The organism is Streptomyces sp. NPDC015144 (assembly GCF_043079735.1).
Taxonomy (GTDB): Bacteria; Actinomycetota; Actinomycetes; order Streptomycetales; family Streptomycetaceae; genus Streptomyces.
On sequence record NZ_JBIBUU010000008.1, the window covers coordinates 227,859 to 284,530 of the forward strand.

At 72.4% G+C, this 56,672-nt stretch carries 48 protein-coding genes (1 of these 48 only partly in view); 31 read left to right on the forward strand and 17 right to left on the reverse strand.

Annotated features, from left to right (window positions below):
• The 6 genes from ACF08W_RS16685 to ACF08W_RS16710 form a co-directional block, all read left to right on the forward strand.
• Positions 1 to 116 carry the 3' end of a cupin domain-containing protein gene (locus ACF08W_RS16685; RefSeq protein WP_352278795.1) on the forward strand. Its footprint begins 319 nt before the window's first position, so only the last 116 of its 435 coding nucleotides appear in the window; its start codon lies beyond the left edge, outside the window; its stop codon occupies positions 114 to 116.
• Positions 113 to 1,381 (forward strand): beta-ketoacyl-[acyl-carrier-protein] synthase family protein, encoded by a 1,269-nt coding sequence (locus ACF08W_RS16690; RefSeq protein WP_352278793.1) that lies wholly within the window; start codon positions 113 to 115, stop codon positions 1,379 to 1,381. The genes ACF08W_RS16685 and ACF08W_RS16690 overlap by 4 nt, the downstream gene beginning before the upstream one ends.
• Complete coding sequence (locus ACF08W_RS16695) at positions 1,378 to 2,628, forward strand: ketosynthase chain-length factor (protein WP_352278792.1); 1,251 nt, start codon at positions 1,378 to 1,380, stop codon at positions 2,626 to 2,628. The genes ACF08W_RS16690 and ACF08W_RS16695 overlap by 4 nt, the downstream gene beginning before the upstream one ends.
• A gap of 15 nt (positions 2,629 to 2,643) precedes the next feature.
• Positions 2,644 to 2,901, forward strand: a complete 258-nt coding sequence (locus ACF08W_RS16700) for an acyl carrier protein (RefSeq protein WP_352278791.1) — start codon at positions 2,644 to 2,646, stop codon at positions 2,899 to 2,901.
• Between the two features lie 3 nt (positions 2,902 to 2,904).
• On the forward strand, positions 2,905 to 3,384 hold the full coding sequence (locus ACF08W_RS16705) for an SRPBCC family protein (RefSeq protein ID WP_385212327.1): 480 nt from the start codon (positions 2,905 to 2,907) through the stop codon (positions 3,382 to 3,384).
• A gap of 75 nt (positions 3,385 to 3,459) precedes the next feature.
• On the forward strand, positions 3,460 to 3,792 hold the full coding sequence (locus ACF08W_RS16710) for a TcmI family type II polyketide cyclase (RefSeq protein WP_352278788.1): 333 nt from the start codon (positions 3,460 to 3,462) through the stop codon (positions 3,790 to 3,792).
• A 65-nt stretch (positions 3,793 to 3,857) separates the two neighbouring features.
• Here the strand turns inward: ACF08W_RS16710 and ACF08W_RS16715 are convergent, their stop codons facing one another.
• From ACF08W_RS16715 to ACF08W_RS16725, 3 genes are all read right to left on the reverse strand, one after another.
• On the reverse strand, positions 3,858 to 4,934 hold the full coding sequence (locus ACF08W_RS16715; protein WP_392279672.1) for a methyltransferase: 1,077 nt from the start codon (positions 4,932 to 4,934) through the stop codon (positions 3,858 to 3,860).
• A 35-nt stretch (positions 4,935 to 4,969) separates the two neighbouring features.
• Complete coding sequence (locus tag ACF08W_RS16720) at positions 4,970 to 6,040, reverse strand: right-handed parallel beta-helix repeat-containing protein (RefSeq protein WP_352278784.1); 1,071 nt, start codon at positions 6,038 to 6,040, stop codon at positions 4,970 to 4,972.
• Positions 6,041 to 6,150: 110 nt separating this feature from the next.
• A complete protein-coding gene (locus ACF08W_RS16725; protein WP_392279673.1) occupies positions 6,151 to 7,779 on the reverse strand; it encodes an acyl-CoA synthetase in 1,629 nt (542 codons plus the stop codon).
• 166 nt (positions 7,780 to 7,945) lie between these two features.
• On the opposite strand from ACF08W_RS16725, the gene ACF08W_RS16730 reads away from it, so the two are divergent.
• The 5 genes from ACF08W_RS16730 (at position 7,946) to ACF08W_RS16750 (ending at position 12,699) form a co-directional block, all read left to right on the forward strand.
• Positions 7,946 to 8,746: a crotonase/enoyl-CoA hydratase family protein gene (locus tag ACF08W_RS16730; protein WP_366291580.1), complete on the forward strand. Its 801-nt coding sequence runs from the start codon at positions 7,946 to 7,948 to the stop codon at positions 8,744 to 8,746.
• 15 nt (positions 8,747 to 8,761) lie between these two features.
• On the forward strand, positions 8,762 to 9,709 hold the full coding sequence (locus tag ACF08W_RS16735; RefSeq protein ID WP_392279674.1) for a Zn-ribbon domain-containing OB-fold protein: 948 nt from the start codon (positions 8,762 to 8,764) through the stop codon (positions 9,707 to 9,709).
• Complete coding sequence (locus tag ACF08W_RS16740; RefSeq protein ID WP_385212317.1) at positions 9,710 to 10,762, forward strand: thiolase domain-containing protein; 1,053 nt, start codon at positions 9,710 to 9,712, stop codon at positions 10,760 to 10,762. It abuts the gene before it with no gap.
• Entirely contained in the window at positions 10,755 to 11,921 is a 1,167-nt protein-coding gene (locus ACF08W_RS16745; protein ID WP_366291589.1) for a thiolase domain-containing protein, read from the forward strand. Before ACF08W_RS16740 ends, ACF08W_RS16745 begins: the two co-directional genes overlap by 8 nt.
• Before the next feature lie 277 nt (positions 11,922 to 12,198).
• Positions 12,199 to 12,699: a hypothetical protein gene (locus ACF08W_RS16750; RefSeq protein WP_352278775.1), complete on the forward strand. Its 501-nt coding sequence runs from the start codon at positions 12,199 to 12,201 to the stop codon at positions 12,697 to 12,699.
• 101 nt (positions 12,700 to 12,800) lie between these two features.
• On the opposite strand, the gene ACF08W_RS16755 is transcribed toward ACF08W_RS16750, so the two are convergent.
• Positions 12,801 to 15,014, reverse strand: coding sequence for a germacradienol/geosmin synthase (locus tag ACF08W_RS16755; protein ID WP_392279675.1), 2,214 nt, complete (start codon positions 15,012 to 15,014; stop codon positions 12,801 to 12,803).
• Positions 15,015 to 15,396: 382 nt separating this feature from the next.
• Here ACF08W_RS16755 and ACF08W_RS16760 point away from each other — a divergent pair, with 382 nt between their 5' ends.
• Positions 15,397 to 16,728, forward strand: a complete 1,332-nt coding sequence (locus ACF08W_RS16760) for an N-acetylmuramoyl-L-alanine amidase (RefSeq protein ID WP_392279676.1) — start codon at positions 15,397 to 15,399, stop codon at positions 16,726 to 16,728.
• Between the two features lie 45 nt (positions 16,729 to 16,773).
• Positions 16,774 to 17,043: a hypothetical protein gene (locus ACF08W_RS16765; RefSeq protein ID WP_392279677.1), complete on the forward strand. Its 270-nt coding sequence runs from the start codon at positions 16,774 to 16,776 to the stop codon at positions 17,041 to 17,043.
• Positions 17,044 to 17,163: 120 nt separating this feature from the next.
• On the opposite strand, the gene ACF08W_RS16770 is transcribed toward ACF08W_RS16765, so the two are convergent.
• Entirely contained in the window at positions 17,164 to 18,285 is a 1,122-nt protein-coding gene (locus ACF08W_RS16770) for an aminoglycoside phosphotransferase family protein (RefSeq protein ID WP_352278767.1), read from the reverse strand.
• Positions 18,286 to 18,515: 230 nt separating this feature from the next.
• Between ACF08W_RS16770 and ACF08W_RS16775 the strand changes: the two genes are divergently transcribed.
• Positions 18,516 to 20,015, forward strand: coding sequence for a hypothetical protein (locus ACF08W_RS16775; protein WP_385212306.1), 1,500 nt, complete (start codon positions 18,516 to 18,518; stop codon positions 20,013 to 20,015).
• Positions 20,016 to 20,068: 53 nt separating this feature from the next.
• Here ACF08W_RS16775 and ACF08W_RS16780 read toward each other — a convergent pair whose 3' ends face one another.
• Together ACF08W_RS16780 and ACF08W_RS16785 are read right to left on the reverse strand one after the other, a co-directional pair.
• On the reverse strand, positions 20,069 to 21,601 hold the full coding sequence (locus ACF08W_RS16780) for a PP2C family protein-serine/threonine phosphatase (protein ID WP_392279678.1): 1,533 nt from the start codon (positions 21,599 to 21,601) through the stop codon (positions 20,069 to 20,071).
• 353 nt (positions 21,602 to 21,954) lie between these two features.
• Positions 21,955 to 22,683 carry a YoaK family protein gene (locus ACF08W_RS16785; protein WP_385212302.1) on the reverse strand — a complete coding sequence of 243 codons (729 nt, stop codon included), beginning with the start codon at positions 22,681 to 22,683 and terminating at the stop codon, positions 21,955 to 21,957.
• 359 nt (positions 22,684 to 23,042) lie between these two features.
• Here ACF08W_RS16785 and ACF08W_RS16790 point away from each other — a divergent pair, with 359 nt between their 5' ends.
• Entirely contained in the window at positions 23,043 to 23,558 is a 516-nt protein-coding gene (locus ACF08W_RS16790; protein ID WP_352278762.1) for a lytic polysaccharide monooxygenase auxiliary activity family 9 protein, read from the forward strand.
• Between the two features lie 77 nt (positions 23,559 to 23,635).
• Here ACF08W_RS16790 and ACF08W_RS16795 read toward each other — a convergent pair whose 3' ends face one another.
• Positions 23,636 to 24,370: a hypothetical protein gene (locus tag ACF08W_RS16795; protein ID WP_352278761.1), complete on the reverse strand. Its 735-nt coding sequence runs from the start codon at positions 24,368 to 24,370 to the stop codon at positions 23,636 to 23,638.
• A 129-nt stretch (positions 24,371 to 24,499) separates the two neighbouring features.
• Positions 24,500 to 25,453 (reverse strand): hypothetical protein, encoded by a 954-nt coding sequence (locus ACF08W_RS16800; RefSeq protein ID WP_392279679.1) that lies wholly within the window; start codon positions 25,451 to 25,453, stop codon positions 24,500 to 24,502.
• A gap of 370 nt (positions 25,454 to 25,823) precedes the next feature.
• Between ACF08W_RS16800 and ACF08W_RS16805 the strand changes: the two genes are divergently transcribed.
• The 10 genes from ACF08W_RS16805 (at position 25,824) to ACF08W_RS16850 (ending at position 38,840) form a co-directional block, all read left to right on the forward strand.
• Positions 25,824 to 28,376 (forward strand): ATP-dependent Clp protease ATP-binding subunit, encoded by a 2,553-nt coding sequence (locus ACF08W_RS16805; RefSeq protein WP_392279680.1) that lies wholly within the window; start codon positions 25,824 to 25,826, stop codon positions 28,374 to 28,376.
• Positions 28,377 to 28,526: 150 nt separating this feature from the next.
• Entirely contained in the window at positions 28,527 to 28,841 is a 315-nt protein-coding gene (locus ACF08W_RS16810) for a hypothetical protein (RefSeq protein WP_385212291.1), read from the forward strand.
• 134 nt (positions 28,842 to 28,975) lie between these two features.
• Positions 28,976 to 29,479 carry a hypothetical protein gene (locus ACF08W_RS16815; RefSeq protein WP_392279681.1) on the forward strand — a complete coding sequence of 168 codons (504 nt, stop codon included), beginning with the start codon at positions 28,976 to 28,978 and terminating at the stop codon, positions 29,477 to 29,479.
• Positions 29,449 to 30,867 carry a hypothetical protein gene (locus ACF08W_RS16820; RefSeq protein ID WP_392279715.1) on the forward strand — a complete coding sequence of 473 codons (1,419 nt, stop codon included), beginning with the start codon at positions 29,449 to 29,451 and terminating at the stop codon, positions 30,865 to 30,867. The genes ACF08W_RS16815 and ACF08W_RS16820 overlap by 31 nt, the downstream gene beginning before the upstream one ends.
• Complete coding sequence (locus tag ACF08W_RS16825; RefSeq protein WP_392279682.1) at positions 30,864 to 32,324, forward strand: VWA domain-containing protein; 1,461 nt, start codon at positions 30,864 to 30,866, stop codon at positions 32,322 to 32,324. The genes ACF08W_RS16820 and ACF08W_RS16825 overlap by 4 nt, the downstream gene beginning before the upstream one ends.
• A gap of 11 nt (positions 32,325 to 32,335) precedes the next feature.
• Complete coding sequence (locus tag ACF08W_RS16830) at positions 32,336 to 33,448, forward strand: AAA family ATPase (RefSeq protein WP_366291628.1); 1,113 nt, start codon at positions 32,336 to 32,338, stop codon at positions 33,446 to 33,448.
• Positions 33,445 to 36,246, forward strand: a complete 2,802-nt coding sequence (locus tag ACF08W_RS16835; protein WP_392279683.1) for a hypothetical protein — start codon at positions 33,445 to 33,447, stop codon at positions 36,244 to 36,246. Before ACF08W_RS16830 ends, ACF08W_RS16835 begins: the two co-directional genes overlap by 4 nt.
• Positions 36,247 to 36,365: 119 nt before the next feature.
• Positions 36,366 to 36,923, forward strand: a complete 558-nt coding sequence (locus tag ACF08W_RS16840; RefSeq protein ID WP_392279684.1) for a GNAT family N-acetyltransferase — start codon at positions 36,366 to 36,368, stop codon at positions 36,921 to 36,923.
• 135 nt (positions 36,924 to 37,058) lie between these two features.
• On the forward strand, positions 37,059 to 37,868 hold the full coding sequence (locus tag ACF08W_RS16845; protein WP_392279685.1) for an aminoglycoside N(3)-acetyltransferase: 810 nt from the start codon (positions 37,059 to 37,061) through the stop codon (positions 37,866 to 37,868).
• A 201-nt stretch (positions 37,869 to 38,069) separates the two neighbouring features.
• On the forward strand, positions 38,070 to 38,840 hold the full coding sequence (locus ACF08W_RS16850; RefSeq protein WP_392279686.1) for a VOC family protein: 771 nt from the start codon (positions 38,070 to 38,072) through the stop codon (positions 38,838 to 38,840).
• Positions 38,841 to 38,950: 110 nt separating this feature from the next.
• Here the strand turns inward: ACF08W_RS16850 and ACF08W_RS16855 are convergent, their stop codons facing one another.
• Positions 38,951 to 40,354 carry an LAETG motif-containing sortase-dependent surface protein gene (locus ACF08W_RS16855; protein WP_392279687.1) on the reverse strand — a complete coding sequence of 468 codons (1,404 nt, stop codon included), beginning with the start codon at positions 40,352 to 40,354 and terminating at the stop codon, positions 38,951 to 38,953.
• 474 nt (positions 40,355 to 40,828) lie between these two features.
• Between ACF08W_RS16855 and ACF08W_RS16860 the strand changes: the two genes are divergently transcribed.
• Together ACF08W_RS16860 and ACF08W_RS16865 are read left to right on the forward strand one after the other, a co-directional pair.
• Complete coding sequence (locus tag ACF08W_RS16860) at positions 40,829 to 41,812, forward strand: lytic polysaccharide monooxygenase (protein WP_392279688.1); 984 nt, start codon at positions 40,829 to 40,831, stop codon at positions 41,810 to 41,812.
• Between the two features lie 245 nt (positions 41,813 to 42,057).
• Entirely contained in the window at positions 42,058 to 44,304 is a 2,247-nt protein-coding gene (locus ACF08W_RS16865) for a PAS domain-containing protein (RefSeq protein WP_392279689.1), read from the forward strand.
• A gap of 100 nt (positions 44,305 to 44,404) precedes the next feature.
• Here the strand turns inward: ACF08W_RS16865 and ACF08W_RS16870 are convergent, their stop codons facing one another.
• Positions 44,405 to 45,562, reverse strand: a complete 1,158-nt coding sequence (locus ACF08W_RS16870) for a class E sortase (protein ID WP_392279690.1) — start codon at positions 45,560 to 45,562, stop codon at positions 44,405 to 44,407.
• A gap of 312 nt (positions 45,563 to 45,874) precedes the next feature.
• Here ACF08W_RS16870 and ACF08W_RS16875 point away from each other — a divergent pair, with 312 nt between their 5' ends.
• The 3 genes from ACF08W_RS16875 (at position 45,875) to ACF08W_RS16885 (ending at position 50,794) form a co-directional block, all read left to right on the forward strand.
• Positions 45,875 to 47,254: a ferric reductase-like transmembrane domain-containing protein gene (locus tag ACF08W_RS16875; RefSeq protein ID WP_385212266.1), complete on the forward strand. Its 1,380-nt coding sequence runs from the start codon at positions 45,875 to 45,877 to the stop codon at positions 47,252 to 47,254.
• Positions 47,255 to 47,421: 167 nt separating this feature from the next.
• Positions 47,422 to 49,722: a LuxR C-terminal-related transcriptional regulator gene (locus tag ACF08W_RS16880; RefSeq protein WP_385212264.1), complete on the forward strand. Its 2,301-nt coding sequence runs from the start codon at positions 47,422 to 47,424 to the stop codon at positions 49,720 to 49,722.
• Positions 49,723 to 50,017: 295 nt separating this feature from the next.
• Positions 50,018 to 50,794: a hypothetical protein gene (locus tag ACF08W_RS16885; RefSeq protein ID WP_352278736.1), complete on the forward strand. Its 777-nt coding sequence runs from the start codon at positions 50,018 to 50,020 to the stop codon at positions 50,792 to 50,794.
• Positions 50,795 to 51,002: 208 nt separating this feature from the next.
• On the opposite strand, the gene ACF08W_RS16890 is transcribed toward ACF08W_RS16885, so the two are convergent.
• The 3 genes from ACF08W_RS16890 to ACF08W_RS16900 form a co-directional block, all read right to left on the reverse strand.
• Positions 51,003 to 52,592: an MDR family MFS transporter gene (locus tag ACF08W_RS16890; RefSeq protein ID WP_385212260.1), complete on the reverse strand. Its 1,590-nt coding sequence runs from the start codon at positions 52,590 to 52,592 to the stop codon at positions 51,003 to 51,005.
• 73 nt (positions 52,593 to 52,665) lie between these two features.
• Complete coding sequence (locus tag ACF08W_RS16895) at positions 52,666 to 53,271, reverse strand: TetR family transcriptional regulator (RefSeq protein ID WP_392279691.1); 606 nt, start codon at positions 53,269 to 53,271, stop codon at positions 52,666 to 52,668.
• A 100-nt stretch (positions 53,272 to 53,371) separates the two neighbouring features.
• Positions 53,372 to 54,169 carry an SDR family NAD(P)-dependent oxidoreductase gene (locus tag ACF08W_RS16900; RefSeq protein ID WP_392279692.1) on the reverse strand — a complete coding sequence of 266 codons (798 nt, stop codon included), beginning with the start codon at positions 54,167 to 54,169 and terminating at the stop codon, positions 53,372 to 53,374.
• A gap of 182 nt (positions 54,170 to 54,351) precedes the next feature.
• On the opposite strand from ACF08W_RS16900, the gene ACF08W_RS16905 reads away from it, so the two are divergent.
• The gene (locus tag ACF08W_RS16905; protein ID WP_352278729.1) at positions 54,352 to 54,846 is read left to right on the forward strand and encodes a MarR family winged helix-turn-helix transcriptional regulator; all 495 of its coding nucleotides are present in this window, start codon (positions 54,352 to 54,354) and stop codon (positions 54,844 to 54,846) included.
• A gap of 9 nt (positions 54,847 to 54,855) precedes the next feature.
• Here ACF08W_RS16905 and ACF08W_RS16910 read toward each other — a convergent pair whose 3' ends face one another.
• The 3 genes from ACF08W_RS16910 to ACF08W_RS16920 all read right to left on the reverse strand — a co-directional run bounded on the left by ACF08W_RS16910 (position 54,856) and on the right by ACF08W_RS16920 (position 56,535).
• Positions 54,856 to 55,401: a GNAT family N-acetyltransferase gene (locus ACF08W_RS16910; protein WP_392279693.1), complete on the reverse strand. Its 546-nt coding sequence runs from the start codon at positions 55,399 to 55,401 to the stop codon at positions 54,856 to 54,858.
• Positions 55,402 to 55,457: 56 nt separating this feature from the next.
• Positions 55,458 to 55,811, reverse strand: coding sequence for a hypothetical protein (locus tag ACF08W_RS16915; RefSeq protein WP_385212252.1), 354 nt, complete (start codon positions 55,809 to 55,811; stop codon positions 55,458 to 55,460).
• A 118-nt stretch (positions 55,812 to 55,929) separates the two neighbouring features.
• The gene (locus ACF08W_RS16920; RefSeq protein WP_385212250.1) at positions 55,930 to 56,535 is read right to left on the reverse strand and encodes a dihydrofolate reductase family protein; all 606 of its coding nucleotides are present in this window, start codon (positions 56,533 to 56,535) and stop codon (positions 55,930 to 55,932) included.
• Positions 56,536 to 56,672 lie beyond the last annotated feature (137 nt).

Sequence of the window (56,672 nt, forward strand, 5' to 3'; positions counted from 1 at the left end):
TGGTCTTCCATCTCGGCCCGCTCGCCCCGCGCCCGGAGCTCGGCCATGTCGACACCGAACACACCGGGTCCGACGACCGCGTAGCCCCGCCGGAACGAACGGAGGCCGCCTCATGACCCGCCGCGTGGCGGTCACCGGCGTCGGCGTCGTCGCCCCCGGCGGCATCGGCGCCCCCGCCTTCTGGGACCTCCTCGCCAACGGACGCACCGCGACCAGGGGCATCACGCTCTTCGACCCGACCGGCTTCCGGTCCCGGATCGCCGCCGAGTGCGACTTCGACCCGGCGGCCCACGGACTGGACGCCGACACCGTCGCGCGGCAGGACCGCTACGTCCAGTTCGCGATGGTGGCGGCCCGGGAGGCCCTCGCCGACGCGGGCCTGGACCCGGAGAAGGTGGACCCCTGGCGGATGGGGGTGTCGCTGGGCACCGCGGTCGGCGGCACCACCCGGCTGGAGCACGACTACGTCGCCGTCAGCGAACACGGCGCCCGCTGGGACGTCGACCACCAGAAGGCCGACCGCCATCTGGAACGGGCCTTCTCGCCCAGCACCCTGGCCTCGGCGGTGGCCGAGCAGGTCGGCGCGCACGGCCCGGTGCAGACCGTCTCCACGGGCTGCACCTCCGGCCTCGACGCGATCGGCTACGCCTTCCAGTCCGTCGAGGAGGGCCGTGTCGACATCTGCGTCGCCGGGGCGTCCGACTCGCCGATCACCCCGATCACCGTGGCGTGCTTCGACGCGATCAAGGCCACCTCGGCCAACAACGACGACGCCGAGCACGCCTCCCGGCCGTTCGACGCGCGCCGGGACGGCTTCGTGATGGGCGAGGGCGGCGCCGTCCTGGTCCTGGAGGAGCTGGAGCACGCCCGCGCCCGCGGCGCCACGGTCTACTGCGAGATCTCCGGCTACGCCACCTTCGGCAACGCCTACCACATGACCGGGCTCACCCCCGAGGGCCTGGAGATGGCCGAGGCGATCAACCGGGCCCTGGCCCACGCCCGGATGGACGGCTCGCGGATCGACTACGTCAACGCCCACGGCTCGGGCACCAAGCAGAACGACCGGCACGAGACGGCCGCCGTGAAGCGGGCCCTGGGCGCCCACGCCTTCGACATCCCGATGAGCTCGATCAAATCCATGGTCGGCCACTCGCTGGGAGCGATCGGAGCGATAGAGATCGCGGCCTGCGTACTCGCCCTGGTGCACCAGACGGTGCCGCCGACGGCGAACTACGAGACCCCCGACCCCGAATGCGACCTCGACTACGTGCCGCGTACCGCACGGCCCCTGAAGCTGCGCAGCGTCCTCTCGGTGGGCAGCGGATTCGGCGGGTTCCAGTCCGCGGTGGCCCTGACCCGGACAGGAGGGAGGACCCCATGAGCACCCGCAAGGCCCGGCGCACCGTCGTCACCGGCATCGGTGTGGTCGCCCCCAACGGCACCAACACCGAGGCCTTCTGGAAGCTGACCCACGAAGGCGTGAGCGTCCTGGACCGGGTCACCCGCGAGGGCTGCGAGCACCTGCCCCTGCGGGTCGCCGGCGAGGTACGGGGATTCGAACCGGCCGGACTGATCGAGGAGCGCTACCTCGTCCAGACCGACAAGTTCACCCACTTCGCGATGGCCGCCGCCGACATCGCGCTGGAGGACGCCCGGCTCGGCCGCGCCGACTACGAGGCCTCGCCCTTCGACGTGGGCGTGGTCACCGCGGCCGGATCGGGCGGCGGCGAGTTCGGCCAGCGTGAGCTCCAGCGGCTCTGGGGCCAGGGCTCCACCTACGTGGGCCCGTACCAGTCCATCGCCTGGTTCTACGCGGCCAGCACCGGCCAGATCTCCATCCGCGGCGGCTTCAAGGGGCCGTGCGCGGTGGTGGCCAGCGACGAGGCCGGCGGCCTGGACGCGCTGGCGCACGCCGCCCGCTCGATCCGCGGCGGCACCGCGGCGGTGGTGGTTGGCGCGGCCGAGGCCCCGCTGGCGCCGTACTCGGTCGTCTGCCAGCTCGGCTACGACGACCTCAGCACCGAGGAGGACCCGAGCCGCGCCTACCGGCCGTTCACCTCGGACGCCCGGGGCTTCGTCCCGGCCGAGGGCGGAGCCATGCTGGTGGTCGAGGAGGAGCGGTCGGCGCTCCGGCGCGGCGCCAAGGTCCGGGCCGAACTCGCCGGGCACGCCGCCACGTTCACCGGGGCGGGCCGGTGGGAGGAGTCCCGGGAGGGCCTCGCCCAGGCGATCATCGGCGCCCTGCGGGAGGCCGACTGCGCGCCCGAGGAGATCGACGTCGTCTTCGCGGACGCCCTCGGAGTACCGGCCGCCGACCGGGCCGAGGTGCTGGCGCTCGCCGACGCCCTCGGCGCGCACGGCAGCCGGGTGCCGGTGACGGCGCCCAAGACCGGGATCGGACGCGCCTACTGCGGGGCGCCCGTACTGGACGTGGCCGCCGCGGTGCTCTCGATGGAGAACGCGCTCATACCGCCCACGCCGAACGTCTTCGAGGTGTGCCACGACATCGACGTGGTGACCGGCAGCGCCCGCCCCGCCGAACTGCGCACGGCGCTGGTGCTCAGCCGGGGGCTCATGGGCTCGAACTCGGCGATGGTGCTGCGGCGCGTCACCGACCCCCGAACGTGACAAGGAGAAGTCCTGATGACCGACCGACTGACCTACACGGAACTCGCCGCGCTGATGAAGAAGGGCGCCGGGGTCACCGTGGACCCCCGCGACATGGAGCAGCGCCCCGGTTCGGCCTTCGACGAGTACGGCCTGGACTCGCTGGGCCTGCTCGGCATCGTCGGCGTGCTGGAGAACCGGCACGGCCGGGCGCTGCCGGCCGACGCCGACCGCTGCAAGACCCCACAGGAGTTCCTCGACCTCGTCAACAACAGCCTCATGACAGGAGCCTGAACCGTGCCCGGACACACCGAGAACGAGATCACCATCGCCGCCCCGCTCGACCTGGTCTGGGACGTGACCAACGACCTGGAGAACTGGCCGAGGCTGTTCAGCGAGTACGCCTCGGTCGAGATCATCGAGCGGGACGGGGACAGCACCACCTTCCGGCTGACGATGCACCCCGACGAGAACGGCAAGGTGTGGAGCTGGGTCTCCGAGCGGACCGTGGACCGCGCCACGCGCACCGTACGCGCCCGTCGCGTCGAACCCGGCCCGTTCCAGCACATGGACATCCGCTGGGCGTACACGGAGGTGCCCGGCGGGACCAGGATGCACTGGACCCAGGACTTCGCGATGCGCCCCGACGCGCCCGTGGACGACGACTGGATGACCGACAACATCAACCGGAACTCCAAGGTCCAGATGGAGCTGATCCGGGACAAGATCGAGCAGCGCGACCGGGAGCGCGGCACCGCCCCGGTCGGGGCCAACTGACCCGCCACCCGTCCGCGGTCCGCCGCCCCGCCGTCCGGCCGGGCGGCGGACCCGACCTCAGAAAGGCATCTCCCGATGCACCACGCCCTGATCGTCGCCCGGATGGCACCGGGCTCGGCGCCGGACATCGCCGAGCTGTTCGCCGCCTCGGACAGCACCGAACTGCCGCACCTGGTCGGCGTCACCCGGCGCAAGCTCTTCCAGTTCGGCGACGTGTACCTGCATCTGATCGAGTCCGAGAACCCGCCGGGGCCCGAGATCGCGAAGGTGACCGGGCACCCGGAGTTCAAGGCCATCAGCGACAAGCTCTCCGCGTACGTCAGCGCGTACGACCCGGAGACCTGGCGCGGCCCCAAGGACGCCATGGCCCACGAGTTCTACCGGTGGGAGCGCGCCGCCTCCGCGTGAGACCCGCCGCCACATGCCCCGGGCCCGGCCGAACGGCCGGGCCCGGGGCACGTGCGGTGGTCCGGTCAGTCCGGGACGACGCACTCGAACGCGTGGAGGTAGGGGTTGACCGGGACGACGTCCCCGATCAGCAGCCCGGCGTCGGAGATCCGGGTCACCAGGCTCTCCCGGGTGTGCTTGGCCCCGCCGACGTTGAGGAGCAGCAGCAGGTCCATCGCGGTGGTGAACCGCATCGACGGGGTGTCGTCGACCAGGTTCTCGATGATCACGACCCGGGCCCCCGGACGGGCCGCGGCGACGACGTTGCGCAGCGTCCGGCGGGTGCTGTCGTCGTCCCACTCCAGGATGTTCTTGATGATGTACAGGTCGGCCCGGACCGGGATCGCCTCCCGGCAGTCCCCGGCGACGATCCGGGTCCGGTCCACCAGCGGCCCCTGGTCCCGCAGCCGCGCGTCCGCCCTGGCCACCACGCCCGGCAGATCCATCAGGGTGCCGTGCAGGCCGGGGTGCTTCTCCAGCAGGCTCGCCACGACATGGCCCTGGCCGCCGCCGATGTCGGCGACCGACTCCACCCCGGTGAGGTCGAGGAGTTCGGCGACGTCCAGGGCGGACTGCACGCTGGAGGTGGTCATCGCCCGGTTGAAGACCTGCGCGGACTCGTGGGCGTCCTGGTGCAGATGGTCGAAGAACCCCTTGCCGTGCACGTCCTCGAAGACGCTCCGGCCGGTGCGCACCGCGTCGTCCAGGCGCGGCCACACGTCCCAGGTCCAGGGCTCGGTGCACCACAGCGAGATGTCGCGCAGGCTGTGCGGGTCGTCCTCGCGCAGCAGCCGGGACATCTCGGTGTGGGTGAAGCGCCCGTCCGGCTCCTCGGCGAAGATCCCGTAGCAGGCCAGGGCGCGCAGCAGCCGCCGCAGCGGGCCCGGCTCGACCTGCACCAGATCCGCGAGTTCCCGCGCCGTGGCCGGGGTCTCGCCCAGCGCGTCGGCGACGCGCAGCCGGGCGGCGGCGCGCACGGCCGCGGCTCTGGCCGCGCCGAAGACCAGCTCCCGCAGCTGCATCGCCGGCTGCGGCGGCGCGACGGGGTGCGGGAGGGAGGTGTGTACGGGGGTGGGGGCGGGGTTGGGGCTCACGGTGGTCATGCTGTCTCGCTTCTCCTCGTGCGGGGGTGCACCGGTCAGCACATCCCGGCCGGTGCGGACGTGGCGCAGGTGTTGGCGGTGAAGGTGTTGCCCTTTCCGGTGTCCCCGTTGGTGAGGTCGGCCGGCTTGTTGTCGAGGACGACGTTGTCGCTGATGGTGTTGTTGGTGTTCTTGGTGCCCACGAAGCTCTTGAACAGGACGACGCCGCCGGACATCGGGGAGGTCCCGGCGTTGTCGCGGACGGTGTTGGCGCGGACCCGGGTGTCCGCGGCGCCGGTGAGCACGATGCCGGAGCCCTGGAGGGCCGACAGCCGCTCGGTCGCGGCGCAGAACTTGTTGTTGCCGGTGACCGTGTTGGACTCGATGGTCATGGCCCCGGCCTGCGGCCGCCCCTCGTCGCCCACGACGAACATTCCGGTGCAGTTGGCGGTGACCCCGTTGTGGTGGACGGAGAGGTTGCGCACCCGGCGGGCGGTGAGGCCGATCCGGTTGTCCGACAGGGCGTTGTGGCTGACCTCGGTGCCCCCGGTGTCGGTGGCGCCGCCCTCCTCGTCGACGGTGTTGGCGACGAAGATGCCCGCGTCGCCGTTGGAACGGGCGGCGTTCTCCGTGAACAGGGCGCGGGTGGAGCGCTCCTGGGCGATGCCCCAGACACCGTTGTGCTCCGCGGTCACCCGGCGCACGGTCAGCCGGTCGGTGCGGGAGGACCAGACCCCGCTCTTCTTGAACCCGGAGACGGTCAGCGACTCGACCCGGACGCCGTCCGTCGTGCCGCCCGCCGCGCCCAGGACGCAGACGCCGTTCCCGGCCTTGGCGCAGGCGTCGTCGGCGGCCCGGGTGCCCGGTTCGGCCGGACGGATGACGGTACGGCCGCCGGTGCCGCGCAGGGTGAGCCCGGAGGTGGTGATCCGTACGCTCTCCCGGTACGTGCCGGGCAGGACGAGGACGGTGTCGCCCGGCCGGGCGGCGTCCACCGCCCGCTGGATCGATTCGCCCGGACGCACCACCCGCGCGGTGGGGGCGGACGCGGAGGGCGAGGCCATGCCCACGGCCGCGGCGGAGAGCGCCGCGACCGGGACCAGGATGGTGATGGTTCGTTTCCTCATGAATCGAAGCTATGGGCGATCCGACCCGGTTGCCACACAGCGTGAGCGGATGGGTTCGGAGCGTGCCCGAATGGCTTACGCGGGCGGCCCGGACCGGTGGTCGGACAGGCTCACGCCCCGGGCTCCCGCCCGGGCGCGACGACCGAGCGGGCCCACCGGTAGTCGGCCTTGCCGCTCGGCGAGCGCTGGATGGTCCGGGCGATCACCAGCCGACGGGGGATCTTGTAGCCGGCGAGCCGGGTGCGGCAGTGCGCCTGGAGCTCGTCCAGCGTGGGCTCGGCCGCTCCCTCGCGCAGCTGCACCACCGCCGCGACCCGGTTGCCCCACCGCTCGTCGGGGACCCCGGCGACCAGCACGTCGTACACGTCCGGATGGGCCTTGATGGCCTGTTCGACCTCCTCCGGGTACACCTTCTCGCCCCCGGTGTTGATGCACTGCGAGCCCCGGCCCAGCACCGTGACGATCCCGTTCCCGTCGACCGTCGCCATGTCCCCGAGCAGTACCCAGCGCTCCTCGCCCCGGCTGAAGAAGGTCTCCGCCGTCTTGTCCGGGTCGTTGTAGTAGCCGAGCGGCACGTGTCCGCGCTGGGCCAGCCGCCCCGGCTCGCCCGGGGCCACCGGCTCGTGCGTCGCCGGGTCGACCACCGCCGTGCGGGAGTTGACCTGGAGCCGGAACCCCTTCTCCGGCCCCGAGTCGGCCGTCGCGGTGCCGTTGAAGCCGGACTCCGAGGAGCCGAAGTTGTTCAGCAGCATCACCGTCGGCACGAGCTCCTGGAACTCCGCCCGCACCGAGTCCGACATGATCGCGCCGGAGCTGGACACGGAGAACAGCGACGAGCAGTCCGTCCCCTTCAGCGGACCGCGCAGCGCGTCGATCAGCGGCCGCAGCATCGCGTCGCCGACCAGCGACACACTGGTCACCTTCTCCTTCTCGATGGTGCGGAGCACCTCCTCCGGCGCGAACCTGCGGTGCACCACGACCCGCTGCCCGAAGTTGAAGCCGATGAAGGCGGTGAGCGTGGAGGTGCCGTGCATCAGCGGGGGAGTGGGGAAGAAGGTGATCCCCTCGCCGCCCGCGGCGACCCGCTCGGCCAGCTCCTGCGGGGACTTCACCGGCTCCCCGGTCGGCGCGCCCCCGCCGAGGCCGGAGAAGAAGAGGTCCTCCTGGCGCCACATCACCCCCTTCGGCATGCCCGTGGTGCCGCCGGTGTAGATGATGAACTGGTCGTCGGCCGAGCGCGGCGGGAAGCCGCGCTCCGGGCTTCCGGACGCCTCCGCGTCGGTGAACGCGACCGCCTCCGGCCCCGGTGCCCCCGCCGCCGGGGTGCCCACTCGCACCAGATGGCGTAAGGCCGGGGCCTTGGGCGCGGCGGCAGCCACCCGCTCGTCGAACTCGGCGTCGAAGACCAGCGCGGTCAGGTCCGCGTCACGGTAGAGGTAGGTCAGCTCCTCCTCCACGTAGCGGTAGTTCACGTTGACCGGGACGATCCGGGCCTTCAGGCAGGCCAGCACGGTCTGGAGGTACTCCACCCCGTTGTAGAGGTGCAGCCCCAGGTGCTCGCCCGGCGCGATGCCCGCCTCGATCAGGTGGTGGGCGAGGCGGTTGGCCGCCGCGTCCAGTTCCGCGTAGGTCAGTCTGCGCTCCGCGCCCGTACCGGGGTGGTCGAGGTAGACGAGCGCCTCCCGTTCCGGGACCGCGTCGACGACCGACTCGAACAGGTCGGCAAGGTTGTACTCCACCCACTCCTCCTGACCCCGGAAGCTGACTGGCTCGGCGGTCATTAGAGCGCCGGTGGACGCAACTGTGAAGAGGTCCCGCCGAAGAAATCTGACTGCCTGTCAGAAAACTATTGAACTGGCACCCCGCCTACTGCAACCTGTTCCAGGTCTAGACGGGAGGCCGACAATGACTGGTACGGAACACCTCGGCGTACGGCGCGAGGGCGCCACGCTGGTGCTCACCCTGAACAGGCCCGAGGCGAAGAACGCCCTGTCGCTGGCGATGCTGGTCGGGCTGTACGACGGCTGGCTGGAGGCGGACGCCGACGACACCGTCCGCTCCGTCGTGCTGACCGGCGCGGGCGGCTGCTTCTGCGCCGGGATGGACCTCAAGGCCCTGGCCGGCAAGGGCATGGCGGGCGAGCAGTACCGGGACCGGATGACCGCCGATCCCGATCTTCACTGGAAGGCGATGCTACGCCACCACCGTCCCCGCAAACCGGTGATCGCCGCCGTGGAGGGCCACTGCGTCGCCGGCGGCACCGAGATCCTCCAGGGCACCGACATCCGCATCGCCGGCGAGGGCGCCACCTTCGGCCTCTTCGAGGTGAAGCGCGGCCTCTTCCCCATCGGCGGCTCGACGGTGCGGCTGCCGCGCCAGATCGCCCGGACGCACGCCCTCGAAATGCTCCTCACCGGACGCCCGTACAGCGCGCCGGAAGCCGCCGCCATCGGCCTGATCGGCCGGGTCGTCCCCGACGGCACCGCACTGGAACACGCTCTCGAAACCGCCGAGCGGATCAACGCCTGCGGCCCGCTCGCCGTCGAGGCCGTCAAGGCGTCCGTCTACGAGAGCGCCGACCTGACCGAGACCGAGGGACTGGCCGCCGAACTGAAACGCGGCTGGCCGGTCTTCGCCACCGACGACGCCAAGGAAGGCGCCCGCGCCTTCGCCGAGCAGCGCCCGCCCGTCTACCGGCGCGCCTGAGCCGAGGAGATCACCGTGCCCGAAGCCCTCAGCGCACCGCTGGTGGTGGAATTCCCCTTCACCCGCTCCCTCGGACCCGTCCAGAGCGCCTTCCTCACCGGACTGCGCGAACGCACCGTCCTCGGCGTCCGCACCACCGGGGGGAAGGTCCTGGTCCCGCCCGTCGAGTACGACCCCGTCACCGCCGAGGAGCTCAGCGAGCTGACCGAGGTCGCCGCCACCGGCACCGTCACGACCTGGGCCTGGAACCCCGCCCCGCGCCGCGCCCAGCCCCTCTCCACCCCCTTCGCCTGGGTCCTGGTCCGGCTCGACGGCGCCGACACCGCCCTGCTGCACGCCCTCGACGCCCCCGGCCCCGACGCCGTGCGCACCGGCATGCGGGTACGCGTCCGCTGGGCCGCCGAGCGGACCGGAGCCATCACCGACATCGCCTGCTTCGAGCCGTACGACGGCGAGGACACCGGACAGGCCGCCACCCCCCACGACGGCGTCTTCGCCGACCCCGTCACCGGCATCGTCACCCCCGCCCGGCTCGACTACCGCTACACCCCGGGCCGCGCCCAGAGCGCCTACCTCGGCGCCCTCGCCGACCGGCGCATCGTCGGCGAACGCTGCCCCTCCTGCCACAAGGTCTACGTCCCGCCCCGCGGCGCCTGCCCCACCTGCGGAGTCGCCACCACCGAACAGGTGGAGGTCGGCCCGCGCGGCACCGTCACCACGTTCTGCATCGTCAACATCAAGGCGAAGAACCTGGACATCGAAGTGCCGTACGTCTACGCGCACGTCGCCCTGGACGGCGCGGACCTCGCCCTGCACGCCCGGATCGGCGGCATCCCCTACGACCAGGTGCGCATGGGCCTGCGCGTCGAGCCCGTCTGGACCGAGGACGGGCGCCACCCCGACCACTACCGGCCGACCGGCGAGCCCGACGCCGACTACGACGCGTACAAGGAGCTGCTCTAGATGCGAGACGTGGCGATCGTCGCCTTCGCGCAGACGGACCATCTGCGCCGCACCGACGAACTCTCCGAGGTCGAGATGGTGATGCCGGTGCTCCACCGGGTCCTCGACGCGACCGGCCTCCGGACCAGCGACATCGGCTTCACCTGCTCCGGCTCCAGCGACTACCTCGCGGGCCGCGCCTTCTCCTTCACCATGGCGCTCGACGGCGTCGGCGCCTGCCCGCCGATCTCCGAGTCCCATGTCGAGATGGACGGCGCCTGGGCCCTGTACGAGGCCTGGGTGAAGATCCGGACGGGACAGGCCGACACCGCACTCGTCTACTCCTACGGGAAGTCCTCGCCCGGCCGGGTGCGGGACGTCCTCACCCGCCAGCTGGACCCCTACTACACCGCCCCGCTCTGGCCCGACTCCGTCGCGCTCGCCGCCCTCCAGGCCCAGGCGCTGATCGACGCGGGCGACACCGACGAGGCCGCCCTCGCGGAGATCGGCCACCGCAGCCGCGCCGACGCGGCCGACAACCCGCACGCCCAGCTCAGGACGGCCGCCCCGGCCGGGGAGTACGTGGTACGGCCCCTGCGCACCGGCGACTGCCCACCGGTCGGCGACGGCGCCGCCGCCGTCATCCTCGCCGCCGGTGACACCGCACGGGCCCTGTGTCCCCGGCCCGCCTGGATCCGCGGCATCGACCACCGCATCGAGCCGCACGGCCTCGGCGTCCGAGAGCTGACCGACTCGCCCTCCACCCGGCTCGCCGCCACCCGCGCCGGGGCCTTCGAGCGCCCCGTGGACACCGCCGAGCTGCACGCCCCGTTCACCTCCCAGGAGGTGGTGCTGCGCAAGGCGCTCGGCCTCGACGGGAAGGTGCGGGTCAACCCGTCCGGCGGCGCCCTGGCCGCCAACCCCGTCATGGCCGCCGGGCTGATCCGCCTCGGCGAGGCCGCCGCCCGCATCCATCGCGGCGAGTCCGACCGGGCGCTCGCCCACGCCACCTCCGGGCCCTGCCTCCAGCAGAACCTGGTCGCCGTCCTCGAAGGGGAGAACGCCCATGCCTGAGGAGCCCGTGGCCGTCGTCGGCATCGGCCAGACCAAGCACGTCTCCGCCCGCCGGGACGTCTCGATCGCCGGACTGGTCCGCGAGGCCGCCGTCCGCGCCCTGGAGGACGCCGCACTGACCTGGGCGGACATCGACGCCGTCGTGATCGGCAAGGCCCCCGACTTCTTCGAGGGCCTGATGATGCCGGAGCTCTACCTCGCCGACGCCCTCGGCGCGGTCGGCAAGCCGATGCTCCGCGTCCACACCGCGGGCTCGGTCGGCGGTTCCACCGCACTGGTCGCCGCCAACCTGGTCGCCGCCCGCGTCCACCGCACCGTCCTCACCCTCGCCTTCGAGAAGCAGTCCGAGTCCAACGCCATGTGGGGGCTCTCGCTGCCCATCCCGTTCCAGCAGCCGCTGCTGGCCGGGGCGGGCGGCTTCTTCGCCCCGCACGTCCGGGCGTACATGCGCCGCACCGGCGCCCCCGACACGGTCGGTTCCCTGGTCGCGTACAAGGACCGCCGCAACGCGCTCAAGAACCCGTACGCGCACATCCACGACCCGGACATCACCCTGGAGAAGGTCCGGTCGGCCCCGATGCTCTGGGACCCGATCCGCTACTCGGAGACCTGCCCGTCCTCCGACGGGGCCTGCGCCATGATCCTCACCGACCGGACCGGAGCGGCCCGCTCGCCCCACCCCCCGGCCTGGGTGCACGGCGGCGCCATGCGCAGCGAGCCGACGCTCTTCGCGGGGAAGGACTTCGTCTCGCCGCAGGCTGGCCGCGACTGCGCCGCCGACGTCTACCGCCAGGCCGGCATCACCGACCCCCGACGGGAGATCGACGCCGTGGAGATGTACGTGCCGTTCTCCTGGTACGAGCCGATGTGGCTGGAGAACCTCGGCTTCGCCGACGAGGGGGAGGGCTGGAAGCTCACCGAGTCCGGGGTCACCGAGCTCGACGGCGATCTGCCGGTCAACCCCTCCGGCGGGGTGCTCTCCACCAACCCCATCGGCGCCTCCGGCATGATCCGCTTCGCCGAGGCAGCGCTCCAGGTACGGGGACGGGCGGGCGAGCACCAGGTGCCCGGCGCCCGCAAGGCGCTCGGTCACGCGTACGGCGGCGGCGCGCAGTTCTTCTCCATGTGGCTGGTCGGGGCCGAGCCCCCCACCGGCTGAGACCCTGCGGGGCGGCCTCCGACCGGGCGGCCACGTCCCGGCGCGCACGCTCCCGGCGCTGTCGGAACGCCGCCGCGAGCCCGCTCCGGCGCCTTGGAACCGCGCGCACCGGACCGCGTCCGCTCACCGGTCGAAGGTCACCCGACAGGCTCCGGGACCGCCCCCGCGGGCGTCCACCGCGCGGGGGCGGTCCCGGAGCGGGCCGGCGGTGCCGTCCGGCTCCGTCCCCGCGCGGGCCCGGCGCCGCGAGGCGGGCCCGGACACGTAACATGGCCCCATGTCCTTCCTCCGCCGCCGTAGCGCAGCCACACCCGCGGGCCCCGACTTCGACGTCCTGGCCATGGACCCGGGTGACTGGCCCGGAAACCTGGGCGCCGGTCTGCTGCCCGCGCCCGACGGAAGCTGCCAGGGCGTCTTCCTGCGCTACGACCTCTTCGGCGGCCGCGGCCCCGCGATGATCATCGGCAACCTCCCGGAGGGCTCGCCCGCCCGCGAGACCGAGGAGGGCCAGGCGCCGTTCGAGGTCGCCCAGCTGCTCCTCGCCCTGGAGAACGACGAGCCCGTCGAGGTCACGGGCACGGAGGACATCCCCGTGATGCAGGGCGACAACCTGCTGATCGTCCGCCGGATCAAGCTCTCCGAGAGCCGCATCTCCTGCGTCCAGTTCGACCGCAGCGACGGTGTGCTCGTCACCATCGCCAGCTGGGACCGGCCGATCACCGACGATCTGTACACCCTGCTGAAGCCGCTGCCCGCCGAGCTGTTCCAGCAGGGCTGAGCCGGGCCCCGGCCCGGCCGAAACGGTCCTGCCCGTCGGCCGTCCGCACCCGGACGGCCGACGCCGTGTTCCTGGCCCCGGGCCCGGTCCGAAGGACAGCCCTACACACCGGCCGCGGAGAACGGGGCGAAGAGCGTCGTCACCCGCGCCGCCGAGACACCGAGCCCTGTGGGGCCGCCGGTGTGCCACGGAGCCGCGTTCCCGCGCCGCAGGTCCTCCTCGCGGTAGCGGCGGCAGCCCCGGTGCCAGATCAGGATGCCCGCGAGCCAGTTCCGCAGCTCGCGCACGTACCCGGCGAGCACCTCGCGCGCCTCGGAGTCCAGCCCGAAGTCGTCGTAGAGGGTGGGCAGTTCGTGATCGGCCACGTGGAGGAACTGCCTCAGCCGCGACTCCATCAGGTCATGGACGACCGCCACCCCGGTCGGATAGTCCACCCCGAAGAAGTTCTGCACGACCAGCACACCGTTGTGGATCTCGCCCTCGTACTCGATCTCCTTCTGGTACGAGAAGAGGTCGTTGAGCAGGCAGGCGTAGTCGGCCGCAGCGTTCTCCAGCGAGCGCATCGGACCGCTGCGGTAGACCTCCGGCGGAACCTTCCGGCCGTGCCCGAGCCGGCACAGGCTCATGGTGAGGTCGGAGCCGAAGGTCGCCCGCCGCATCTCGATGTAGTCCACCGGGTCGGGGATGCGGTTCTGCGCCTGGTTCGCCAGCTCCCAGTTCCAGCTGGCGGTCATCGCCTCCACGGCCGCGCGGAAGGTCCGGCGGCCTTCCGGGTCCATCGGGGCCGAGGTCCTCGCCCAGAGGTCGGCGAGCCCGCGCTCCAGGGCGTTGACCGGTTCCGGCGTCCCGGCCCCGTCCAGGGGCATGAAGAGCGACAGGCGTTCGTTGGCGATCCGGGCCCCGTGCAGATCGCGGGTCCGCCCGTGCACCACCGGGAACCAGTCGTCGCCGTACGTCCCCCACGTCAGCCACTGCGAGGCGAGGTCCAGTTGTTCGGGCGTCGCGTCCGGGTGGATGCCCGCCGCGCACAGCGGGAGGTCGTAGGCGAGGAGCCGTTGCCGGTCCCAGATGTGCGAACCGGGCACTCCCGGTTGCGGTGACAGGATGCCCGTCCGCTCCGCCCAGTCGACGATCCGGCACCGGGCACCCTCCAGGTGCGGGCTGAGCGTCGTGTTGAAGGGCAGGCGGAAGTCGGGCAGCAGCGACGGGCCGACACGCTGGCGGGGCAGGTGGCCGTGGCTGCGCAGCCGGGCCGCCTCCGCGCGCACCGGAAGGCGGATCGACGCCGCGGCCATCCCGAAGGCGGTGGTGCCCGCCCCGGCCGCGCCGTCGTTCATGTAGCGGCTGGAGCGCATGTGCCACTCGTGACCGCCCGATTGCCAGTCCTGGAGCCCCTTGACGTACGCCACCAGCGAGGCGGCACGGACCGGGTCGAGCCCCTTCTCCGCACAGAGCGGGCCGAGTTCGGTGAGCGCGGTGTTCTCGAACTGCTGGAGCCGGGAGGTCAGCAGGTCGTTGACGGCCTCGGCGGCCTCCTGGGTGGAGCAGCCGAGGAAACGTTCCAGGACCAGCACACCGTTGCTGTTCTCGCCCTCCTCCTCGACCTCCCGCTGGTACGAGAAGAGGTCGTTGCGCAGATGGACGGCGTCGGAGAAGGCGTCCCGCAGCACCCGCAGCGCCCGCTCGTCCGCCACCTCCTCGGGGACCTCGGCGCCCGCCGCGTACTCCACGAGCCCCGCCGACCAGGGGGCCCCGCCCACCTTGCGGCGCATCTCGATGTACTCGACGGGGTTGGCGACGCGCCCCTCGTCGATGTTGGACAGCTCCCACAGCGACTCGTTGAGGAGGTTCTCCGTCGCCTCGGCGAACCTGGCCCGCCAGGCGTCGGACATGCTCGGGACGGTGCGTCTCCACAGGTCGGCCAGCCCCGCCTCGACCGGGTTCTCCGGCTCCGGCGTCGCGGCTCCCCGCTCCATCGGCATGAAGGCGGGCAGCCGGTCCAGGTACCGCTTGGCGCCCGCCCGGTCCGGCGTGCGCTTGAACAGCTCCAGGAAGTGGTCGTCGAAGAAGAAGACCCATACGTACCAGTCGGTGACCAGGGACAACGCCTCGGCCGAGCAGTCGGGATGGGTGTACGCGCACAGCAGCGCGTAGTCGTGGGAGTCGATGTCCCGCTCCTCCCAGACACCCGAGCCCTCCACCATCCCCATGCCGCGTGCCCACCGCTTGGTGTGGGTCCGCGCCTCCTCGACATGGGCGTTGAGCCGGGCCGGATACGGAACGTAGAAGTCCGGCAGGGTGAAGGGCTGAGCCATGTGCGTCCGGTGCCTTTCCTGGACCTCCGCGCGAAACACCGCGCGGGAGTGATGGTGTCGGCGCGAGCACTACCCTTCGACTGTTCGAGGTACACACATCCGGGGTTAGTCATATAAAGCTAGTGATATACGGCGTCGCGCGGAGGGTGGCGGACGCCCCGCGGAGCCGTCGCACCCCCGGCAACGAACGGCCGGTCTTTGCCAGTTGATCTTCCTCTCGCAGGTCAGACGCCCTGTCAATGGTCTGGTCCACTGGCTCGCCCGCTGACCGCCACCGATCTCTTGACGTGCTGTCACCTCAGGTCGGAGAGTGTGCGCGCACGGCGGAACGGTGAGATCGGATCGCACACGGCTCGTACGTACGGCTCCAAGAAGGGTTGTCATGACGTCGAAGAAGAGGACCGGAATCGCGCTCGCGCTGACAGGTGTCGGCGCGCTGAGCATGGCGCTGCTCAGCCCCGCGGCGCAGGCCGGTGCGGACGGGGTGCGACCGGAATGCCCGCGCACCCTCGACTGCGACTGGGTCCCGGCGGCGTACCAGCAGACCGGCGACCCGGCCGACAAGGAGACGTACGGGAACTACGACACCGCGGACCGGCCGAACACCAACAAGATCAAGTTCATCGTTCTGCACGACACCGAGGAGGACTTCGACACCACGCTGAAGATCTTCCAGAATCCGCTGAAGCAGACCTCCGCCCACTACGTGGTGCGCTCCTCCGACGGCCATGTCACTCAGATGGTGAAGAACAAGGACGTCGCCTGGCAGGCGGGCAACTGGTACGTCAACAGCCACTCCATCGGCATCGAGCAGGAGGGCGTCGCAGTCGAGGGCGCCACCTGGTACACCCCCGAGATGTACCGCTCCACCGCCCGGCTGGTGCGTTACCTGGCCGCCAAGTACGACATCCCGCTCGACCGACAGCACATCATCGGCCACGACGGGGTCCCGCCCACCAGCGCGTCCGGCACCAAGAACATGCACTGGGACCCGGGCACCTACTGGGACTGGAACCGCTTCATGAAGCTGCTCGGCAGGCCCACCGTGCCCAGCGCCTCCAAGAAGAGCGAACTGATCACCGTCGGAACGGACTTCAAGCAGAACAAGCAGGCCTTCCGCGACTGCGAGAAGGGCGTCGACCTGCCGGTCCAGGGCTCCAGCGCCGTCCCGCTCCACACCGGCCCCTCCGAGGACGCCCCGCTCTCCTCCGACCCGGGCCTGCACACCGACGGCTCGCCCGGCACCAACTGCGCCGCCGACTGGGGCAGCAAGATCAGCGCCACCCAGCAGGCCGTCGTCGCGGACCGGGCCCCCGGCTGGACGGCGATCTGGTGGTACGGCCAGAAGGCCTGGTTCCGCACCCCGGCCAAGGACCGGGTCACCGTGCCCACCGCCGGACACGTCGTCAGGCCGAAGGCCGGCCGCACCGACGTACCGGTCTACGGCGTCGCCTACCCGGAGAAGTCCGAGTACCCGGCGGGCTTCGGCGACCAGCGGGTGGGCGCGCCGCTCCAGTACACGATCAAGGCGGGGCAGTCCTACCCCGGCGGCGGCGAGGCGCCCACCGGCTTCTTCTACTCGCCGACGATCGACTCCTCGTACCCCTTCGACCACGCGTACTTCAGCGGCAAGGAGAAGTACGTGACGGTGCAGATCGGCCACCGCATCGCCTTCGTGAAGGCGTCCGACGTGGACATCGTCCGCACCCGCTGAATCCCTCCCGCACCCGGGTGTCCGTCCGAACAGAAGGAGAGGCTCATGCAGAAGCTGACCAGGACCGCCGTCACCGCGGCGGCGGGAGCCGTCATGGCGCTCGCGCTGACCGGAGCCGGTGCGGCCCTCACCGTGGCGACCGCCTCGGCCGCCGCGGCGGCCGAGACCGGGGCGCAGGGCTGGGAGTTCGCCGGCGCCTTCGACACCCAGCAGGAGTGTGTCGCGGCCGGGGACGCCGGTGTCGCCGCCGGAAGCTGGACGAACTACCGCTGTGTCCTGTTCGAGGCCCGCTGGGACCTGATGATCCCCGCGTGACGGCCCGACGGCCCGGGTACCCCGCCATCTGACGGGTGTGCGGCGGGGTACCCGGGCCCCGGACCCCGGGGCCGGTATGTCGGCACCTTGCCCCGAGGCCCGCATCCCCCCGGAGCAGGGTCAGCGCGTACCGACCGCGGCACGCACGGCCCTGCGGGCCATCGCGCAGTCGTCGTGCAGCCGGCGCAGCAGCAGCCGCTGCTCCTCGCTCGACGACAGCGCACCCGGACGTTCCTGCCCGGGCCCCGGGGCGGCCGAGTCGCGCATGGCACGCTGCACGGCCGTCTCGTACGTGCGGATCTCCCCGGTCAGCACCAGCATCAGGTTCACCAGGAAGGCGTCCCGCGCGGCGGGGCCCGCGGCCTGCGCCAGCTGGCTGATCTGCCGCCGCGCCACCGGGGCGTCGCCCAGCACCGTCCAGAGCGTCGCCAGGTCGTAGCCGCGCAGGTACCAGCCGGCGTGCTCCCAGTCCACCAGCACCGGACCGGCGGGCGACAGCAGGATGTTGGAGAGCAGCGCGTCACCGTGGCAGAACTGCCACATGTCCTGACGGCTGCTCGCGTGCGCCAGCCCGTGCAGCAGCTTCTGCAGGTCGCCCAGATCGCGGTCGGTGAAGAGCCCCAGCTCGTGGTAGCGGGAGACCCTGGCGGCGTAGTCGAGAGGGGCCCCGAAGAGGCCGGGGGCCGGCCGCCAGGCGTTGACCCGGCTGATCGCACCGAGCGCGGACCGGATGTCGGCCCGGGGCGGCGCCTCCGACGGATGCCTGCTCAGCGCCGCGACTCGGCCGGGCAGCCGCTCGATCACCAGTGTGCAGTTCTCCGGATCGGCCGCGATGAGACGCGGCACGCGCACCGGCGGGCGGTGCCGGACGAACGCACGGTATGCGGCTATCTCGTGGCGGAACCGCTCCGACCAGGCGGGCGAGTGGTCCAGTAAACACTTGGCGACCGCGGTGGCCCGGCCCGTGGAGCCGACCAGCAGCACCGAGCGGCCGCTGCGCCGCATCACCTGGACCGGGTTGAACTCGGGACAGATCCGTCGCACCGAGGCGATCGCCATCCTCAACTGGGCCCCCTGCGGGCCGGACAGGTCCAGCCGGCCGCTGAGCGGGGGACCCGCAGGCCGCCGCGGCCGGACCGTGCCGGGCGCGGACGGATGCGGAGCGAGGTACGGCCCGCCGCCCGCCCCCAGAGGGCGGAGCGGCCGGGGCGGGGCGGTCACGGAGGACGATGCTGTGTACATGGGGGAGACAGATCCCTTCGCGCGCCGACAAGTTGCGTGCACCGCCCCGCCGGCGGCCGGTCGGCACCCTGGGGAGTACCGAGGGCTGCCGGGCGGGGTGGCGCTTTCCTACCTGACACCTGGCGCCGGGTGGCAGACCATCTGGCGCACCCTGGCGAACGGTGGCGAATTGGCGCAGGGCGTCTGACAGGGCGTTACTGTCGAAACAGCCGAGAACCTGGGGGCTTGACGTGACCGGAGAACCCAACACCCGCCTGTCCGACCTGTTCGGCCTCGCCGGCTGGTCCAAGGGCGAACTCGCGAGAATGGTGAACAGGAAGGCGGCGGCCATGGGCCACCCCCAACTGGCCACCGACACCTCGCGGGTGAGGCGGTGGATCGACATGGGGGAGTGCCCCCGCGATCCCGTGCCCAAGGTGTTGGCGGCCCTGTTCACCGAGCGGCTCGGTCGTGTCGTGACCATCGAGGACCTCGGGTTCGACCGGCGCGGGCGTGCGGGGAAACGGCGGGAGGCCGGGACGCAGGAGAATCCCGACGCGCTTCCGTGGGCGCCCGACCGGACGGCAGCGGTCCTCACCGAATTCACGGGAATGGACCTCATGCTCAATCGACGCGGCTTGGTGAGCGCGGGCGCCGCGCTCGCCGCAGGATCGACCATCACCGGCCCCATGCACGACTGGCTGCACTCCGACCCCGTACTGGCTGCCGACGCGCCAAGGACCGACGACCCGCTGCACGCGGACCCGGCCGGTTTCGACCGGTACGAGGCCGCCCCCATCGGGTCGGACGAGATCGAGGCGCTCGAACGGTCCGTGGAGGTGTTCCGCGCCTGGGACGCCTCGCGCGGGGGCGGACTCCAGCGCAAGGCCGTGGTGGGCCAGCTCAACGAGGTGGGCGGCATGCTCGCCTACCGTCACCCCGACCATCTGCAGCGCCGCCTCTGGGGCGTCGCGGCCAACCTCGCGGTGCTCGCGGGCTGGATGTCCCACGACATCGGCCTCGAACCCACCGCCCAGAAGTACTTCGTCATCGCGGCACACGCGGCGCGCGAGGGCGGCGACCGCCCCCGGGCGGGCGAGGCGCTGTCCAGGGCGGCCCGCCAGATGGTCCACCTGGGCCGCCCCGACGACGCCCTGGACCTGATGAAGCTCGCCAAGTCCGGCTCCGGGGACATGGTCCTGCCGCGTACCCAGGCGATGCTGTACACCATCGAGGCGTGGGCGCAGGCATCGATGGGGCGCGGCCAGGCGATGCGGCGCACCCTCGGCAAGGCGGAGGAGCTCTTCGTCTCCGACAAGAGCGATGTCCCACCGCCCAGTTGGATGCAGATGTTCGACGAGGCGGACCTGCACGGCATGCAGGCGCTGGCGTTCCGTACGCTCGCCGATCACGAGCCCTCCGCGGCGATCACCGCCCAGCGCCACGCCAAGCAGGCGCTGGAGCTGAGGGCCAACGGCCGTCAGAGGTCCAAGATCTTCGACTACATCTCGCTCGCCTCGGCATGCTTCATCGCCGACGACCCGGAGCAGGCGGACCGGTACGCCCGGCTCGCCCTCATGTCGATGGGCGAGACCTCCTCGCACCGCACCTGGGACCGGCTGCGCGAAATGTACCGGCTCACCGGCCAGTTCGCGGGATACACGAAGATCGCGGACCTGCGCGAGGAGATCAAGCTCTCCCTGCCGCAGACCTCGGTCGTCAAGCAGCCGAGGCGTACCTCGCAGATCTGAGGGACGGCCCGGTCGTACGGGGTCGTGGTCGTGGGCGGGCATGCCCACGTGTGTCAGTGTGCCGTGCCGTCCGGCGTCATGCGGTTCCGGGTGGGCGAGGCCATGTGCGTGGCTGCGGACGTGGTGTCGTGCTGTGGTGCCCCGACACGGGCGACCAGTACACAGGCGTCGTGCAGAGGCAGGTCGTCACCGAACGCCGCGACGACGGCCCGCAGGCATTCCTGCGCGGTCCGGGCTTGCGCGAACAGGGGGGCCAGCGCCAGCAGGGCCTCGGGGCCGGTGGCCCGGTCGCCCCGGCGGTACAGCGCGTCGGTGTGCAGCACCAGCACATCGCCGGGCAGCAGCCGTGCTTCGTCCTGTTCGTAGACGACCCCGGAGGCCGCGCCGAGCAGGACACCGTCCGGCGCGGGCAGCGGACGGCCCGTTCCCTCGCGGAACAACAACGGTGCGGGGTGACCGGCCTGTGCCCAGGAGAGGGCGCCGGTCGCCGGATCGAACCGGCAGCACAGCGCGCTGCCCAGAGCGGATTGGACGGAGGACTCCAGTAACTGGTTGAGATGCCCCATCAGCGCACCCGGACCGATGCCGGCCAGGGCCATCCCGCGCAGCGCGCCCAGCAGCATCGCTGTCGACGAGGCGGCGCGGACGCCGTGACCGGTCAGATCGCCGACGGCCAGGAAGATCCTGCCGTCCGGCACCGCCAGTGCGTCGTACCAGTCACCGCCGAGGTGCGCGCTCGACCCGGAAGGGAGGTGGTGGGCGGCGAGGTCCAGCGCGTCCGGCTCCCGGGAGGGGAGGCGCAGCGTGCCCCGCCACGGAGGCAGCACGGCCTCCTGGAGCTCGACGGCCATGCGGTGCTCGACCCGCGCACGGTACTCCCGGCGGCGCAGCGAGTCGTGGCTCCGGTGCAGCGTCTGCTCGCTGCGCCGGAGTTCGCTGACATCGCGCAGGACGGCCCACATGGCGACGGTGCGGCCGTCCGGATCGAGGACGGGCTCGCCCGTCATGTGGAGGGTGCGCATCCCGCCGTCGGGCCGCAGGATGTGGAACTCGCCGTCTATCGGCCTGCCGTCCACCAGGCAGTCCGTCATCAGTGAGCTGAGGAGCGGCTGGTCCTCGGCAGGGAGTACGGACGGCAGCTCGTCCAGCGGGAGCGGCCCGGCCCCGGGGGACCTGCCGAAGATCTGGAACAACTCCTCCGACCAGCTCACGTCGCCGGTGAGCAGATCCCATTCGGCGCTGCCCACACGGCCGATCAGCGAGCCCGGCCTCGGCATGCCGCGCTCCGGCGTGCCCGGCACCGCCCTCGGCGCCGGGACCTCCGTGCGGCGTTCGGGGGCTGCGGACGGCGGGCCCTCCCTGAGCTGGTCCAGATGGGCCCCGAGATTCTCCAGGTGGTGGACCGCGAGATCGTAGAGCGCGCGCCGCCAGCGCAGCTGGGGGTCCTCCTCGTCGACCAGCGCCGTGCCCCGCCGTACCGCGTCCACGTCGCCGCGGAGCCGACGGGTCCGGCTGATCAGCGCGTCCACCGTCTCGTGCTCGGGCGGTTGTGGGGCGGGGCGGTCCGCGGACAGGGGGGAGGGCATCTCGTACTCCGATACAGGCGCGGTACGACCAGGTCCGAGAGGTGGACCGAAGACGACTGTCGCACAGCCGGGGGGAGGCCGTAAGGGATTTGGCGACACTCGATGCGCTGTTGCCTGCGGAATATGCCACGGGCTGTACAGGCGGCTGCTTACTCGAACGCCCTTGCTGTCTACGGACGTTGGCGCAAGTCAATCGGTGTGTTCGGGGCGATCGGCCGGGGTGGCCGCCGCATCCGGGCTTGCGTGTTCGGCCTGGTTCCGGCATATGCCAGACGTCTTCGGTCGGCGGAAGGGCCGGCGCCGTGCCGTGGGTGTGGTGCGGAGGCCGTGGTCCGGCGAGGTGTGTCCTTCGCCTACGCGGGCGTGTCACCGCGCCCGCGCCCCGGAGCGTCCGGGCCCGGCTCCCGCGATCCGGCCGGAACGTCACGGTGCCGGAGCCGCATCCGGTGCCGGTTCTCGACGAGCAGTGCGGCGCCCGCGGCCGCCGCGCCCGGCCACAGGTGCCCCGTGACGGCGGTGGCCGCGGCGCCCGCCGCCACCGCCACCAGCCGACCGGCCACCCAGAGATCCCCGCGCCCCCACGACCGCAGCGCCGCGCGGCCGACGAGGCCGGTGAGCGTTCCGGTGAAGTAGTTGGTCGGGGTGGAGCGGATCCGTCCCTGGATGCCCATGGCCACGGCGGTGAGCGCCAACAGCGCCGTCCGGCCCCCGGCGGAGCCGGCCGGGCCCAGGGCCCACAGCGCGGATGCCGTGGCCAGCAGGGCCACCTCCGCCAGCAGCATCACGGGAAGCGACCACTTCAGCCGGCCCTCCATCCACGCGCCGCAGGCGACCCCGGCGCCGTACGCGAGGAGCGCCGTCACCACCCGGATCACCACCCCGTGTTCCCCGGCGCCGGTGGCGGAGATGCCGAGCAGCACCAGGTTCCCGGTCATCACCCCGGCGAAGACCTGGCCGACGCAGAGGAAGGCGAAGGCGTCGGCCGAGCCGGAGGCCGCCGACAGGAGCAGCAGGGGCCATTCGCCCCAGGGACCGGGTGCGGCATCGGGGCGGGGGACGGGTGGGCGTACGGCAGTGGACACGTCCGCATTTTCGGCCCCGGCACCGCCGCCGGACCGGTGTGACCCGCCGGGGACGCCGCGGAACGCGTCCCTGGTGCGGGCGTGCGAGGGGCGGGCGTGTGAAGCGGGGGAGTGCGCCCCGGTGTACGCGCGATTGGTGGAACAGGGCGGTGCCGGGCACCTTGACGGGGATCCGCCGATCGGTATGGTCTAGGCCAAGTGCAGTGCCCTGCCGGGCGCCCGGCGTTTCCCGGGCGTACCCGGCGGCGGTACCTGCCGTGCCCTTCGCACATCTTGGCCCCACACCAAAGAGGCCGGTCCGGCACCACGGGCCCCCATAGCCCGCTCGGGTGCGGCGACGCCTCCTGTGAAGGAGAAGCATGCACACGAAGAGGAAGACGGCTGCGGTCGTCGGCGCCCTGCTCGCGCCCGTGCTGGCCCTGACCCTCCCGGTCGGGTCCGCCAGCGCCCACGGCTACATCTCGTCGCCGCCGAGCCGTCAGGCCCAGTGCGCTGCCGGAACCGTGAGCTGTGGCGAGATCAAGTACGAGCCGCAGAGTGTGGAAGGCCCCAAGGGGCTGACCAGTTGCAGCGGCGGGAACAGCCGGTTCGCCGAGCTCGACAACGACTCCAAGGGATGGAAGGTGACCTCGGTCGGCCGCAGCACGTCCTTCCAGTGGGTGCTGACCGCCCGCCACGCCACCAGCACCTGGCAGTACTTCGCCGGCGGCCGGAAGGTCGCGGAATTCAACGACAACGGTGCGCAGCCCGGTGCCACGGTCACCCACCAGGTCGACTTCGGCAGCGTGACGGGGCGTCAGAAGGTCCTCGCGGTGTGGAACATCGCGGACACCGCCAACGCCTTCTACGCCTGCATCGATCTGAACATCGGCTGAGCCCCGGTGCCGGGCGGAACGGACGACGACCGTTCCGCCCGGCACCACCCGCCCCGGAACGCCGCCGGTCCGGGGCATCAGCCGGACGGATCCACGGGCAGGGCCCGCGCCGCCGGGTCGCCCCGCTCGTCCGCGCGCCTGGCCTGCGGTACGCCGGGGCGGGCCGCCGTGCCGCTCGGGACGGTCCGCTCGGCGGGTGCCGGATGCTCGGCGGCGCCGCCGATCGGCTCGGGATCGGTCCAGTAGACGCCGAGCATCGTACGGAGCGTCGTGGGGTGCTGGCCGGGCCCGGTGGGCACCGTCAGCCGGTCGAGGTGCTGCCACAGCTCGTGGTCGGCCCGATCGGCCCCGCCGCCCTCGCGGGCGTGGACGTCCTGATGGCGCTGCACGGCGACGGCCAGCTCGCGGAGGGTCTCGCGGCTCTGCTGCCCGGCGGTGTGGCTCTGCGTCCGGTTCACATTGCGCTGTTCCTGACCCAGCTCGGTGATGGCCCGCTGCACCCGCTGGTGGAAGTTGGCGGTGCGGCGGCGCAGCGACTCGAAGTCGGCCCGGGTGGCGAACCACTCGTGCTTGCCGGCATCGCCCCGGGCGAAGCACTCGACCCGGAACTCCTCGCGCTCGGTCTTGCGCCGCCGCAGCACGCTCGCGGTCCGCTCGTGGACGTGGGTGAGGATCTTCCGGGCTCGCGGCAGGTTGTCGGGGTGGATGATCGCGGCCCATGTTCTGGCGTCACGGGTGGGAGGGTGGATGTTCGACGTGAGCAACTGCTCGAACTCTTTGTCGCCGAGCTGCGCGAGGTCCTGGGCGTCCACTACTGGCCTCCAAGCCGGTGTTGGGCGGTATGCGTCCAGCGTGGCGTATGGAACTGACAAGGAGGTAGAAATCAGGAAATAGAACGTACTGCGGCTGACGGTCCTGATCGAAGCGGTATTGACGGCCTGTCAGCACCCAGGGGTGTGCTGCGACGGCCTGTGCACCACGGACACCGTGGGTTCCCCGACGGGGCGCGCGAACACCGTGCTGCGCGGAAGCACCCCGGACCATCTGCCGCATGTCCGAAAATGCGCGTCAGCCGGGGTCCCTGCCGCCGTCCCGGGGAAGGCTGCGGCCGACGGCGTACGCCCTCGGGCGCGCCACAGCGGCGCGCGTACCCCGTCGTCCTCGGAGACCTGGCAGCGGAGGCCGTTGACGACCTCGTCCCGCGCGATGTCCCAGCCGACGACACCGTTGCCCTTGCGCGTGAGTTCCACGAGACGGGCGCGTTCGTCCCCGTGCCCGGTGTTGACGTCGCACTCCACGACGCCGGTCCAGGAACGTCCGTCCACGGCCCCGGCCAGGGCGATCACCGGGAGCGCCACCGCGGCCAGTAGCAGGGCGGCCACCGATGCGCCGTCCGCGGTGCGTTCCAGCCAGCCGGAGGGGGTGGTGTGGCTGCGTCTGCCGCTGTCGCGCTCGCGCCGCCCGGTGCGGTACTCGACGATCACGCCGAGCCGCAGCGCGTACGAGACGAGACCGACCGCCACGCCCCACCACGGGCCGTGGAAGGCCCCCACCACCAGCGCGCAGGTGAGCGGGACGACCGCAGCCTGCCCGACCGTGTGGGCGGTGGGGGTGTCCGCGTGGACCCGGGCCCCGCCCTTGGCCGCGAAGTACGCGTACGAGGTGCGCGACACCACGACGGCGAGCACCGAGGCCAGCAGCGCGTCGTTGAGGAGCATCCCGATGAGGACGTCGGGCCAGTTGGACGGCTCCATAGCGACGAACGCCTCGCTCGCCGCGCCTCCGCCGCCCAGCGTCCAGGCCAGCTTGAGGACGGGCACGGCGAAGACGACCGCCAGCAGCACGATGTGACCGGGGCCGCCCTTCAGGTCCGTCGACCGTTCCTTGTTGCTCATGGGCCAAGTCTTGGCGGGGGCCGGACGGTCGGCGAGGCGACGGCCGCCGGTTCCGTCGCCGGGGACGACGGAACCGGCCCGATCCGGTTGCGCCACCGTCCGGAAATCACCCGATCGGGCTACCCGTGACCGGTCCGGGGGATCCACGGCCACCGGGGCACGGGCCGCTCGCGGGGCAGAGGGGCGAGCCTCCGTGCCGTTGCGTGACCAGGTGGGCGTTGTTCTAGTGGGACCACCTGCCCATGGGGGCCACGGGACGGGCTCGGCGCTCCGTGGGCACCGGGCACCGGAACCGGTTCCCCGGCACGGGGCGATCCCGGCGGGCCACCCTTCGCGCGCTCTTTGCACCCGCACTCACTGGACGGTGACCATGACCATGTCCTCCTTCGGTTCCTTCGGCGGCCCGGACCCGTTCTCGGAAATGCTCAACCGGTTCTTCGGGATGTCCCCGGCTTCCTCGCCACCGCAGGTGCAGCGGGTCCCGATCGGCCGGCTGCTGACCGAGTCGGCCCGGGAGCTGATAGGCCGGGCGACCACCCGGGCGACCGACGACGGCAGCCGGGACCTGGACACCGAACACCTGCTGTGGGCCGCCACCCAGGTGGACCCGTCCCGCACCCTGCTCCAGCAGGCCGGGGCGGACCCGGACGAGCTGGGCAAGCGGATCGCCGAGGCCCTGCCGGGGGCGAGCGCCACTCCGTCGGCGGAGCCCAGCCTGACGCCCGCCGCCAAGCGCGTACTGCTCCAGGCGTACGAACGTTCGCAGGCGGCCGGGGTGTCGTACATCGGGCCGGAGCACATCCTCGGCGCGCTGCTGGACGCCAAGGAGTCCGGTGCGGCCAAACTGCTGGGCGCGTACGGCACCGACACCGGCAGGCTGCGGCGCGAGGCCGACGACGCCGCACGGGCCGACGGGACACCCGCGGCCGGTACGAGCGACACCCCCACGCTCGACCAGTACGGGCGGGACCTGACCGAGGAGGCGAAGGCCGGGAAGCTCGATCCCGTGGTCGGCAGGGCCGAGGAGATCGAACAGACCGTGGAGGTCCTCTCCCGGCGCTCCAAGAACAACCCGGTGCTCATCGGTGAGCCCGGGGTCGGCAAGACCGCGATCGTGGAGGGAATCGCCCAGCGCATCGTGGCCGGTGACGTCCCGCGCACCCTCAAGGACAAGCGGGTGATCGCGCTGGACCTCTCCGGTCTGGTGGCGGGCTCCCAGTACCGCGGCCAGTTCGAGGAGCGGCTCAAGAACGTCATCGAGGAGGTCAGCGCCGCCGCCGAGTCGACGATCCTGTTCATCGACGAACTGCACACCGTGGTCGGCGCCGGAGCGTCCGGCGAGGGCGCGATGGACGCGGGCAACATGCTGAAGCCCGCGCTGGCCCGCGGCGAACTGCACGTGGTCGGGGCGACCACCATCGACGAGTACCGCAAGCACATCGAGAAGGACGCCGCGCTGGAGCGCCGCTTCCAGCCCGTCATGGTGCCCGAGCCGACGGTCGAGGAGACCATCCAGATCCTGGAGGGCCTGCGCGACTCCTACGAGGCGCACCACCAGGTCCGCTTCGCCGACGACGCCCTGGTGGCGGCCGCCGAGCTGTCCGACCGCTACATCAGCGACCGGTTCCTGCCGGACAAGGCCATCGACCTCATGGACCAGGCGGGCGCCCGGGTGCGGCTGCGGTCGCTCGGCCGGTCCACCGAGGTCGTCTCCCGTGAGGACCGGCTCGCCAAGCTCAAGCGGGAGAAGGACGAGGCCGTCGCCTCCGAGGACTTCGAGAAGGCGTCCGAGCTGAAGGGCCGGATCGCGGAGACCGAGGCCGAGCTCGCCGGGATCGAGGAACGGCGCGAGGGCGTCATGGACGTCACCACCGCCGACATCGCCGAGGTCGTCTCCCGCCGCACCGGCATCCCGGTCACCCAGCTCACCGCCAGCGAGAAGGAGAAGCTCCTCAGGCTGGAGGACGCGCTGCACTCCCGGGTCGTCGGCCAGGACGAGGCGGTCACCGCGATCGCGGAGGCGGTACGCCGCAGCCGGTCCGGAATGGGGGACCCCGACCGGCCCGTGGGCTCCTTCCTCTTCCTCGGGCCCACCGGCGTCGGAAAGACCGAACTCGCCAAGGCGCTGGCCGAGCTGCTGTTCGGCGACGAGAACCGGATGGCCCGTTTCGACATGAGCGAGTTCCAGGAGAAGCACACCGTCTCCCGGCTCGTCGGCGCCCCGCCCGGATACGTCGGCCACGAGGAGGCGGGCCAGCTGACGGAGAAGGTGCGCCGACAGCCGTACAGCGTGCTGCTGTTCGACGAGGTGGAGAAGGCGCACCCCGACGTCTTCAACACCCTGCTCCAGGTGCTCGACGACGGGCGGCTGACCGATGCGCAGGGGCGGATGGTGGACTTCCGGCACACCGTCGTCATCATGACGTCCAACATCGGGGCCCAGCGCATCCTCGCCCACAAGGGCGATGTCTCCGAGATCCGCGAGGACCTCATGGGCGACCTGCGGGGACACTTCCCGCCGGAGTTCCTCAACCGTGTCGACGAGACGATCATCTTCCACGGGCTCGACAAGGGCGACCTCGGACAGATCGTCGACCTCATGCTGGACGGCAGCAAACGCCGGGTCCGGGCCCAGGGCATGGAGCTGGAGGTCACCGAGGCGGCGAAGAAACTCCTTGTCGCGCACGGTCACCAGCCGGAGTTCGGCGCCCGTCCGCTGCGCCGCACGATCCAGACCGAACTCGACAACCGCATCGCCTCCCTGCTGCTGGGCGGCGAGGCAGATCCGGGCGACACCATCGTCGCCGACGTGCGGGACAACGCGCTGGTCTGCACCGTCGACCGCCCGAAGACCTCCGCCGAGGAGGCCGCCGGGGACGGGGACGCCGCCGACGGAGCGGCGGAGGGGACGCCGGCCGAGTAGCGCCGCGCGGCCCCGCCGCCCGCAGGGCCTGCCGTACGCTCCCCCCGGTCCGTACGGCAGGCCCTGCACCGCGCTGCGGACTTCCGGAAATATGAAGTGCGTTCGAGTGGTGAATGTCATCGCTCGAACGGGTGGCGGACGGTGTCCCGGATGCGACGCCGTGCCGACGCGCGGCTATTCCTGCTGCTTGTGATCGAGAACCTGCTGCGCACCGCCACCGCGGTCGCCCTCACCGCCCTGCCCCTGACGACGACGAGCCCGGCGTTCGCCTCGGACGACCCCCTCACGGCCCAGCTGATCCCGTGCGCCTCCGTCGTGGCACCCGCCGGGCACATCTGCGTGCCGTCGCCGAAGCAGTGCATCAAGGCGCCGTGCCCCCAGTACGACCTCGTCGCCCTCCCGTTCCTCCCGCTGGCCGCGGGCGCGGGGCGGGGGACGCCGGAGGGGGTGGGGCACTCCTTCTGACCTCTGCCCGGGAGCGGTCTTCCGCGCCGCCCGCACACCTCCGTCCGGACCGATTGTCAGTGGTCGCGGATACGTTCGGTGGTGTCCTGCCGTTGTGGCGCGGAAGTCGCCCCGGTACGCAGAGGAGTGGTGTGTTGTCAGACTGGGAGAGGTCCAGCACGGTACGGGTGACCGCGCCGGCGCGGGCCCGCAAGCTGGCCAAGGTCCCGTTCGTCGAACTGGCCGACGGACGTCTTCAGGGTGTGGTGTCCAGCGGGTCGGACATCGGGCGGGTCTACGTGTCGTCGGTCGCCGCCGGCACCTACGCCTTCGCGTGCAGCACCAACAACAACCGTCCGTGCGGCGGCGCCCGCGGCTCGTTCTGCAACCACATCCTCGCCCTGATCGGCGAGGCCGTGCTCCAGTACGGTGCCGAGCGCGTCGCCCGCTATCTCCGGGTCGAGCCCGGGGAAGGGGAACCGGACGCGAGCGCCCTCACCTCCGCGATGCGCGACACCCGTCCCCCGCAGGCGGACGCCGGGGCCGCCGCGCCGGTGTTCAGCCGGTTCCTGCGCCACCTCGCCTACCTGGAGTTCACCCCGGACACCACTCCGGTGCCGGAGATGCACTGGTTCCCGACGACCAGGGCGGTGGCCTGATGCGCGCCGACCTCCTCGCGGAGCCCCTCGACGGACTCGACGAAGTCCTCGCCGCCGTCGACGCGTTCGACCGGGCCCTCGTCGCCGGGCTGCTCCGCCCGCAGGCGGCCCAGACCGAGGGGCTGACCGCGCTCGCCCACGCGGTCGCCGGCAGCCCGCTCGCCTCGCGGGTCGCCGGGGCGGCCGAGAAGGCGGCGGCCGGGGCCGCGAGCGAGGACGACTTCGTCGCCCTCGCCGCCGCCCGCACCGCGCTCCTCGGCTCCGCGCACGACGCGCTGACCGCCCGGGTTGCCGAGGCGACCGGACGGACGCGCGGCGAGGACCCCGTACCGCCGCCCGCCGGGCAGCAGCCGGCCAACCTGCTCGCCGCCGCCCGCTCCTGGCTGTCGGACCTGGCGCGTTCCGGATGGCAGGGCATCGACCACGACCTGGCCGCCGGAGCGGCCCCCGTCGTCTCCGCCATGCTCCCGGAGCCCGCGCTGCGCCGCCCGGCGATGCTCCTCGACGGCTTCGCCGCCGAGCTGGCCGCCTCCTGCCCGGGAGCCACCCTGGAGCGGATACCGGTGCGCCGCTGGGCCGACCTGTGGGCCCGGGGGCTGCTGCTCACCGTGCCCGGTGCCGCCGGGACGCCGGTGACCGGCACGGCCACCGGCCGCCTGCTGCCCCTCGGCGTCGACCTCCAGGAGCACCCGACCGCCGTACAGGCGCAAGTCCACGCGGTGTTCGAGCCCGCGGACGGCGGGGCGCCGCGGCTGGTCCGGGCCGGGGCGGCGGTGCCGAAACCCGACACGGTCGTCGGGGCGGGCCTCTGGCAGCTGCTCCGCCCGCGTCTCTCGCTGCTCGCGGCCCTCGGCGAGGGCCGCGCCATGGACCTCACCGACATGCCCGTCACCGCCGAGGGCGATCTGCTCTGGAGCGACGAGCACGCCCGCTTGGGCGAGCCCGCCGACGCCTTCGCCACCGCCCGGGTCGCCCTGCCCACCGCCACGGACGCGGCCACCGCGCCCCTGGACCGCCACCCGGCACGCATCGCCGTCCCCGTGTTCCTGGAGGGCTACACCACCGCCGAGGACGACGGCACCCGGACCTTCGTCCTGCCCGGCTGCGCCCTGGCCGTCGACACCGGCCGCATCCCGGCCGCCGGGGCCCTCACTCCCGAGGCGGTCGCGGCGTCCGGTGCCTGCATCGGACTGCTCCGCTGGGACGCCGGGGCCTACCGCGTCCAGCCCCTGGCCGTCGAGACGACCGTCCGGAAGAAAGCCGTCGCGGTGCACGCCGGGGGATGGGCCGGGGGCACGACCGACAAAGCGGGTGCCAGGGCGGAGAAGGCCGCCACCGACGCCGTCACGGTGTTGCGGGAGCGGGCGGGAAGGCTGCTGCGGAAATGACCGAGCACACGACGGCCCCGGCTGCCGGAACCACGCCCTCCGGGGCGGACCCGCAGGAGAACCGGCGCCAGGTCCTCTACTGGCGGCTCCTCGCCCGCCTCTTCGACCAGGAGGAACAGGCCGCGCTGGAATCGGCCGGCCTCGCCGTGGTCGAGGACATCGGCCTGCCGGCCGCGCTGCTGGACCCCCAGGCATCCGTCGATTCGGTCGTGCAGCGCCACCCGGAGCTGGCCGACGAGTTCGACGGCCTGATGGCCCCCGCCACCGAAGCTGACGACGGCGGCGCGGGCGACGACGGCGGAACGGACCGTGACCGGGTCGCCGAGGTACGGCGGGCGGCCCTGGTGTCGAAGGTGCTGCTCAACGTCTTCGCCTCCGGCTCGGGCCAGGTCACCGCCGGACAGCTGGCGCGCTGGCAGTCGGACGCCGACTGGCTGGAGCGCGCGCTCGGCTGCCGCCCCGGCGATCTGCGCGGCGGCCGGACCGGTGGGCGCGCGGCGGGACGGGGCCCCGGCCCGGCCGGCACCGGCGGCAACGGCACGACCCCCGACCTCAGCCGGCTGATCCCGGCCATCGGGCCGGAGCTGGGGAACATCGAGGCCGATCTCGTCAAACGGATGCACCTGCGCGAAGTGCTCGCCGACCCCGCGCTGGCCGCCCGGCTCACCCCGAGCATGTCGCTGATCGAGCAACTGCTGCGGGACAAGAACAACCTCTCCGGCGTGGCCCTGGCCAACGCCAAGAGCCTGATCCGACGCTTTGTCGACGAGGTCGCCGAAGTGCTGCGCACCCAGGTGGAGAAGGCCACGGTCGGTGCCCTGGACCGCTCGGTCCCGCCCAAGCGGGTCTTCCGCAACCTCGACCTCGACCGCACGATCTGGAAGAACCTCACCAACTGGAGCCCGGAGGAGGAGCGGCTCTACGTCGACCGCCTCTACTACCGGCACACGACCCGCAGGACGACACCCCAGCGGCTGATCGTCGTCGTCGACCAGTCCGGCTCGATGGTCGACTCGATGGTCAACTGCACCATCCTCGCGTCGATCTTCGCCGGGCTGCCCAAGGTGGACGTCCATCTGATCGCCTACGACACCCAGGCGCTCGACCTCACCCCCTGGGTGCACGACCCCTTCGAGACCCTGCTGCGCACCAACCTCGGGGGCGGCACCGACGGCACGGCCGCCATGACACTGGTCCAGCCGAAGATCGCCGAACCCCGCAACACCGTCGTGGTATGGATCTCCGACTTCTACGAATGGCGGAGCGAACCGCTCTTCGAGGCCATGGCCGCCATCCACCGCTCGGGAGCCCGGTTCATTCCCGTCGGCTCGGTCACCAGCGCCGGCCGGGGCAGCGTCAACCCGTGGTTCCGCGAACGCTTCAAGGACCTCGGCACGCCGGTCCTCTCCGGCCACATCCGCAAGCTCGTCCACGAACTCAAGAACTTCCTCGCCTAGAAAGGCCCCTCATGTCCGACCTGTTGCGCGCCCCCGCCGAGATCAAGTACGCCGAGGAACTGGAGTGGCTGGAGTCCATCGACGACAACCCCAAGCCCTTCTCCTGGCGGCTCTCGCCCAAGATGGTGCGCCTGTTCATCCTGGGCTCCGAGCGCTCCGACGGCCTGGACCGCGAGATCTCCCAGAAGTGGTACGGAGACCGCAGCTTCGTCGAGCGTTCCATCGTCACCCTCGCCTCGGACCGGGGCCTGCTGCTGATAGGCGACCCGGGCACGGGCAAGAGCTGGCTGGCCGAACTGCTGTCCGCCGCGATCTGCCGCAACTCCACGCTCGTGGTGCAGGGCACGGCCGGCACCACCGAGGACCACATCAAGTACTCCTGGAACGTGTCGATGGTCATCGCCAAGGGCCAGTCCCGGGAGTCGATGATCCCCTCACCGATCATGACCGCGATGGAGTCCGGCGCCATCGGCCGCTTCGAGGAGCTGACCCGCTCCACCAGCGACGTGCAGGACGCGCTGATCTCGATCCTTTCCGAGAAGTACATCTCGGTTCCCGAACTGGACAGCGACAGCATCGTCTTCGCCAAGCCCGGATTCTCCGTCATCGCCACCGCCAACAGCCGCGACCGGGGCGTCAACGACCTGTCCTCGGCCCTCAAGCGCCGGTTCAACTTCGTCCGTATCCCGGTGGTGACGAACAAGAAGAGCGAGGCGGAGATCGTCCGCTTCCGCACCGAGGAACTGCTGCGCCGCCACCAGATCGAACTGGAGGTCCCGCCGACGCTCCTGGACGTACTGCTGCGCAGCTTCGCCGACCTGCGGGCCTCGGCGGCGGCGGCCGGCAGCGAGGACGAGAAGCTGGAGTCCGCGCTGTCCACCGCGGAGCAGATCGGTGTGCTGGAGGACGCGGTGCTGCACAGCAACTTCTTCGGCCGGCACACCCTGACCGCCCGCACCCTGGCGTCCTCGCTCGTCGGCTCGCTGGCCCGGCGCGAACCCGAGGACCTGGCCATCCTCAACAAATACCTGCACGGCGTCGTCGAGCCGCGCAGCAAGGAAGAGGGCGGCTCCTGGCCCGAGTTCCTGGAGGGCGGCCGCGACGCGATCGCCACCCTGTCATGACCGGCACCCACGAAGGCACCTTCGAGGGGCTCCGCGCCCAGCTCCAGGAGGCCGCGGCGGCCTTCGCCGACGGACCGGACGCCCTGGAGGGAATCCTCCTCGGCATCGTCGACGACGTCGACCACGCGGCCCGCGAACCGCTGGAGATCTTCCCCGTCTGCCACCACTCACCGGCCTCCGCGATCGCGATGGCCCGCCGCCTGCGGGAGAAGCAGCCCAAGGTCGTGTACCTGGAGCTGTGCGAGGACATGGCCCCCCTCCTGACCGAGCTGCGCAACTGCAGGCTGCCGGTGGCGGTCCAGTCCTTCGCGACCGAGGTCGACGGCTTCCCCGCCGACTGGTCCCCGCTGTCGGTGGTCGCCCCGATCACCGAGGCGTCCGCCGAGTACCAGGCGATCGCCTACGCGCTGGACACGCCGGGCGTCGAGCTCGTCCTCGTCGACCGCTCCTCCGACCACGTCTTCCAGTGGGACACGCGCGGCGCGCACCCCGAGGCCCCCGCCGACCCGGACGCGCCGCCCGTCGAGGAGGAGGCCGCGCTGCACGGCGACGCCGTGGGCGTGGAGATCGGCGATCTGCGCCCCCGCTTCGCCGAGCTGGAGGAGCACCTGCTGCGCCACGGCAAGGTCCGGCACTGGTCGGAATGGTGGCACCAGTACGTCGAGCTGCCGCTCGGCGACAGCGACCACGACACCTACCGCCAGGTCATGCTCCTGATCGGCAGCCTCTTCCGGCGACTGGCGCCCGGCGACCCGCACCGGGTCCGGGTGGACGAGGACCGCGAGCGCCACATGTGGACCCGGATGCGCCGGCACCTCGCGGCGAGCGGAGCCGACCCCGCGGACTGCCTCTACGTCTGCGGCGCCTTCCACGCGGTCAGCAGGGTCGAGGAGTTCGGCGTCCACGGCGCCGACACCTTCGAGATCACCCCGCCCACGGCCACGGTCTGGCAGCACGGCCTGATCCCGTCCAGCCACGCGGCGATCGAGGCGCAGTTCGGCCTCGCCGCCGGATCGGTGTCGATCGCCGCCACCGTCTGGGCGAAGAACGTCAGGCGCAGCCGCGTGAAGCCGTTCCGCCTGGCGGGGCAGGCCGGCAAGGAGAAGACAGGAGCCAGGAAGGCCGGGCCCCTGCCGGCCCCGGTCGCGGACCTGCCGCCCTCGGACCGGCTGACCGGCTTCCTTCAGCGGCCGCCCGTCCTGGACCGGCTGGACGAGGCCGAACTGCTCGGCTGGTCGGTGGAGATCGTGCGCGCCGCCCGCCGCAACGGCTACCTCGCCTCCACGGCCGACGCCATCGCCGTGTTCGAGACGTCGATCCTGCTGGCCGGGATGCGCGACCGGGCCAGACCCACCCCGTACGACTTCCAGGACGCGGCGGTCACCTGCATCGAGAAGGACTCCGTGCCCGGCCGCCGCGACGTCCGGCGCCTGGTGGAGATCATGATGGGCGGCGACCGGGTCGGCCAGGTCGGCTACGACGCGCTGCCGCCCCTCGCCCGTGACGTGCACGACCGGCTGGCCCCCCTGGGACTGGAACTCCAACGGCGCGGAGTGCGGCGCGCCCTGCTGGACATCGCCGCGCGGCCGGAGCTGGAGCGCTGCTCCGACGCGCTGTGGATGCTGCGGTACCTGATGCCGCAGGGCGCCGCCCGCCCGATCATGGGCGAGCGGAAGCTGGGGGAGCGGCCGATCCAGGAATCGTGGGACCTCGCCCTCGGCACGCACCAGCGCGCGCTCATCGAGCTCGGATACGAGGGCGTCAGCATCGAGCAGGTGCTGGAGCAGCGGCTGCGCCGGACCGCGTACGACCGGCAGGCCACCACGGAGACCGTCCTGGCGGCCGTCGAGGACGCGACGCTGTACCTGCGCAGCCGGCGGCTCGCCGACGAACTGGGCACCCACGCCCTGGAGGTGCTGTCCGCCGAGCGCGGCGTCGACGGCGCGCCCGAGGTGCTGCGCCGGGTGCGACGGCTGCTGGCGTACTACCGCACCGCCGAGCCGGTACTGCCGCCCTGGATCGAGTCGTTCGTCAAGACCGGCTACGCCCACTACTGCACGCTGCTGCCGACGGCGTTCACCGACGAGGACGCGACGGTCCGTCAGGTGGCGGCGATGCTGGGCTTCCTGTTTAGCATGGAGAGCCTGGCGCTCTCCCTGGGCTGCGACCGGACCCAGCTGGAGCTGGCGGTGGGCCAGTCGCACCCGGAGGAGTCGTCGAAGACGGCACTGCTGTGGGCGGCACAGGTCCAGCTCGGCCGTCTGACCCGCGCGGAACTCCGCGCGCGGTGCGACGCCCTGCTGGACAACCCGCTGACGGTGGCCGCCTATCCGCGCTGTCTCAGCGGCTTCGTCCACGCGCTGGAGCCCGTTCCGGGCCTCACCGACTTCGTCGTGGAGGCCGTCTCGAACGCCTTCGGGCGGCTGCCGGACCAGGTGCTGCTGCCCTGGCTGCCGACGCTGATCACCACCCTCCGGTCGAGCGGCTCGGAGCTCGCTCCGCTGCTGATCCGGGAGGCCGGACGGACCTTCCCCGGCCGACTGGCCGCGCTGGACGCCTGGGTGCCGCCGTGGCGGGCCCCGTCCGCACGGCCCGCCGCGCAGTCGACGGGCGGCGCGCGGAGCGGCCAGGGAAGCGCCCTGCTCGCCGCGCACCCGGGGACGTGCGACGCGCTCGCGGGCCTGCTCGGCTGCGAGGACGGCTGGGAGGAGCCGGACACCGGCCCCGCAGGGGCGGCGCTGCTCGACCGCCATCCAGCCACCGCACAGGCACTGGAGGCGCTGCTGGCCACCGGGTGACCTTCTGCGGGCCGGTCCCGGACGGACGGAGCGCTGACCGGCCCACAGCGACGAAGTGCCTGGTCAGAAGGGTGCGCCGACCTGGACGCCGCCTCAGCCGCCGTGATTCGATGACGCCCATGACATCGTTCTGGACGGGAAAGCGGATACGGCTGCGCGGCATCGAGCCCGACGACTGGACCGCCCTCATGCGCTTCGCCGAGGAGGAGGCGGGCACGGGCGACCTGCCCCGCCTGCCGCGCTCGGCCGAGCAGCATCGCGCCCGCGCGAAGGAACTGTCCGTCGCCGCTCTCGACGCGGACTGCTTCCAACTGGCGGTCGAATCGATGGAGACGGGGGAGATGGTCGGGGCCGTCGGCTCCTTCCAGACCGACCCGCGGGCCGGGTGGTTCGAGTACGGGGTCGTCATCGGCGCCGACCACCGGCGCAGCGGGTACGCGGCCGAGGCCGTACGGCTCCTGCTGCGCCACATGTTCGACGAGCGGCGGTTCCACCGCTGCCAGGCCCGGATCCTCGCGTACAACACGGCGTCACTGGCCCTGCACCGACGGCTGGGATTCGTCGAGGAGGGCCGGCTCCGCGACCATGTGTACGTCGGCGGGCGCCATCAGGACCTCGTTCTGATGGGCATCCTCGCGGAGGAGTTCGCCCTGGCGCACCCCTCGGACGGATGCTGAGCGGAGCGGGACCGCGCCCCTGACCGGTGGCGGAGCCGGCTCGCCGCCCGGCACCGACCGGGCGCCGCGCGGGATGCGGAACGGGCGGGGAAACTCCATGGCCCCGGCGGATTCATGGCCGGATAATGCCTGCTCATGTCAGCCAAACCTGTCTCCGGCCCGATGTGCACCCGCGCATCGCTCGCGGCCGATCTCCGTACGCTCGGACTGCGCCCCGGTGAAACCGTGCTGGTGCACTCCTCGCTGAGCTCGCTGGGCTGGGTCTGCGGCGGCCCCGTGGCCGTCGTCATGGCGCTGCTCGACGTGCTCGGCGAGGAGGGCACCCTGGTCGTGCCGACCCACTCCGGTGACAACTCCGATCCGGCGCTCTGGTCGAACCCGCCCGTGCCCGAGGCATGGTGGGAAGGGATCCGCGCCGCGACCCCGGCCTTCGACACCCGGACCACCCGCACCCTCGGCGTCGGAGTCGTACCGGAGACCGTACGTACCTGGCCGGGCGCGCGCCGCAGCTCCCATCCGCAGACCTCCTTCGCCGCCGTGGGCCCGCGCGCCGCCGCCATCGTGGACGGGCACGCGCCCGACTGCCGCCTCGGCGAGCGCAGCCCGCTCGCCAGGCTGGAGGAGAGCGGGGCACGGATCCTGCTGCTGGGCGCCGGATACGACTCCTGCACCGCCTTCCACCTGGCCGAATACCGGATCCCCGCCCCACTGACGGACAACTCCTTCGCCGCCGTGACACCGCAGGGGCGCCGCTGGGTCACGGTGCGCGACACCATGATCTCCTCGGAACGGTTCGACGAGCTGGGCGCGGCGTACGAGAAGGAGCGCCCGGTGCTGCGCGGCGCGGTGGGCGGCGCCGGGGCGCGGCTGTTCGGCCTCGCCGATGCCGTCGCCTACGCCGAGAGCTGGCTCCCCGCGCACCGCCCCGAAGCGGCCGGGATCTGACCGACCCGGACCGGGCAGACACCGGCCGACACACCTCCCCAGGCGCGCATCGCCGCTGGTGGGAGCCGCCTCGGCCGGTCGTGGCGCGGGAACGGGCGCGGGGGCGGGGCCGCCCGGGTGCGGGTACGCCGTCCGGGGTCCACGGTGGGAGCACGAAGCCGTACCGGCCGTGGCGGTGGGGAAGCCCCGAAGGAGCAGCGCATGGAGGCCCTGGAAAGGATCAGGCCCGTGAACGGCGCACCCTGCTGGGTGAGCCTGATCGTGCGTGATCTGCGCGCGGCCCAGGGCTTCTACCGGTCCGCCCTGGGCTGGGAGTTCGTCGACAGCGCGCTCGGCGACAACTTCTGCGTGGCGATGGCGCGGGGGCTGCCCGTGGCCGGGCTCGGATGCTGCTCCCGCACCGCCCGGCCGCCCGCGGTCTGGACCCCGTACTTCGCGGTGGACGACGCGGACGAGACCGCGGACCGGGTCAGGGAGCGTGGCGCGACCCTCGCCGTCGGGCCGGTGAAGCTCGGCGAGGGCCGGGCCGCGATCGCCGCCGACCGCGACGGCGCCATCTTCGGATTCTGGGAGGGAACGGCCCTGACCTGGTCGGTCGGCCGGGGCGACGCCCCCGCCCGCCTGGACCTGCGCACCCGCCACGCCTTCGAGGCGGCCATCTTCTACGCGGAGGTCTTCGACTGGGCCGAACGCCCCGGCGGCTGCACGGTCGACTACACGGAGGGCCACGTCCACATCGGACTCGACGGGCACACGGTCGCCACCCTGCACGGCGGCGGAGTCGGGAGCGCCGCCGACCCCGCGATCAGGCCCCGGTGGGTCGTCGGCTTCCGCGTCGGGGACGGCGCGCGGACGGCGACCGCCGCCGGCGCCGCGGGAGGAGCGGTGTCCCCGTCGAACGGCGGGCCCTCGACGGACGACTTCGTCATCCGCGACCCCGACGGCGCGCTCTTCACCGTGTTCGACGCCTGAAAGCCCCTCCCGGAATGGGGGCGTGGCCCCGGAGCGACCATTCGCTCCGGGGCCGCGACCTGCGCGTTCCGTGCCGTCGTCCGACGACGGCCGTCAGCCGCGCCGGTGGCTCACCGGCCGCTCGCGCTCCTCCTGCGGAGGAGGAACACCGCGCCGCCGCCGACCACGACGAGCAGGGCGGCGGCGCCGGCGATCATCGGGGTGGCGCTGGAACCGCCGGTCTCGGCGAGGTCGCCGCCGCCGGTCGTGGAACCGGTGACCTGGTCCGCGGACGCGGTGGGGGCGGGTGTGGCGGAGGGGGCCGTCGACGGCTTGGTGCCGGGAGCGGCCGTCCTGCAGTCGAGGACGCCCCGGAAGGTCTCCTCGAAGCCGTTCGGGCCGGTGACGGTGAGGTCGTACGAGGCGTCCTCGGCGACCGGAACCGTCACGGTCTTCGTGCCACCGGGGGCGACGGTGTACCGCGCGCCCTTGAGAGTGAAGGTCCACGGCTCGTCACCCTGGTTGGTGGCGGTGACGTCGACGCCGCCCTTCGCGCAGTCGGTGGCGGCGGTGACGGCGGGGACGGCCCCCTTCTTCGCCCAGGACGCGGACGCCTTGGCGGTGACGGCGGCATCGCTGGACCCGGCCAGGACGAGGGTCTGGCTGGGGCCGTCCGTGCTGACGAAGGCGCGGCCGAGCGGAACCCCGGTGGTGGCCCGGGCGGTCAGTTCGGCCGATCCGTCGGGGGTACCGGCGGGGACGTCCAGGAAGACCCGGTCGCCGTTGGCGGCGTTCTCCACGGGCCTGCCGTCCGCGTCGACGATCCGCACACCGGCCGGGGCGCCGGGAGCGAGCGCGAGGGAGACGGTCGACGCGTTCGTGGCGACGGTGACCGGACCCACGCGGTCACCGGACCTGCCCGCGACGGAGGCGGGGGAGAGCGCCAGGGACTCCTTCGGCTCCTGGAGGCTCTCGGCCCGGCCGAGCAGGTAGTCGGTCAGCAGTTTGGCGTCGGGGTCCGTGGGGGTGGCCGTCACCCGGTCCGAGAAGTGCCAGATGGCGGCCTGGGTCCCCGCGGCGGCGTCGTTCGCGTCGAGGTTCTTGGCGCCGACCTTCTTGGCCAGGTCGGCCACCGCGACCTTGGGGTAGGAGTTCTCCAGGACCCAGAGGATCTTCCCGGCGTCGCCGTTGTCGTGCAGGGAGGACTGGTCCCAGCCGACCTCCTTGTAGTGGAAGTCCTGCCGGGCCCCGGTGCGCAGGTCGATGCAGTAGGTCGAGAGCGTGCCCCCCTGCCCGGTCCGCATCTCGAACAGGCCCGCGCGTCCGACGGACCACTTGCTCCCGTCCTTCTCCTCGATATTGACCGGCCCGTAGTCGGTCAGGCCGCCGAGCTTCGCGGTGGCACCGCCCGTGCCCAGGTGGCTCTCGTCGGCCGCGGCGGGACCGGCGAGGGCCATGGCCCCCGTCGCGAGCAGACCCGAGGCCAGGGAGACGGCGGCCAGACGGGCGGCGCCGCGTCTGAAGACAGAAAACATGGAATTCCCCTCGAAAGCAGGCCGATCCGCGCCGTTGGTCGATGAAGGGGCGCGGTGGATGCCTGCGGCATACGTACGGACGCGGGCGGGGCTTGTTGCGCCACCCGGGTACACGGGAATCCTAGGAACTCCGTTCCCGGGGAATGCCGGTCATAGGGCTGGGATAAGGCTAGCGAGCCGGAATCGTTACCGGTGGTGCCCAACTCACCGGAAAACACGGGAGGAAGAGGTACATCGGGCGGTGCGCGAGCCCCTTCCGGGGGAATCGGTCCGGACCAATCCGGGGTCTGTGTGAGCACAACCTGAGGTATGCCTTAAGGCATCCATAAGAATGGCCCGCCGGTGCTCGGGAAGGGCGGCCGACGCGTTTTTCGGGGTTAGGTTGCTGATCGCCGGGCCGCGGAGGCATCGAGCCGAAAAGGCCGCCCCGCCGGCCTGCTCCCGGACGTCGTCATTCCTGAGGAGTTCTTCCCCATGACCCTTCGCCGCAAGGCCGCCGCGTGCACCGCCGCAGGCGCCGCCTCACTGGTTCTGGCCGCGCTGTCGAGCGTTCCCGCATCGGCCCACGGTTCGATGACGGACCCGGTCAGCCGGGTTTCCGCCTGCTACGCGGAGGGCGTGGAATCGCCGACGTCCGCGGCGTGCAAGGCGGCGATCGCCGCCAGTGGCAAGCAGGCGTTCTACGACTGGAACGCGGTCAACATCGCGAACGCGGCCGGGAAGTCGAAGCAGATCATCCCCGACGGCAAGCTGTGCAGCGCCGCCAACGACAAGTACCGGGGCCTGGATCTGCCGCGTACCGACTGGCCGTCCACGAAGATGGCGGCGGGCGCCCACACCTTCCACTACAAGGGAACCGCCCCGCACAAGGGTTCCTTCGAGCTGTACATCACCAAGGACTCCTACGACCCGTCGAAGCCGCTGAAGTGGTCGGACCTGGAGGCCCAGCCCTTCGTGAAGGTCGCCGACCCCCGGATGGAGAACGGCGACTACGTGTTCCAGGGCAATGTCCCCGCGAGGTCCGGGCGCCATCTCATCTACTCGATCTGGCAGCGCTCCGACTCCCCGGAGGCCTTCTACACCTGCTCGGACGTCGTCTTCGGCGGCGGCGCCAAGGGCGGCGCAGCCGCACCCACCGCCTCCGCGCCGACCGAGAAGGAGATCGAGCAGGGCGCCGCCAAGTCCTCCGTCCAGCACCAGGGCCACGACGGTCACGGAGCGGCCGCCCCGGCCTCCACCGGGGCCGGCACCGCGCAGGGCGCCGCCGAGACACCGGCCGGTGCCGACGAGCCCCGGGTCGACAGCGCCGCCGAGGGGTCCCCGCACACCACGCTCGCCGAGACCGGTGGCGACGGCTCCACCCGCTACATCGCCGTCGCGGGGGCGGCGGTCCTGGCCGCCGGCGCGACCGCGGTGTTCGCCGTCGGCCGACGCCGTTCGACCGCGGCCGGCCGCTGACCCCTCTCCCGTCCCCCCGGCGGTCGTGTGCCGGGGGGAGCAGTTCGGCACCGTGGCGGCCCGAACAGCCCGGTGCCGCCCGGGCCGGCCGCCGTAGTCAACAGCCCCCATCCGCCCGCACTCCGGCCGGCCGGAAGCCGTCGGGCCCGGGGCGTGCCAGACACCGCCCGGCAGGCGGCGGTTCGACGACATGCCCCGGGGAACCGACAAGGCGGGGCCGGACAGTCAAGGAAGGAAGCGCCGTCGTGAACAACCGACCGTCCCGAGGAGCCGACCACCTCGCGGCCATCGTCGATGCCCTCCCCGATGGCCTCGTGATCGTGAACGGCAACGGCACCATCGTCAACGCCAACACCACGGCGCTCGGCATGTTCGAGACGCCCGGTGCCGTGCTCGTGGGCCGTGGGCTGTTCGACCTGCTGCCCGGCTTCGACCCGCGGTCCCTCCCCGGCTCGGTCCCGCTCCCCGAGGACGTCGAAGGCCCGTTCCGCACCGCACCCGAGCGGATGACCGCACGACGCGCCGACGGGAGCGAGTTCGCCGCGGAGGTCACCGGCGTCCACCTGGACGGCCGGGGCGGGAGCCGAGGTCCGTACGACCACGCCGGCGAACGGCTGCTCCTGCTCGTGATGCGGGACCTCACCGGCACCATCGACACCGAAGGCGAACTGAACCGCTCGCACGAACAGTTGGAGATGGTCCTGCGGGCCGCCTCGGAAGGCGTCGTCGGGACGGACATCGAGGGCCGGGTCGTCCTGGTCAACCCGGCGGCGGCACGGCTCCTGGGATACCGGGCCGGTCAACTCGGCGGCCAGGACCTCCACTCACTGATCCTGCACTCGCGGACGGACGGCGAGTCCTACCCGTACGAGGAGTCGCCCCTCGCCGACACGCTCAGGTCCGGCCGCGCGCACCGGGTCCGCGAGCAGGTCCTCTGGACCCGGGACGGCACCCGCGTCCCGGTCGACATCGCGACCGCCCCGGTCCGTGAGGGCGGCCGGCTCGTCGGGGCCGTCCTCACCTTCACCGACCAGCGCCCGTACGAGCGGCTCGTACAGGAGCACGAGGCCGAACTGGCCGAACTGACCGAGCGGCACGGCGCCGAACTGGACCGGCACCGGGACCGGCTCGCCGCGCTGACCGCCCGCAACACCCAGCTCACGGCGGCACTCGACGGAGCCCTGCACGGAACCCTGGCGGAGCTGACCGCGGAACTCCGCACACTGGCGGCCGACGAGGCCGTCCACCTCTGGCCGGAGGCACACCGGCTCCTGAACCACCTGGTGTCCGGATACACCCGGGCGGCCGCCCTGATCGACGACGTCCTCGGCCATCAGCGGTCCGACACGGGCGCGGAGGGACTGCGCCGGAGCCGCGTACTGCTCGACCGGGTCGTCGACGCCGGTATCGACCGCGCCGTCGAACTGGCCGGCCCCGGCCGCCTCCGTTTCCAGGTGAACACCCCGCCGGTGGAGGCGGAGGCCGACCCGGAACGCCTCGCCACCGCGCTCGCGCATCTCATCGCCGACGTCGCGGGCATCGGCGCCACGGACGCCGGCCACCCCGACCCGCTGGTCGCGATCACGGTCGAGCCCGCCCCGCGCGGTGACGCGGTACGCGTCGAGGTGCGCGGACCGCACCCCGGCGGCGACCCGGTCCACCAGGCCCTCGTCCACGGCATCGTCGGTGCGCACGGCGGTACGGTCCGCACCCGTGAGGTACCGGGGACGGGCGGAGGCGTCCATGTCATGGACATCCCCTACCCGCCCTCCGGGCGGAGCCCCGGGGCGCCGTCGCCCGCCCACCGGGACGACGCGGGGCCGGTCCGGCCCGCCGCGGAGGTCGCGGTCATCGGCGGGACCGGGCGCCGGCACGCCCGCCGGGCGGTTCCGGACCCCCTCCCGGACAGCGCGCGGACGCCCGTCCGCACCGGCCCGGGAGCGTCCGGGCGCCGCCGGGGACGCCCCGCCGAAGGCGTCGTCGCGACCGCCGCGGAGAACACGCGGAGCTACGCCCCCGACGGCGAGGCCGCGCGCCCCCGACGGGCCCGGGGAACGGCCCCCGCCCCGCAGACCGGCACCCGCACCGCCTGCCCGGACGGCTCCGCGACCCCGGCCGCACGCCCGGCCCCGGGCGGCCGGCACGCCTCGATGGCCGGCCAGGAATGGGGCGAGCCCGTCGGCGCCGAGCCCTGGGGCCGGTCCGAACTCACCCCCGCCGGTGTCGAGGGCGCTCCCGGACTGGTCCCGGCGCCGGTCTACTGGCCCGAACCCGCGGCGGAGACACCGACCGGGTACGAGGCGATCCAGGACCGTCCGGTCCTCCCCGGCCCGTACGGCACCCCCTCGCCGGAGGAACCCCCGGCGCTCACGGCCCCGAGGACGGCGGTGCGCGGGCGGGCCGCCCAGGCCGCCATGATCGGAGCCGGGGCCGTATCCGTACAGCCCGCGCAGCTCGTGACGGTGCCCGGCCCCCACCAGTCGACCGCCTGACCGCCCGCCCGGACCGGTCCGGGCCCCGAGGAACGGACCACGCGCGGCTGCCGGAGAACCGGCAGCCGCGCGACGCGTTCCGCACCGCGCCCGCGGCGCCTCACCGTTCCTGGATCTCCGCCGGTTCACCCTCGGCGCGCGGCCGTTCCTCGGCGAGTCTGCCCCAGACGATCATCCGGTACGTGCTCGTGAACTCCGGTGTGCAGGTCGTCAGCGTGATGTAGCGGCCCGGCGCGGTGAAGCCCGAACCGGCGGGCACCGGATCCAGTACGGCGATGTTCTTTGGCGTGGTCCGGGGCAGGATGCTCGCCATCTTGTAGACGTAGTACGTGTCCCGCGTCTCGACGACGATCGGGTCCCCCGGCCGCAGGTGGTTGATGTAGCGGAACGGCTCCCCGTGGGTGTTGCGGTGCCCGGCGACTCCGAAGTTCCCCGCCTTCGCCCCCGGCATCGAGGTGGGGATGCTGTCCTTGTCGTAGTGGCCGACCATGCCGCGGTCCAGGACCCGGGTCTTGTCGATGCCTTCCGCGATCGGCACGACCACGTCCAGCTTGGGGATGTGCAGGATCGCGAAGCCCTGGCCGGGCTCGAACGCGTCCGGTCCGCCGCCGCTGTGCGCCCAGGAGCGCTCCAGCTCGTGACGGGCGCTCCCCGTGATGCTGTGGGCCCGCACGTTCGACCACCACAGCTGGTACGAGGTGAAGAGGAGCATCAGCGCCCCCGTGGTGATGAGGACCTCACCACCCACCCGGCCTGCCACCGTGGCGGCGCCCGGCTTCCGCGCCCGGGCCGCGCGCCGGGCCTCGACGCGGGTCATGGGCGGCGGCGGGACAGCGGGGGAGGCCAGCGGGGCGCGGGACCGGGGCGAGGCGTGCCGGCGTGCGCCGCGTTTCGGGGACGGTGCGGCGGTGTGTCTGCCGCTCCGCTTCGCGGCCTTCCGGCGCGCGGCGCGCCCGCCCTCGGGCAGCGGCCCCGTCATACGACGGCCTTCGGAGACCTGCGGCGTGAACGCGCACAGGGAAGAGGCCCGATCGAGTCGTGCATGACTTTCCTTGTTCTCTGGTCCGGTGTCATGTGCCGGATCGCTGCCTCCGGTTCCCGGCCGGCGTTCTTTCGCGGGCCCGAGGGAGCGAGGGGGATCGTGGACGACACAAGGGGAAATGCCCGGCGGGCCATCGGCCGCCGAATGCCGACGATATCCGATTCGGATGGTCGAAGTCCGTTCGGTGCCAGCGGATTTGAGGGTGCGACGGCCCATGGGGCGCACTGGTCGAGGTGATTCTTATTCGCCCCGGAAGCGAGGCTCAAGAGAACCTTAAGGATTTTCCGCAAGGGGAACAGGAAGTCTTTTCCGGAAATTCGAGCCGCTAGGTTCGATCCCGTGGAAATACGGGACCGTGTCCAATCCAGTGCGAAATCCTCCACCGTGCGGCCGGCAGGCGCCCCGGCGGGCCGGGGGCGCGCCTCGCGCACCGCGTCGACGCCCCTCGACGTGATACCGGGCCCGCGGCACGCCGTGCGCCGGCCGGCCCGCACGGCGCCCCCGCGGACCAGGCACCGCGAGCGGCCCGTGCGCTCGTACCTCGTGCGTCCGGCCAGGGTGGTGAAGCGGGCCCTCGCCACCGGCGACCGATGGGCCGGTCCCTGGCGGATGTCTCCGAAGGCGCTGCTGGCGGGGGTGGCCACGGGAGGCGGGTGGGTCCTGGCCCTGTGGGCCGTGAACGTCCGGCCGACGGCCCGGCTCGGCGAACTCCTCGCGGACCTCGCCCATGTGACCGGTCTGCTCGCCGGGTACGGCGCGCTCGTCATGTTCTTCCTGATGGCGCGGGTGCCCGCCGTGGAACACGGGGTGGGTGCCGACAGACTGGCCCGGTGGCACGCGTGGGGCGGGCGCTGGGTGGTGCTGCTGTGCCTGGGGCACACCCTGCTCGCGGTGTGCGGTTCCGCCGCCCGCGACGGGCACGACCTGCTGACGTCCGCGCTGCGGATGCTGGGCCGTACGCAACTGGCGCTCGCCGGGGCAGGGCTCGTGCTGCTGTGCGCGGTCGGCGCGGTCTCCGCCCACGCGGTACGGGGCCGGATCCGGCACGAGACCTGGCGGGCGGTCCATCTGCTCACCTACCTGGGCGCGGCGCTCGGCGTCGCGCACCAGATGACCGGCCCGGACGTCGCGGTCAACGCCTGCGCGTGGTGGATGTGGGCGCTGCTGCACCTCACCGTGCTGGTGCTGCTGGTCCGGTACCGGATCGTCGTCCCGGTGCGGCAGGCACTCCGGCACGATCTGCGTGTTGTGGAGGTCCGGGCGGAGGGGCCCGAGGTGTTCTCGGTCGTGATGCGGGGCGAGGGGCTCGACGAACTCGCCGCGGAGGCAGGCCAGTTCTTCCGATGGCGGTTCCTGCAACGGCGGATCTGGCACTCGGCGCTGCCCTTCTCGCTCTCCGCGCCCGTCCGGGACGACCGGCTGCGGATCACGGTCAAGGCGGTCGGCAACCACACCCGCCGCATCCGCAGGCTCAGGCCGGGCACCCGGGTGCTGGCCACGGGCCCCTTCGGAGCCATGACGGCCCACCGGCGCAAACGGCGAAGGGTCCTCCTGCTCGCGGGCGGTGTGGGCATCACACCGATACGGGCCCTCTTCGAGACCCTGCCCGGCGGCCCCGGCGACATCACCCTGCTCTACCGGGCCGGCAGCGAGGACCAGTTGGTGCTGCGCGAGGAACTGGAGGCGATCGCCGCCCACCGTCAGGCGCGGCTGCACTACCTGCTCGGCCGCTCCGACGCCTCGTTCAACCCACTGGCACCGCAGACGCTGCGGAGCCTGGTCCCCGACCTGGCCCGGCGCGACGTCTACCTCTGCGGTCCGAACGGCATGACCGTCGCGGCGACCGCGGCACTCGTACAGGCCGGGGTGCCCCGGACCCGCATACACACCGAGAGCTTCGCGCTCTGACCGGTCGCCGGTCGCCGGGTTGCCGACCGGCGCCGGGCGCAGGATACCCGGAACTCCGCACGACCCCCGTACGCCGTTCCGCGCCCCGGCAACGCTCCGCAGTCGCGCATCTACACTGTGCTGATGCTTCGCGAAGAGGCGAGGCACCTGAGCATCACGGGGGCCCCATGGGATTCGGCTTCGGGCAGCGGCGCAGCGGGCAGCCCCCCGCCGAGCGGACCAGTTTCGTCGGGCGGACCGAGGAGGTCGCGCTGATCCGGGAGGCGTTCCAGGAGGCGCGGCTCGTCACCCTCGTGGGGCCGGGCGGCGTCGGAAAGAGCCGCACCGCCCTGCGCGCGGCGGAGGGCCTGCGGGACCGGTTCCCGGACGGGGTGTGGCTGGTCGAGCTGTCGGCCCTGTCCGATCCGGAGCTGGTGCCGGAGACGCTGGCCACCGTGCTGGAGGTGCCGGAGCACGCCGGGATGGGATCGCTGGACGCGGTGGTCTCCCACATCAGGGGACAGCGGCTCCTCGTCGTGCTCGACACCTGCGAGCACCTGGTCGACGCCTGCGCCGTGCTCTGCGACGTCCTGCTGAGGGAGGCGGCCGAGGTGTGCGTCCTGGCCACCAGCCGGCAGCCCCTCGACGTCGTCGACGAGCGGACGATGGCGATCGCCCCGCTCGGCGTGGACGACGCCGTGGAACTGTTCACCCAGCGGGCCGCCCGGGTGCTGCCCGGCTGGGCCGTCACCGATGCCAACCGGGACCAGGTGCTCTCGCTCGTGGAGCGGCTCGACCGGATCCCGCTCGCCCTCGAACTGGCCGCCGTGCGCCTGCGGGTCGCGCCGCTGGCGGAGCTGGTGGCCCGGCTGGACCGCCGGTTCGAGGTCTTCACCGGCGGCCAGCGCGCCGCCTGCGCCCGCCACCAGACCCTGCGGACCACGATCGGCTGGTCCTACGAGCTCTGCACCCCGGCGGAGCGCCTCCTCTGGGCGCGGCTGTCCGTCTTCGCCGGCCCCTTCGAGCTGTCCGCCGCCGAGCGGGTGGGCGGCGGCGACCGGCTCCCGGCCGACGCCGTGCTGGAAGCGCTCTTCGGGCTGGTCGACAAGTCGGTGGTGCAGCGCGTCGGGGAGGACGGGGCGCGCTACCGGCTGCTGGACACGATCCGTGAGTACGGGGCCGAGCGCCTCGACGAGGACCGCACCGCGACCGACGTACGCGAACGCCACTTCGAGCACCATCGCGAGACGGCCCGCCGGATGTGGGAGGAGCTGATCACTCCCGCCCAGGCCGAACTGCACCGGGCGGTGCGCGGCCAGATCGCCGACATCCGGGCCGCGATGAAGTACGCCTTCTCGACGGAGGGCGGCGCGGCGGACGGGCTGGTCCTCGCCGTCTGGCTCGCTCCCCACTGGCGGGCCAGCGGCACGCTGTCGGAGGGGCGGTACTGGATCGACAAGGGCCTCGCCCTGGTGCCGGAGGACTGCTCGGAGCGGGCCTGGGGCCTCTTCATGACCGGTGTGTTCGCGACCTGGACCGCCGCTCTCGACGAGGCGCCGGACCTCTTCCGGTGGGCCCGGGAGTCGGCGCTGAACTGCGACGAGCAGCGCGTCGCGCTCTTCACCGAGGCGTACAACGGCGCGATGCGGGCCCTGTGCGGCGAGATCGAGGAAGGGCTCGCCGACATGGAGCAGGGCCGCCGCCAGATCGTCGCAGTGGGCGACCTGCTGGGCATCAGCATGGTCCATTACGAGGGCGCGCTGCTGCGGGCCGCGCTCGGGCACACCGACGGGGCCCTGGAGCTGTGCGCCTGGGGGCTGGCCCATCTGGAGGGCACCGGCGACCGGCAGTTCTACGGCTCCACGCTGATGGCCCAGGGGCTCATCCTCTGGCTCGCCGGACGCCACGACGAGGCCGCCGAGGTGCTGAGGGAGTCCCTGGAGGCCATCAGCGAGATCGGCGACGTGCTGGTCGCGGCGCTCTGCTGCCTGGGCCTGTCCTGGCACGCGGCCCTGGCGCAGCGCCATGTCCGGGCGGCCTGGCTGCTGGGATACGCGGAAGGGGCGCGCCGGCTCAGCGGGGATCCGGTGGCCATGCTCGCGGCCGTGCTGGAACAGCAGGAGACGACCCGGAGCGCCGTACGGGACGCGCTGGGGGACGCGGAGTACGAGCGCTGGCACGGCGTCGGGGCGCGGCTGTCGGGGACCGAGATCCTGGCGGCGGTGCGCTCGGACACCGACCGGCCGCCCTCGCCCCGGCGGACCGTGCCCCGCGCCCGGCCGGAGCCCGCGGCGGCCGATCTGCTCACCCCCCGGGAACGGGAGGTCGCCGTCCTCGTCGCGCGCGGGCTCTCCAACCGGGAGGTGGCCGAGCACCTGGTGATCTCCAAGCGGACCGCGGACACCCATGTCGAACGGATCCTCACCAAACTCGCCATCGACTCACGCACGGAGATCGCCTCGGTGCTGGAGCCCTGCCCCCGTACGTAGCCGGGCGCGCCGCCGGTACGTATGCCGACGCCGACGGGGTGGGCGCGGGGGCCGCACAGATACGTGTACCGATGCGCGATTCGGCGCGGGTCCCTGGGGCGGCCCGTGCGGCAGGCTGGGCGTGCCGCTGGGGCAGGAAGCAGCTGTGCGGCAAGGGTGGTCGTGGCCGACGCGCAGGCCCGAGTGCTCCCGCCCCAGCGGTACCAGGCGTACGGCGCCCGCTCCTTCCGCATGCGTGGAGGGCCCGGGACAGCCCTTAGGGTGGAGGGAGTACCACCCGAGAAGAGGATGCGCCATGTCCTTCGCCCCACTCGGCCGGCACAACGGCGAGCACAGCGACCACTGCAACACCGTCCTGTGCTGCCGCTGCCAGCAGCGGAGCTGGACGACGCAGCAGGGCAGCGAACGGCTGTGCGGTCCGTGCGCCGCCTGCTGCCGGGAGTGCGGCAGGGCCCCGGCCCCATACCTGGACGGGCTGCACGACGGGATCTGTTCCGACTGCCGCGGTCTCTGCGCGAACTGCCGCAAGCCCCTGCCCGACATCGGTGCCTGCGAGTGCCGGCAGTGGAAGCAGCGCCCGGGGGGCGACCCGATCGGCTTCGTCCTGCAGGGCTTCCCCGCACCGCTGCTCCAGGCCCTCGGACACCGGGTGCCGCGCACCCTCCCCGACATCCTGTACGGCGAGCTGGAGCACCGCACGGCCGCCCAGCTCCTCGACCGCGTCGAGCGCCGCTGGAGCAACCGCTGGTCCCACGCCATCCACGAACGCGACGAGGAGAACCGTCGCCGCTGGGCGCCGCAGGAGATCGCCGAGGCCCTGGTGAGCCCCGGCCGGTGCGGGAACAGGGCCTGCGAGGACGGCTACCTCCTCACCGACGGCGCGCCCTGCCCGTACTGCCAGCAGCCGGCCCACCGCTTCGTCCCGGCCACCGCCGAGACGGTCGCCACCTCGGAGCACGCACGCGCGACCGCCGCGCGGATCCGCAGGACGCTGGTCGGCAACCGCGCGGCCGCCAAGCGGCCCGGCGGCGGTACCCGGCCGGCCGTGTGGCCGGTGCCGCACGACGACTGACCCGGATCCGCGCGGGAACGACGGGCCCGGAGCCGCGCGGGTGGGACAGGGCCCGGGCCCGGCAGCCACGACGGGTCCCGGATCCGGGGGTACGGCGAAGGCCCGGCCGCCGTGTCCGGCACGGGCTCTTCCGGACGCCGTGTCGCACGTGTCCGGAAGAGCCCGCCCCGTCACGGCGGCCGGGCCCCTGCCACCGGGAGCCGGTGGCTCAGCTCGCCTCGGCCGCGGCCTTCTCCTCCGCGAGCCGCTGCATGCCGCTCTGCGTCTTGAGCGGCTTCTCCTTGATGAACAGCACCGCGATCAGGGCGAGGAAGGCGAACGGCGCGCCGACCAGGAAGACCTCGGCGGTCGCGACCCCGTACGCCTGCTCGACGATGTGCCGGGCCGGTTCGGGCAGCTTGCTCAGGTCGGGGACGGAGTGGCCGGAGCCGCCGCCGGCCGCCGCGCCGCCGAAGCCCTTCTCCAGCTCGCTCGCCACCCGGTTGCCGAGCACGGCGCCGAGGGCGCTCGTACCGATCGCGCCACCGAGGCTGCGGAAGAACGACAGGACCGAGGTCGCCGCGCCCAGCTCCGAGGCGGGCACGTCGTTCTGGGCGGCCAGCACCAGGTTCTGCATCAGCATGCCGACGCCCACGCCGAGGACGACCATGTAGACGCTGAGCAGTCCGAAGGAGGAGTCCGCGCTGATCGTGGAGAGCAGGCCCATGCCCGCGGTCATGATGATGCCGCCCGCGATGAGGAAGCCCTTCCACTTGCCCCGGGAGGAGATGATCTGACCGGCGACGGTCGTCGAGATCATCAGACCGAGGATCATCGGCAGGCTCATCAGACCGGCGATGGTCGGCGTCTTGCCCAGCGAGATCTGGAAGTACTGCGAGAGGAAGACGGTGCCGCCGAACATGGCCACACCGACGAGCATGCTCGCCACAGTCGTCAGCGTCACCGTGCGGTTGCGGAAGATGTCCAGCGGAATGATCGGTTCCTGGACCTTGGACTCGACCAGCACCGCGACGGCCAGCAGAACGACACCGGCGCCGACCAGGGCGGCGGTCTGCCACGAGGCCCAGTCGAAGCGGTTGCCCGCGAGGGTCACCCAGAGCAGCAGCGCGCTGACGCCGCTCATGATGAGCACGGCACCGAGATAGTCGATCTTCACCTCGCGGCGGACCGTGGGCAGCTTCAGCGTCAGCTGGAGCAGCACGATCGCGAGCAGAGCGAACGGCACCCCGATGAAGAAGCACCAGCGCCAGCCGAGCCAGGAGGTGTCCACGAGCACACCGCCGATCAGCGGGCCCGCGACGGTGCCGACGGCGAACACGGCACCGAAGATGCCGGAGTAGCGGCCGAGTTCACGCGGCGGGATGATCGCCGCCATCACGACCTGGGCGAGCGCCGTGAGGCCGCCCGCGCCGATGCCCTGCACCACACGGCTCACGATCAGCAGGCCGACGCTGTGCGAGAAGCCGGCCACCAGCGAGCCGACGACGAACATCGAGAGCGACAGCTGGATGAGCAGCTTCTTGTCGTAGAGGTCGGACAGCTTGCCCCAGATCGGGACGGTCGCCGTCATCGCCAGCAGCTCGGCGGTGACCACCCAGGTGTACGAGGACTGGCTGCCGTTCAGGTCGGCGATGATCCTCGGAAGGGCGTTGGAGACCACGGTCGAGGCCAGGATGGCCACGAACATACCGGCCATCAGGCCCGACATGGCCTGGAGTATCTGACGGCGTGACATGGCCGATGGCGCCGCCTCGGGCGCACCGGCTATCTGTTCTTCGGGAGTGGCGGCAGCGCTCATCGGCCGGCGTTCCTCATTCTCTGGATTCAGGTGGTTCTCGGTGGCGGAATCCCGGTGGGGCTCCGCGCATGGGTCAGTCGTTCAGGCCCGCGGCCAGTGCGGTGAACGCCTCGTGGTAGATGCTCTGGAACGTGCGGGTGCGTCCCGAGGCCACCCAGAGCTCGACGGAGGCGCGTACGGCGGCGATCGCCACATGGGCGACGAGCCGGGGGCGGAGGTCGGACTCGGGGTCCTGACCGAGCCGTTCGGCGACGACGGCGACCAGCGCCCGTTCGTCCGCGCCCTGGGCGGCCAGGAACCGGGGGAGCAGCGACGGGCTCTTCCGCACCACCGCCATCTGGAGCTCCCAGCGTTCGTGGTCCTCTTCGATGTGGGCGAGTTCCTGGGCGATGGCCTCGCGCAGGGCCTGGAGCACGGTGAAGTCGGACGGTGCGGTGAGCACGGCCCGGCGGACCCGTTCGGCGTCCTCCTGGAGGGGGCGGGTGATCGCTTCCTCCAGGCACGGGAAGTAGTTGAAGAAGGTTCGGACGGATACGCCGACCGCGTCGGTGACCGCTTCCACGGTCACCTCGTCGATGCCGCGTTCCGCGGCCATGCGCAGCGCCGTGTCCGCGAGGGCTCTGCGCGTGGCACGCTTCTTGCGTTCACGCAGCCCGAGAGACGGGTCGGCGGAGGTCATGACGTGCATGCTATGCATTTTTGCGTGGTGTGCAAAATTATTTGGGCGGTACGGGAGAACCCCGCACCGCCCGCGTGGAACCGGCTGCCCGGCACCGACCTTATCCCGGAAGCATGGCCCGTCGTCCGGGGGCGGCGGAGGACTGCATGGTCATGCCGCCGTCGACGACCAGGAGTTGGCCGGTGAGGTAGCGGGACTCGTCGGAGGCGAGGAAGACCATGGTGTGCCCGATGTCCTCGGGGGCCCCCAGGTAGGGAAGCGCGTTGCCCTTCTTCAGTGCCGCGATGACGTCCTCGGGCAGGTTGTTCTCCAGGGCGGGGGTCATCACCGCGCCGGGGGCCACCGCGTTGCAGCGGATGCCCCGCGGTCCGTACTGGACGGCGATCGACTTCGTCATGCTGACCACCGCGGCCTTCACGGCGCCGTACGAGGTCTGCAGGACGTCGCCGACGAGTGCGGCCACGGACGCGGTGTTGATGATCGACCCGCCACCGGCGCTGATCATGTGGGGGACCGCGTGCCGGGAGCCGAGAAGGGTGCTGCGCATGTTGAGGGTGACGGCCCGGTCGAACTCGTCCATGTCCATGCGGAGCAGGTCCAGGTCCTTGCGCGGGTTGGTGCCGCCGACGTGGTTGCACAGGACGTGCAGCCCGCCGAACTCGGCGACGGCCGCGGCGACCATGTCCGCGACCGAACCCTCGTCGGTGACGTCGACGGTGACCGGCAGCGCCCGGCCGCCCGCGGCCTCGACGAGGGCGGCGGTCTCCTCCGCGCTCTGCCCGTGGTGGTCGGCGACCACGACCCGGGCGCCCTCCCGGCCCATCAGCTCGGCGGCGGCCCGCCCGATGCCGCTGCCCGCGCCGGTGATGACCGCCACCTTGTCCTTGAGGCGTTCCATGGCCCTGATCCTTTCGTCGTGCCGGTGGTTCTGCCGGTGCCCGGCGGGGAATGCCGCGCCACCCGCATTGTGCACAGTACACATTGTGTGCACTGTGCACAAACATCTTGGGTGGCGGCCTCGGGAGCGGTGCGGCCATGCGCGATGATGGCGGGGAACCAATGGTGGGAGAGGGTCGAGCGATGAGTGAGCAAGAGTCCCGGCTGAGCGATCTGGAGCGGGAGCTGACCCTGCTCTCCCGGCACTTCATCGCCGCCCGGGGCCCCCGTGCGGGCCAGAGCCTGGAGCGTTCGGCGTATGTGCTGCTCACCCGGCTGGAAGTCGGCGAGCCGCTCACGCTCAAGGAGCTGGCGCTCACCTTCCAGGTCGATGTCTCCACCATCAACCGGCAGGTCAGCGCCATGCTCCGGAACGGGCTGGTGGAACGCATCCCCGACCCCGACGGCGGAGTGGCCCGCAAGTTCCGTCCCACCGCGCTCGGCCTGGAACGACTGGCGGCGGACCGCGCCGTCAGCCGCGCCGGGGCGGACCGCCTCATCGAGATCTCGGGGTGGACCCAGGAGCGGACCGAGGAGTTCGTCACCCTGCTCATCGAGTTCAACCAGAGCATCGAGCGGCTCGAAGGGCTCACCTGGTCCCGCACGGGCCGCCCGGACGGACGGCCGCCCCAGGGGTGACCGGGACGGTCAGGCGCGGCGGTCCGCCTCCGGCGGTCTCCCCGGCCGCAGGGTCTTCTCCAGAAGCGTGAACGACTTGGGCGCGCCGCCCGGCTGCGGCTTGCCCGCCTTGTGGCCGACGGCCCGGTACCCCTCGGCCAGGTAGTAGGCGGTCAGGCGCGCGTTGGTGGCCAGGCAGTCGAGGCGGACGCGCGTCCTCCCCGCCTCGGCCACTCGCCGCTCGGCGGCCCGCAGCAGCCTCCGGCCCGCTCCCGCGGGGGCGTTGTCGCGGTCGACCATCAGCCGGTGCACATATCCGGCCACCGGCGGCTGCGGCCCCCAGGCGTCCTCGTCCGCCCACCACAGTTCCCAGGCCCCGAACAGCCGGCCCCGGTCCTCGGCGACCCAGACCTCACCGCTCGTCATGACCCGGCGGAAATGGTCCTCGCCGAGCTCGCCGGGGCGCCACTGGCCGGTGATGCCCCGGTCGAGCATCCAACGGGCGGCCCCGTCGCGGAGCCGGACCAGAGCGACGGCGTCGGACGCGTCGGCGAGGCGGAGGCGTGGCTCGTTCACGCCGCGATCCTCGCACGGGCGCCCGGACCTGTACGGGGTGAGGCGGCGCCCCGCCGCTACCGGAAGGTGTGGACCACCTGGATCCCGCCGACGATGTGGGCGTTGAAGTCGTCGAGCTCGTCCGCCGGGACCCACAGTTCGAGGATGGTCCGCCCGCCGGCCTGACGTACCGGATAGCGCCGCAGGAACTCCGAATCGACCTCGAAACGCGTCACGAACCCGGCTCCGCTGTGCTTCACGTTCCAGTCCCGCGCGATCATGATCGCGTACTCCTCGTCGAGGACCGGATAGAAGAGGGGCTGCTCGGGCAGGCGGGGCGGCCAGGCACGCCAGCCCGACTCCCGGACCAGCTCCAGCTCCTCCGGGCCGGTCGGGCGCCACAGGGTCGTCGTCGCTCGCGCGCCGGTCATGAAACGGATCCTTCCGCGGGTTGGGGCCTCGGGGCGGGCCGTCCGGGTGCCGGACGATACCCGTACGGCCCGCCGCACGGCCACGGGGATTCCGCCCCGGACCACCCGGGACCTCGTGCTACGCGGTGGCTGCCGCCGCGCGGGCGTACGTGAGGAAGACCGCCCCGGACTTCAGCACGGTGTGGTCGGTGAGGTCCCAGGCGCGGGGATCGAAGGGAGCCCCGCCGGAGAAGAGCGGGATCCCGGAACCGATGGTCATCGGGCTCAGCTTCACGATCATCCCGTCGATCTCGGAGTACAGCGAAGCGGCCAGCTCGGCCCCGCCCAGCAGCCAGATGTCCTTCCCGTCCTGCCGCTTCAACTCCCGTACGACCTCCACCGGATCGTCCGCGACGATCTCCACCGCCGGGTCCGGGCTCTCGCCGATCGTCCGTGAGAACACCAGATGGCGCAGGTGCGGATAGGCGTCGGTCACCCCGACCCGCAGGCCGAGCTCGTAGGAACGCCGCCCTTCGAGGACCGTGTCGAAACGGCTGCCCGGGTCGGTGACGGACAGTGCGGCACGGGCCGGGCCGGGCAGCGTCTCCGGGTACTTCTCCACGAGGTGCCGGACGTACTCCTCGGGGATCGGCCAGAAGCCGTCCGGGCCGGTCGGGTCGGCGCCGTCCGGTCCGGCTATGTATCCGTCGAGGGTGGACGCGATGAAGTACACGAGCTTGCGCACGGGGGCCTTTCGCAGAACGAGTCGTCGAGATTCCATGATCGCCGCATGCGCGTCGCCGGACAAGAGCCAGCGGCCGGCGACGACCGGGGCGGGCATCGAGAGCGTACGCGCTTCACAACAACTCTTTCGAAAGAACT

What these genes read in the sequence shown, in the direction of transcription:
- ACF08W_RS16905 (WP_352278729.1), top strand. Translation starts at nt 54,352, where the DNA reads ATGAGTGAGCAAGAGTCCCGGCTGAGCGATCTGGAGCGGGAGCTGACC.
- ACF08W_RS16700 (WP_352278791.1), top strand. Translation starts at nt 2,644, where the DNA reads ATGACCGACCGACTGACCTACACGGAACTCGCCGCGCTGATGAAGAAG.
- ACF08W_RS16900 (WP_392279692.1), bottom strand. Translation starts at nt 54,169, where the DNA reads ATGGAACGCCTCAAGGACAAGGTGGCGGTCATCACCGGCGCGGGCAGC.
- ACF08W_RS16755 (WP_392279675.1), bottom strand. Translation starts at nt 15,014, where the DNA reads ATGGCTCAGCCCTTCACCCTGCCGGACTTCTACGTTCCGTATCCGGCC.
- ACF08W_RS16690 (WP_352278793.1), top strand. Translation starts at nt 113, where the DNA reads ATGACCCGCCGCGTGGCGGTCACCGGCGTCGGCGTCGTCGCCCCCGGC.
- ACF08W_RS16825 (WP_392279682.1), top strand. Translation starts at nt 30,864, where the DNA reads ATGACCGAGCACACGACGGCCCCGGCTGCCGGAACCACGCCCTCCGGG.
- ACF08W_RS16760 (WP_392279676.1), top strand. Translation starts at nt 15,397, where the DNA reads ATGACGTCGAAGAAGAGGACCGGAATCGCGCTCGCGCTGACAGGTGTC.
- ACF08W_RS16855 (WP_392279687.1), bottom strand. Translation starts at nt 40,354, where the DNA reads ATGTTTTCTGTCTTCAGACGCGGCGCCGCCCGTCTGGCCGCCGTCTCC.
- ACF08W_RS16720 (WP_352278784.1), bottom strand. Translation starts at nt 6,040, where the DNA reads ATGAGGAAACGAACCATCACCATCCTGGTCCCGGTCGCGGCGCTCTCC.
- ACF08W_RS16880 (WP_385212264.1), top strand. Translation starts at nt 47,422, where the DNA reads ATGGGATTCGGCTTCGGGCAGCGGCGCAGCGGGCAGCCCCCCGCCGAG.
- ACF08W_RS16810 (WP_385212291.1), top strand. Translation starts at nt 28,527, where the DNA reads ATGCGACGCCGTGCCGACGCGCGGCTATTCCTGCTGCTTGTGATCGAG.
- ACF08W_RS16850 (WP_392279686.1), top strand. Translation starts at nt 38,070, where the DNA reads ATGGAGGCCCTGGAAAGGATCAGGCCCGTGAACGGCGCACCCTGCTGG.
- ACF08W_RS16770 (WP_352278767.1), bottom strand. Translation starts at nt 18,285, where the DNA reads ATGTACACAGCATCGTCCTCCGTGACCGCCCCGCCCCGGCCGCTCCGC.
- ACF08W_RS16895 (WP_392279691.1), bottom strand. Translation starts at nt 53,271, where the DNA reads ATGACCTCCGCCGACCCGTCTCTCGGGCTGCGTGAACGCAAGAAGCGT.
- ACF08W_RS16740 (WP_385212317.1), top strand. Translation starts at nt 9,710, where the DNA reads ATGCGAGACGTGGCGATCGTCGCCTTCGCGCAGACGGACCATCTGCGC.
- ACF08W_RS16805 (WP_392279680.1), top strand. Translation starts at nt 25,824, where the DNA reads ATGACCATGTCCTCCTTCGGTTCCTTCGGCGGCCCGGACCCGTTCTCG.
- ACF08W_RS16845 (WP_392279685.1), top strand. Translation starts at nt 37,059, where the DNA reads ATGTCAGCCAAACCTGTCTCCGGCCCGATGTGCACCCGCGCATCGCTC.
- ACF08W_RS16890 (WP_385212260.1), bottom strand. Translation starts at nt 52,592, where the DNA reads ATGAGCGCTGCCGCCACTCCCGAAGAACAGATAGCCGGTGCGCCCGAG.
- ACF08W_RS16860 (WP_392279688.1), top strand. Translation starts at nt 40,829, where the DNA reads ATGACCCTTCGCCGCAAGGCCGCCGCGTGCACCGCCGCAGGCGCCGCC.
- ACF08W_RS16715 (WP_392279672.1), bottom strand. Translation starts at nt 4,934, where the DNA reads ATGACCACCGTGAGCCCCAACCCCGCCCCCACCCCCGTACACACCTCC.
- ACF08W_RS16885 (WP_352278736.1), top strand. Translation starts at nt 50,018, where the DNA reads ATGTCCTTCGCCCCACTCGGCCGGCACAACGGCGAGCACAGCGACCAC.
- ACF08W_RS16710 (WP_352278788.1), top strand. Translation starts at nt 3,460, where the DNA reads ATGCACCACGCCCTGATCGTCGCCCGGATGGCACCGGGCTCGGCGCCG.
- ACF08W_RS16750 (WP_352278775.1), top strand. Translation starts at nt 12,199, where the DNA reads ATGTCCTTCCTCCGCCGCCGTAGCGCAGCCACACCCGCGGGCCCCGAC.
- ACF08W_RS16800 (WP_392279679.1), bottom strand. Translation starts at nt 25,453, where the DNA reads ATGAGCAACAAGGAACGGTCGACGGACCTGAAGGGCGGCCCCGGTCAC.
- ACF08W_RS16765 (WP_392279677.1), top strand. Translation starts at nt 16,774, where the DNA reads ATGCAGAAGCTGACCAGGACCGCCGTCACCGCGGCGGCGGGAGCCGTC.
- ACF08W_RS16780 (WP_392279678.1), bottom strand. Translation starts at nt 21,601, where the DNA reads ATGCCCTCCCCCCTGTCCGCGGACCGCCCCGCCCCACAACCGCCCGAG.
- ACF08W_RS16840 (WP_392279684.1), top strand. Translation starts at nt 36,366, where the DNA reads ATGACATCGTTCTGGACGGGAAAGCGGATACGGCTGCGCGGCATCGAG.
- ACF08W_RS16835 (WP_392279683.1), top strand. Translation starts at nt 33,445, where the DNA reads ATGACCGGCACCCACGAAGGCACCTTCGAGGGGCTCCGCGCCCAGCTC.
- ACF08W_RS16695 (WP_352278792.1), top strand. Translation starts at nt 1,378, where the DNA reads ATGAGCACCCGCAAGGCCCGGCGCACCGTCGTCACCGGCATCGGTGTG.
- ACF08W_RS16790 (WP_352278762.1), top strand. Translation starts at nt 23,043, where the DNA reads ATGCACACGAAGAGGAAGACGGCTGCGGTCGTCGGCGCCCTGCTCGCG.
- ACF08W_RS16745 (WP_366291589.1), top strand. Translation starts at nt 10,755, where the DNA reads ATGCCTGAGGAGCCCGTGGCCGTCGTCGGCATCGGCCAGACCAAGCAC.
- ACF08W_RS16730 (WP_366291580.1), top strand. Translation starts at nt 7,946, where the DNA reads ATGACTGGTACGGAACACCTCGGCGTACGGCGCGAGGGCGCCACGCTG.
- ACF08W_RS16830 (WP_366291628.1), top strand. Translation starts at nt 32,336, where the DNA reads ATGTCCGACCTGTTGCGCGCCCCCGCCGAGATCAAGTACGCCGAGGAA.
- ACF08W_RS16915 (WP_385212252.1), bottom strand. Translation starts at nt 55,811, where the DNA reads ATGACCGGCGCGCGAGCGACGACGACCCTGTGGCGCCCGACCGGCCCG.
- ACF08W_RS16870 (WP_392279690.1), bottom strand. Translation starts at nt 45,562, where the DNA reads ATGGGCCGTCGCACCCTCAAATCCGCTGGCACCGAACGGACTTCGACC.